Annotated in this window: 58 protein-coding genes (1 of these 58 only partly in view); 33 read left to right on the top strand and 25 right to left on the bottom strand. The window is 62.4% G+C overall.

Annotated elements, in window-relative coordinates; genetic code table 11:
- Positions 1 to 1,673: the 5' portion of a S9 family peptidase gene (locus tag AB4048_RS22770; protein ID WP_442204265.1), read on the bottom strand. The gene continues 421 nt to the left of window position 1, outside the view; 1,673 of the gene's 2,094 nt are visible here — the first part of the coding sequence; its start codon is at positions 1,671 to 1,673; its stop codon lies off the left edge, out of view.
- 257 nt (positions 1,674 to 1,930) lie between these two features.
- Here AB4048_RS22770 and AB4048_RS22765 point away from each other — a divergent pair, with 257 nt between their 5' ends.
- Positions 1,931 to 2,320, top strand: a complete 390-nt coding sequence (locus tag AB4048_RS22765; protein ID WP_442204264.1) for a DUF930 domain-containing protein — start codon at positions 1,931 to 1,933, stop codon at positions 2,318 to 2,320.
- Positions 2,321 to 2,415: 95 nt separating this feature from the next.
- Here the strand turns inward: AB4048_RS22765 and chrA are convergent, their stop codons facing one another.
- From chrA to AB4048_RS22740, 5 genes are all read right to left on the bottom strand, one after another.
- Positions 2,416 to 3,816 carry a chromate efflux transporter gene (chrA, locus tag AB4048_RS22760; RefSeq protein WP_442204263.1) on the bottom strand — a complete coding sequence of 467 codons (1,401 nt, stop codon included), beginning with the start codon at positions 3,814 to 3,816 and terminating at the stop codon, positions 2,416 to 2,418.
- Position 3,817: 1 nt separating this feature from the next.
- Complete coding sequence (locus AB4048_RS22755; protein WP_442204262.1) at positions 3,818 to 4,633, bottom strand: chromate resistance protein ChrB domain-containing protein; 816 nt, start codon at positions 4,631 to 4,633, stop codon at positions 3,818 to 3,820.
- A gap of 295 nt (positions 4,634 to 4,928) precedes the next feature.
- Complete coding sequence (locus AB4048_RS22750; protein WP_442204261.1) at positions 4,929 to 5,591, bottom strand: CBS domain-containing protein; 663 nt, start codon at positions 5,589 to 5,591, stop codon at positions 4,929 to 4,931.
- A 63-nt stretch (positions 5,592 to 5,654) separates the two neighbouring features.
- Positions 5,655 to 5,981 carry a chaperone modulator CbpM gene (locus AB4048_RS22745; RefSeq protein WP_442204260.1) on the bottom strand — a complete coding sequence of 109 codons (327 nt, stop codon included), beginning with the start codon at positions 5,979 to 5,981 and terminating at the stop codon, positions 5,655 to 5,657.
- Between the two features lie 3 nt (positions 5,982 to 5,984).
- Positions 5,985 to 6,896 (bottom strand): DnaJ C-terminal domain-containing protein, encoded by a 912-nt coding sequence (locus AB4048_RS22740; RefSeq protein WP_442204259.1) that lies wholly within the window; start codon positions 6,894 to 6,896, stop codon positions 5,985 to 5,987.
- A gap of 397 nt (positions 6,897 to 7,293) precedes the next feature.
- On the opposite strand from AB4048_RS22740, the gene AB4048_RS22735 reads away from it, so the two are divergent.
- The 3 genes from AB4048_RS22735 to AB4048_RS22725 all read left to right on the top strand — a co-directional run bounded on the left by AB4048_RS22735 (position 7,294) and on the right by AB4048_RS22725 (position 9,410).
- On the top strand, positions 7,294 to 7,902 hold the full coding sequence (locus tag AB4048_RS22735; RefSeq protein WP_442204258.1) for a DUF433 domain-containing protein: 609 nt from the start codon (positions 7,294 to 7,296) through the stop codon (positions 7,900 to 7,902).
- A complete protein-coding gene (locus AB4048_RS22730) occupies positions 7,903 to 8,337 on the top strand; it encodes a PIN domain-containing protein (protein WP_442204257.1) in 435 nt (144 codons plus the stop codon).
- Between the two features lie 266 nt (positions 8,338 to 8,603).
- The gene (locus tag AB4048_RS22725; RefSeq protein WP_442204256.1) at positions 8,604 to 9,410 is read left to right on the top strand and encodes a polysaccharide deacetylase family protein; all 807 of its coding nucleotides are present in this window, start codon (positions 8,604 to 8,606) and stop codon (positions 9,408 to 9,410) included.
- Between the two features lie 132 nt (positions 9,411 to 9,542).
- Here AB4048_RS22725 and AB4048_RS22720 read toward each other — a convergent pair whose 3' ends face one another.
- The 3 genes from AB4048_RS22720 to AB4048_RS22710 all read right to left on the bottom strand — a co-directional run bounded on the left by AB4048_RS22720 (position 9,543) and on the right by AB4048_RS22710 (position 13,030).
- Positions 9,543 to 10,838 (bottom strand): NAD(P)/FAD-dependent oxidoreductase, encoded by a 1,296-nt coding sequence (locus AB4048_RS22720; RefSeq protein WP_442204255.1) that lies wholly within the window; start codon positions 10,836 to 10,838, stop codon positions 9,543 to 9,545.
- Positions 10,839 to 10,882: 44 nt separating this feature from the next.
- Positions 10,883 to 12,040: an AI-2E family transporter gene (locus AB4048_RS22715; RefSeq protein WP_442204254.1), complete on the bottom strand. Its 1,158-nt coding sequence runs from the start codon at positions 12,038 to 12,040 to the stop codon at positions 10,883 to 10,885.
- Positions 12,041 to 12,166: 126 nt separating this feature from the next.
- Positions 12,167 to 13,030, bottom strand: a complete 864-nt coding sequence (locus AB4048_RS22710; protein ID WP_442204253.1) for a VOC family protein — start codon at positions 13,028 to 13,030, stop codon at positions 12,167 to 12,169.
- 244 nt (positions 13,031 to 13,274) lie between these two features.
- Between AB4048_RS22710 and AB4048_RS22705 the strand changes: the two genes are divergently transcribed.
- The 3 genes from AB4048_RS22705 to trhA all read left to right on the top strand — a co-directional run bounded on the left by AB4048_RS22705 (position 13,275) and on the right by trhA (position 15,000).
- Positions 13,275 to 13,700, top strand: a complete 426-nt coding sequence (locus AB4048_RS22705; RefSeq protein WP_442204271.1) for a universal stress protein — start codon at positions 13,275 to 13,277, stop codon at positions 13,698 to 13,700.
- A 50-nt stretch (positions 13,701 to 13,750) separates the two neighbouring features.
- Positions 13,751 to 14,071: a TraR/DksA family transcriptional regulator gene (locus AB4048_RS22700; RefSeq protein WP_442204252.1), complete on the top strand. Its 321-nt coding sequence runs from the start codon at positions 13,751 to 13,753 to the stop codon at positions 14,069 to 14,071.
- Between the two features lie 272 nt (positions 14,072 to 14,343).
- Positions 14,344 to 15,000, top strand: coding sequence for a PAQR family membrane homeostasis protein TrhA (gene trhA / locus AB4048_RS22695; RefSeq protein WP_442204251.1), 657 nt, complete (start codon positions 14,344 to 14,346; stop codon positions 14,998 to 15,000).
- Here trhA and AB4048_RS22690 read toward each other — a convergent pair.
- Together AB4048_RS22690 and AB4048_RS22685 are read right to left on the bottom strand one after the other, a co-directional pair.
- Complete coding sequence (locus AB4048_RS22690) at positions 14,987 to 15,502, bottom strand: hypothetical protein (protein ID WP_442204250.1); 516 nt, start codon at positions 15,500 to 15,502, stop codon at positions 14,987 to 14,989. The two genes, trhA and AB4048_RS22690, sit on opposite strands and share 14 nt — an antisense overlap.
- Positions 15,503 to 15,713: 211 nt before the next feature.
- The gene (locus AB4048_RS22685) at positions 15,714 to 16,226 is read right to left on the bottom strand and encodes a DUF6428 family protein (protein ID WP_442204249.1); all 513 of its coding nucleotides are present in this window, start codon (positions 16,224 to 16,226) and stop codon (positions 15,714 to 15,716) included.
- 42 nt (positions 16,227 to 16,268) lie between these two features.
- Here AB4048_RS22685 and AB4048_RS22680 point away from each other — a divergent pair, with 42 nt between their 5' ends.
- The 7 genes from AB4048_RS22680 (at position 16,269) to AB4048_RS22650 (ending at position 20,131) form a co-directional block, all read left to right on the top strand.
- On the top strand, positions 16,269 to 16,622 hold the full coding sequence (locus AB4048_RS22680; protein WP_442204248.1) for an ArsR/SmtB family transcription factor: 354 nt from the start codon (positions 16,269 to 16,271) through the stop codon (positions 16,620 to 16,622).
- Between the two features lie 4 nt (positions 16,623 to 16,626).
- Positions 16,627 to 17,328, top strand: coding sequence for an aquaporin (locus AB4048_RS22675; protein ID WP_442204247.1), 702 nt, complete (start codon positions 16,627 to 16,629; stop codon positions 17,326 to 17,328).
- Positions 17,325 to 17,750, top strand: a complete 426-nt coding sequence (arsC, locus tag AB4048_RS22670; protein WP_442204246.1) for an arsenate reductase (glutaredoxin) — start codon at positions 17,325 to 17,327, stop codon at positions 17,748 to 17,750. Before AB4048_RS22675 ends, arsC begins: the two co-directional genes overlap by 4 nt.
- Before the next feature lie 292 nt (positions 17,751 to 18,042).
- Positions 18,043 to 18,552 (top strand): GNAT family N-acetyltransferase, encoded by a 510-nt coding sequence (locus tag AB4048_RS22665; protein WP_442204245.1) that lies wholly within the window; start codon positions 18,043 to 18,045, stop codon positions 18,550 to 18,552.
- A 431-nt stretch (positions 18,553 to 18,983) separates the two neighbouring features.
- Positions 18,984 to 19,172, top strand: a complete 189-nt coding sequence (locus AB4048_RS22660; RefSeq protein ID WP_442204244.1) for a hypothetical protein — start codon at positions 18,984 to 18,986, stop codon at positions 19,170 to 19,172.
- Positions 19,173 to 19,510: 338 nt separating this feature from the next.
- Positions 19,511 to 19,777, top strand: a complete 267-nt coding sequence (locus AB4048_RS22655; RefSeq protein ID WP_442204243.1) for a DUF1488 domain-containing protein — start codon at positions 19,511 to 19,513, stop codon at positions 19,775 to 19,777.
- 114 nt (positions 19,778 to 19,891) lie between these two features.
- On the top strand, positions 19,892 to 20,131 hold the full coding sequence (locus tag AB4048_RS22650; protein ID WP_442204242.1) for a hypothetical protein: 240 nt from the start codon (positions 19,892 to 19,894) through the stop codon (positions 20,129 to 20,131).
- Positions 20,132 to 20,159: 28 nt separating this feature from the next.
- Here AB4048_RS22650 and AB4048_RS22645 read toward each other — a convergent pair whose 3' ends face one another.
- From AB4048_RS22645 to AB4048_RS22630, 4 genes are all read right to left on the bottom strand, one after another.
- Positions 20,160 to 20,774, bottom strand: coding sequence for a hypothetical protein (locus tag AB4048_RS22645; protein WP_442204241.1), 615 nt, complete (start codon positions 20,772 to 20,774; stop codon positions 20,160 to 20,162).
- A 50-nt stretch (positions 20,775 to 20,824) separates the two neighbouring features.
- Positions 20,825 to 21,238, bottom strand: a complete 414-nt coding sequence (msrB, locus tag AB4048_RS22640) for a peptide-methionine (R)-S-oxide reductase MsrB (RefSeq protein ID WP_442204240.1) — start codon at positions 21,236 to 21,238, stop codon at positions 20,825 to 20,827.
- 86 nt (positions 21,239 to 21,324) lie between these two features.
- Entirely contained in the window at positions 21,325 to 21,516 is a 192-nt protein-coding gene (locus AB4048_RS22635; RefSeq protein WP_442204239.1) for a hypothetical protein, read from the bottom strand.
- Positions 21,517 to 21,601: 85 nt separating this feature from the next.
- The gene (locus AB4048_RS22630) at positions 21,602 to 23,044 is read right to left on the bottom strand and encodes a DUF1254 domain-containing protein (RefSeq protein WP_442204238.1); all 1,443 of its coding nucleotides are present in this window, start codon (positions 23,042 to 23,044) and stop codon (positions 21,602 to 21,604) included.
- 438 nt (positions 23,045 to 23,482) lie between these two features.
- On the opposite strand from AB4048_RS22630, the gene AB4048_RS22625 reads away from it, so the two are divergent.
- From AB4048_RS22625 to AB4048_RS22580, 10 genes are all read left to right on the top strand, one after another.
- Positions 23,483 to 25,816: a putative monovalent cation/H+ antiporter subunit A gene (locus AB4048_RS22625; protein WP_442204237.1), complete on the top strand. Its 2,334-nt coding sequence runs from the start codon at positions 23,483 to 23,485 to the stop codon at positions 25,814 to 25,816.
- Positions 25,813 to 26,232, top strand: a complete 420-nt coding sequence (locus AB4048_RS22620) for a Na+/H+ antiporter subunit B (protein ID WP_442204236.1) — start codon at positions 25,813 to 25,815, stop codon at positions 26,230 to 26,232. The genes AB4048_RS22625 and AB4048_RS22620 overlap by 4 nt, the downstream gene beginning before the upstream one ends.
- The gene (locus tag AB4048_RS22615) at positions 26,232 to 26,609 is read left to right on the top strand and encodes a Na+/H+ antiporter subunit C (protein ID WP_442204270.1); all 378 of its coding nucleotides are present in this window, start codon (positions 26,232 to 26,234) and stop codon (positions 26,607 to 26,609) included. The genes AB4048_RS22620 and AB4048_RS22615 overlap by 1 nt, the downstream gene beginning before the upstream one ends.
- 3 nt (positions 26,610 to 26,612) lie before the next feature.
- On the top strand, positions 26,613 to 28,160 hold the full coding sequence (locus tag AB4048_RS22610) for a Na+/H+ antiporter subunit D (protein WP_442204235.1): 1,548 nt from the start codon (positions 26,613 to 26,615) through the stop codon (positions 28,158 to 28,160).
- Positions 28,157 to 28,630, top strand: coding sequence for a Na+/H+ antiporter subunit E (locus AB4048_RS22605; RefSeq protein WP_442204234.1), 474 nt, complete (start codon positions 28,157 to 28,159; stop codon positions 28,628 to 28,630). Before AB4048_RS22610 ends, AB4048_RS22605 begins: the two co-directional genes overlap by 4 nt.
- A complete protein-coding gene (locus AB4048_RS22600) occupies positions 28,627 to 28,971 on the top strand; it encodes a cation:proton antiporter (RefSeq protein ID WP_442204233.1) in 345 nt (114 codons plus the stop codon). Before AB4048_RS22605 ends, AB4048_RS22600 begins: the two co-directional genes overlap by 4 nt.
- On the top strand, positions 28,968 to 29,324 hold the full coding sequence (gene mnhG / locus AB4048_RS22595) for a monovalent cation/H(+) antiporter subunit G (protein WP_442204232.1): 357 nt from the start codon (positions 28,968 to 28,970) through the stop codon (positions 29,322 to 29,324). Before AB4048_RS22600 ends, mnhG begins: the two co-directional genes overlap by 4 nt.
- 425 nt (positions 29,325 to 29,749) lie before the next feature.
- Positions 29,750 to 30,181: a MucR family transcriptional regulator gene (locus tag AB4048_RS22590; protein WP_442204231.1), complete on the top strand. Its 432-nt coding sequence runs from the start codon at positions 29,750 to 29,752 to the stop codon at positions 30,179 to 30,181.
- A 412-nt stretch (positions 30,182 to 30,593) separates the two neighbouring features.
- On the top strand, positions 30,594 to 31,043 hold the full coding sequence (locus AB4048_RS22585; RefSeq protein WP_442204230.1) for a helix-turn-helix domain-containing protein: 450 nt from the start codon (positions 30,594 to 30,596) through the stop codon (positions 31,041 to 31,043).
- Positions 31,036 to 31,860 (top strand): DUF6456 domain-containing protein, encoded by an 825-nt coding sequence (locus AB4048_RS22580; RefSeq protein WP_442204229.1) that lies wholly within the window; start codon positions 31,036 to 31,038, stop codon positions 31,858 to 31,860. Before AB4048_RS22585 ends, AB4048_RS22580 begins: the two co-directional genes overlap by 8 nt.
- Positions 31,861 to 31,894: 34 nt before the next feature.
- Here the strand turns inward: AB4048_RS22580 and AB4048_RS22575 are convergent, their stop codons facing one another.
- Positions 31,895 to 32,317 carry a SufE family protein gene (locus AB4048_RS22575; protein ID WP_442204228.1) on the bottom strand — a complete coding sequence of 141 codons (423 nt, stop codon included), beginning with the start codon at positions 32,315 to 32,317 and terminating at the stop codon, positions 31,895 to 31,897.
- Positions 32,318 to 32,778: 461 nt separating this feature from the next.
- Here AB4048_RS22575 and AB4048_RS22570 point away from each other — a divergent pair, with 461 nt between their 5' ends.
- Together AB4048_RS22570 and AB4048_RS22565 are read left to right on the top strand one after the other, a co-directional pair.
- Positions 32,779 to 33,045 carry a hypothetical protein gene (locus AB4048_RS22570; protein WP_442204227.1) on the top strand — a complete coding sequence of 89 codons (267 nt, stop codon included), beginning with the start codon at positions 32,779 to 32,781 and terminating at the stop codon, positions 33,043 to 33,045.
- A gap of 364 nt (positions 33,046 to 33,409) precedes the next feature.
- Positions 33,410 to 35,116 carry an adenylate/guanylate cyclase domain-containing protein gene (locus AB4048_RS22565; protein ID WP_442204226.1) on the top strand — a complete coding sequence of 569 codons (1,707 nt, stop codon included), beginning with the start codon at positions 33,410 to 33,412 and terminating at the stop codon, positions 35,114 to 35,116.
- Between the two features lie 132 nt (positions 35,117 to 35,248).
- Here AB4048_RS22565 and AB4048_RS22560 read toward each other — a convergent pair whose 3' ends face one another.
- Positions 35,249 to 35,716 (bottom strand): DUF5330 domain-containing protein, encoded by a 468-nt coding sequence (locus AB4048_RS22560; RefSeq protein ID WP_442204269.1) that lies wholly within the window; start codon positions 35,714 to 35,716, stop codon positions 35,249 to 35,251.
- 472 nt (positions 35,717 to 36,188) lie between these two features.
- Here AB4048_RS22560 and AB4048_RS22555 point away from each other — a divergent pair, with 472 nt between their 5' ends.
- The 3 genes from AB4048_RS22555 (at position 36,189) to AB4048_RS22545 (ending at position 38,976) form a co-directional block, all read left to right on the top strand.
- Positions 36,189 to 37,733, top strand: a complete 1,545-nt coding sequence (locus AB4048_RS22555; protein ID WP_442204225.1) for a sensor histidine kinase — start codon at positions 36,189 to 36,191, stop codon at positions 37,731 to 37,733.
- The gene (locus tag AB4048_RS22550; RefSeq protein ID WP_442204224.1) at positions 37,705 to 38,505 is read left to right on the top strand and encodes a peptidoglycan-binding domain-containing protein; all 801 of its coding nucleotides are present in this window, start codon (positions 37,705 to 37,707) and stop codon (positions 38,503 to 38,505) included. The genes AB4048_RS22555 and AB4048_RS22550 overlap by 29 nt, the downstream gene beginning before the upstream one ends.
- Before the next feature lie 117 nt (positions 38,506 to 38,622).
- Positions 38,623 to 38,976, top strand: coding sequence for a DUF1491 family protein (locus AB4048_RS22545; protein WP_442204223.1), 354 nt, complete (start codon positions 38,623 to 38,625; stop codon positions 38,974 to 38,976).
- Positions 38,977 to 39,248: 272 nt separating this feature from the next.
- On the opposite strand, the gene AB4048_RS22540 is transcribed toward AB4048_RS22545, so the two are convergent.
- The 7 genes from AB4048_RS22540 to blaOXA all read right to left on the bottom strand — a co-directional run bounded on the left by AB4048_RS22540 (position 39,249) and on the right by blaOXA (position 44,887).
- On the bottom strand, positions 39,249 to 40,283 hold the full coding sequence (locus AB4048_RS22540) for a DUF2336 domain-containing protein (RefSeq protein WP_442204222.1): 1,035 nt from the start codon (positions 40,281 to 40,283) through the stop codon (positions 39,249 to 39,251).
- A 292-nt stretch (positions 40,284 to 40,575) separates the two neighbouring features.
- On the bottom strand, positions 40,576 to 40,782 hold the full coding sequence (locus AB4048_RS22535) for a hypothetical protein (protein WP_442204221.1): 207 nt from the start codon (positions 40,780 to 40,782) through the stop codon (positions 40,576 to 40,578).
- Between the two features lie 798 nt (positions 40,783 to 41,580).
- The gene (locus AB4048_RS22530; RefSeq protein WP_442204220.1) at positions 41,581 to 42,129 is read right to left on the bottom strand and encodes a DUF1254 domain-containing protein; all 549 of its coding nucleotides are present in this window, start codon (positions 42,127 to 42,129) and stop codon (positions 41,581 to 41,583) included.
- Entirely contained in the window at positions 42,122 to 42,712 is a 591-nt protein-coding gene (locus tag AB4048_RS22525) for a DUF1214 domain-containing protein (protein ID WP_442204219.1), read from the bottom strand. The genes AB4048_RS22530 and AB4048_RS22525 overlap by 8 nt, the downstream gene beginning before the upstream one ends.
- A gap of 136 nt (positions 42,713 to 42,848) precedes the next feature.
- Positions 42,849 to 43,547, bottom strand: coding sequence for an RES family NAD+ phosphorylase (locus tag AB4048_RS22520; protein ID WP_442204218.1), 699 nt, complete (start codon positions 43,545 to 43,547; stop codon positions 42,849 to 42,851).
- A complete protein-coding gene (locus tag AB4048_RS22515; protein WP_442204268.1) occupies positions 43,541 to 43,954 on the bottom strand; it encodes an MbcA/ParS/Xre antitoxin family protein in 414 nt (137 codons plus the stop codon). The genes AB4048_RS22520 and AB4048_RS22515 overlap by 7 nt, the downstream gene beginning before the upstream one ends.
- A 126-nt stretch (positions 43,955 to 44,080) precedes the next feature.
- The gene (gene blaOXA, locus AB4048_RS22510; protein ID WP_442204217.1) at positions 44,081 to 44,887 is read right to left on the bottom strand and encodes a class D beta-lactamase; all 807 of its coding nucleotides are present in this window, start codon (positions 44,885 to 44,887) and stop codon (positions 44,081 to 44,083) included.
- 107 nt (positions 44,888 to 44,994) lie between these two features.
- Here blaOXA and AB4048_RS22505 point away from each other — a divergent pair, with 107 nt between their 5' ends.
- From AB4048_RS22505 to AB4048_RS22490, 4 genes are all read left to right on the top strand, one after another.
- Entirely contained in the window at positions 44,995 to 45,903 is a 909-nt protein-coding gene (locus AB4048_RS22505; protein WP_442204216.1) for a LysR family transcriptional regulator, read from the top strand.
- 78 nt (positions 45,904 to 45,981) lie between these two features.
- Positions 45,982 to 46,266 (top strand): type II toxin-antitoxin system RelE/ParE family toxin, encoded by a 285-nt coding sequence (locus tag AB4048_RS22500; RefSeq protein WP_442204215.1) that lies wholly within the window; start codon positions 45,982 to 45,984, stop codon positions 46,264 to 46,266.
- The gene (locus AB4048_RS22495) at positions 46,238 to 46,558 is read left to right on the top strand and encodes a HigA family addiction module antitoxin (protein WP_442204214.1); all 321 of its coding nucleotides are present in this window, start codon (positions 46,238 to 46,240) and stop codon (positions 46,556 to 46,558) included. The genes AB4048_RS22500 and AB4048_RS22495 overlap by 29 nt, the downstream gene beginning before the upstream one ends.
- A gap of 311 nt (positions 46,559 to 46,869) precedes the next feature.
- Entirely contained in the window at positions 46,870 to 47,511 is a 642-nt protein-coding gene (locus AB4048_RS22490; RefSeq protein ID WP_442204213.1) for a hypothetical protein, read from the top strand.
- Between the two features lie 144 nt (positions 47,512 to 47,655).
- Here AB4048_RS22490 and AB4048_RS22485 read toward each other — a convergent pair whose 3' ends face one another.
- Positions 47,656 to 53,844 (bottom strand): type I secretion C-terminal target domain-containing protein, encoded by a 6,189-nt coding sequence (locus tag AB4048_RS22485; protein WP_442204212.1) that lies wholly within the window; start codon positions 53,842 to 53,844, stop codon positions 47,656 to 47,658.
- Positions 53,845 to 53,901: the final 57 nt, after the last annotated feature.

The following is a 53,901-nucleotide window of genomic DNA, read 5'->3' as shown; positions in this document are numbered from 1 at the left end:
ATCGCCCCCATCAGCATGCCGCCGGCCGATCCGCCTTCGGCGATGATGTTTGCGTAAGACGTGAACTTCTGTTGATTCAAAAAGTCCGCAGCGGCGATGAAGTCCTTGAAGGTGTTGGTCTTCTTCTCCATCTTGCCGTCTTCGTACCAGGAAAAGCCCTTGTCCTTGCCGCCGCGGACATGGGCAATCGCGTAGACGAAGCCGCGATCTGCGAGCGACAGGCAATTGGTGTTGAAGCCTGCCGGAATGGTCATGCCGTAGGCGCCGTAGCCGTAGAGCAGGCAGGGCGCGGAGCCGTCGAGCGGCGTATCCTTGCGGTAGAGCAGCGTCACCGGAACCGTCTCGCCGTCATGGGCCGGCGCAAAGACGCGACGCGTCACGTAGTCGTCCGCGTTGTGGCCCGAGGGCACTTCCTGCGTCTTCAGGAGCACGCGCTGGCGTGTCGTCATGTCGTAGTCGTAGAGCTGGCTCGGCGTCGTCATCGAGGAGTAGCTGAAGCGGATGACGTCGGTGTCGTATTCGGCAGCCCCCTGAAGTCCCAGCGAATAGGCCTCCTCGGCAAAGGCGATGGCATGCTGCTCGCCGGTCTTCCGGTCGCGGACGATGATCTGCGGCAGACCGTCCTTGCGCTGCAGCCAGACGAGATGGCGGGCGAAGGCCATGTGGCTGAGGATCAGCGTGCCCGGCGTATGGGCGACCACTTCGCGCCAGTTTGCCTTCGCCGGCGCCTCAACAGGCGCCTCCATGATCTCGAAATCCTTGGCGTCGCCGTCGTTGGTGAGGATGTAGAAGACGTCGCCGCCTTCGCTCATCGAGTATTCGATGCCGGTCTCGCGCTCCGCCACCAGCTGAGGCTCGGCCGTCAGGTCCTTGGTGGAGAGGATGCGGTATTCGCTGGTCTCGTGGTCGTGGATGTCGATGTAGACATAGTCGTCCAGCAGCGAGCCGCCGACACCCATGAAGAAGCCGGCGTCTTCCTCCTCGTAGACGAGGCGGTCGTCCGACTGCGGCGTGCCGACGATGTGATGGAAAACCTTGGAGGGGCGATGGTTCTCGTCTAGCGCCGAATAGAAGAAGCTCTTGCCGTCCGGCGCCCAGACGCCGCCGCCGCCGGTATTTTCGACGACGTCGGCAAGATCCTCGCCGGTTTCGAGATCGCGGACCTTGAGCGTGAAATATTCCGAACCCTTGTCGTCATAGCCCCAGATGCCGCGGGCATGGTCGGTCGAGTGATCGACGCCGGCAAGGCGGAAATAGGCCTTGCCCTGGCTCTCCTTGTCGCCGTCGAGCAGAAGCTTGCGCTCGCCACCATTGCGGGGCTCGCGGAAATAATGGGGCTGCTCGCCGCCGGTCACGTAGAGCGTGCCGTATGCATAGGCGCCGTCCTTGACGGGCACGGAGCTGTCGTCCTCCTTGATGCGGCCCCGCATCTCGGCAAACAGCGTCTTCTGAAGGTCCTTGGTGTCGGCCATCGCCGCGTTCATGTAGACGTTTTCCGCCTCCAGATGCGTACGGATCGCCGGATCGAGGATCGAGGGATCCTTGAACATCGCCTGCCAGTTGTCTGCCCGGAGCCAGGCGTAATCATCGGTGCGGGCGATCCCGTGGCGGGTGTCGGAGACCGGCCTCTTCTCGGCTGCGGGCGGGGTGGGGAGGTCCTTGAATATCGACACGACGCTTGCTTTCTAGCTGGGAAACTCGCGCCCAGAGATAGGCGCCTCGGCCGCGCGGATCAAGCGGGCATCTGGTCCTGCGATGGCGGACCGATCTCCGGGCGGCGACGGGGGCTGACCCGCGCGCCGTGCCTTGATCTCACCACATTCCCTAAAGAAACGTAACTCCGCCCACCTCGAATCAAACGCTTGAAACCCTGGATTTTCCAGGGCCTTGCCGATCTCGGTTCAAAAATGCAGCAGGGGATTTGCCGTCCATGTTCAAGTATATCGCCGTTCTCCTCCCCGCCGCCCTGATGGCCGTCTCCGCCTTCGCCGTCGATCCCGCGATCAAGAAGCAGCTGCAGAAGCTCGACCCGGAAGAGCGCCTGGAGCAGAGCTGCGATACCGAGGCCATGAAGCGCATCGCTCAGGAAAAGACCGGCTTTCGCCCCGACAAGGTCATTGCCTACACGTTCCACGATCCGGCGCTTGGCGAGGACTCGATCAAGGCGCCCGGCGCCGTCTTCCGCAGCGGCGGCGACTGGTACCATCTGTCCTACGATTGCGTGACCGGCCCGAAGCACATGAACGTCCGCTCGCTCAGCTTCGAGATCGGCCAAAAGGTGCCGCGCGAGGAGTGGGCGGAGCATTATCTCTACGATTGAAAGAGCGCGAGCCGACAGCCGCCGCGCCCACCAAGCGCCCGCGACGCTATAAAGCGAGACGGGGCCGCTCTCCGTGCCTGCGACCTCGATCTCGTTCAAGCGGTAGCCAACACCCACAGCATGCCCGCCGTCGCCGAGAGGGCTAGAGTCGGGATCAGTGATAGCTTCATCCTGAAGATCGCAATTGCCGCCGCCAGCGACAGGAGAAGCATTGGCACGACCACCGTGGTTAGCACGGGGAGTTCGATCCAGGACAACCCAAGGCGATGGATGGCAACCTCCGAGAAGAGCGTGTGGATGGCGAACCAGACGGCGAGGTTCAGGATGACACCGACCACGGCCGCCGTGATCGCCGACATCGCGCCGGATAAGGCTACGTTGTCCCGCAGGCTTTCGATGAACGGCGCGCCGAGGAATATCCACAGGAAGCATGGCACGAACGTCACCCAAGTCGTCAAGATCGCGCCGATGGTGGCCGCCGTCATCGGATCGAGATTGCCCGCAGAACGAAACGCCCCCATGAAACCGACGAACTGGGTCACCATGATCAGCGGCCCGGGTGTCGTCTCTGCCATGCCGAGACCGTCGAGCATCTCGCCCGGTTTCAGCCACCCGTAATGCTGCACGGCCTCCTGTGCGACGTAGGCTAGGACGGCGTAGGCCCCGCCGAAGGTCACGACCGCCATCTGGCTGAAGAAGAAACCGATCTTCGTGAAGACATCGTCGCCTCCGAGAAACACCCAGAGCAGGACGAGAGGGAGCAGCCAGAGAACGAGGAGAACCGAGGAAATCCGAAGCGACCACGAAAGGTTCGGAAGGGCGTGTGCGGGCGTTCCCTCCCCAAGGGCAGAATCGATGTCCTGAAGGACGGGACCCGTCCCGGGCTTGTGCCCTCTGCCCACGGCGAACCACGCGGACCCTGTCTTCGATCCCGCGTATCCCACAAGCGCGGCGGTAACGATGATGATCGGAAACGGAACGTGGAAAAGGAAGATCGCGACGAACGCGACCGCCGCGGTCACGAACATTGCCGGGTTTAAAAGCGCGCGGCTCCCAATCCTGAACACCGCCTGCACGACGACCGCCAGCACCGCCGCCTTCAAGCCGAAGAACAGCCCTTCGATCGCACTGAGGCTTCCGTAGGCGGCATAGACGTAGCTCAAGCCGAGGATCGCCAGAAAGCCCGGGAGAACGAAGAGGATGCCAGCGACGAGGCCGCCCGCCGTGCGATGCATGAGCCAGCCGATATAAATGGCGAGTTGCTGCGCCTCGGGACCGGGCAGAAGCATGCAGTAATTGAGGGCGTGCAGAAACCTGCGCTCCCCGATCCAGCGTTTCTCGTCGACGATGATCCGGTGCATGACTGCGATCTGTCCCGCGGGGCCGCCGAAGCTCAGGGCCGCCACGCGTAGCCACACCCTGAACGCCTCACCGAACGTCACGCCATGGGCGGGCGGCACGGAACCTGCCGCCTGCCTCTCCGAAATCTCGGCCATGTCAGGCTGCCCCCTTGGAAGAGGGCCAGTTATGGGTTTCGGCCGTCGCGTCGCGGCACCATCGATAGAAGGCATCGTAGAGGAGCATGCCCGCTTCGAGCTGTTCGAGGTCGTCGGAATACATCCGTGACAGTCCGAGCGATGCGGCAAGCAGACCCGGAGCCTCCGGCGCGAGGTCGAGACGCGCCGTGTCAGCCGCCCGCACGATCGTCGCCATCCGCAGAAGCGGCTCGCTCACCAACCCGAACTCCTCGACCATCACGTCGAAGGTGCAGAGCTCGCCCCGATGGCTCCAGAACACGTCTTCGATATCGAACGGAACGGCTCCGAAGCGGTCGGCGACGGCCGAGACCTCGGAAGCCGCCACGAACAGGAAGACAGCGTCGGGATCGACGAAGCGCCGGATCAGCCAAGGGCATGCGATCCGGTCGATCTTGGGCCTTGACCGGGTGACCCAGGTCGTGCGGCCCGCGGCATCCCTTGACTGTAGCTTATGTTCGGGAACGGCAAGACCGCCTGATTTCACCCAGGCTTCGAACCCACCTGCCAGCGTTTCCGACGCAGAACCGGAGAGCCGCAGGAAGGCGGCCGTTCCCTGGCTGAGCTTCTGGCCCTTCTGGCAGATGACCACCGTCGGCGAGGTTACCGAACCGGCCCAGTCGCGCACACAGGCGCTGTCCCGCCGAACCGATCCTGGGATCAGCCTGGGGTCGAGGTCGAAGTCATCCTTCGTTCGGACGTCGATGAGCCTAGGCGCATTCGGAGAACCGATGAGACGAGAAAGTTTTTCGGGGGAAATTTCCTGAAATGACGTCATGACGCGTCCTCCTTTGATTGGGAAATGGACGCGATACTTCGGCATGTCGCCTCGTGGGGTGATCGCAACCCCATGAACGGTAGTTTGCAGGACGGCTGAGCGCTGTCAAGCTGCAGCAGTGAATGGTCGGCTCCAACGCAACAATGTGGCCTGTCGCAAATCTCCTAACTTTCGCGACAAAGCCGCCATGTTAGGGCTTTAGCCGCGCCGAGCGTTCTGTCTCTCGTTCTCGCAGACAGCTCTTTGGCGCTCGTTGGCTGTTCTGGCCCTTGGCCATTCCAGGGAGCCCGATTGCTCACGCGCCCTTGTCGCCGACGGTCATCTTGTTTGTCACCCCGGTGACGCCGCGCACGCCTTCGGCGGTGACCCGCGCCGCTTCCCGTTCCGCAGCGTCCGCCACGTTCCCCCAGAGAACGACGTGCCGGTCCTCGACGGTCGCGCCGGTACCGGTCGGCGACAGGCCGAGATCGGCATGCAGGCGCGTGTTGACGGCACGGGCGATCGCCTCGTCGCCGGGCGCGGTATCGTCGGCCTCGTGTTCGACGATGGCGCCGAGGAGATCGCTGCGGCTGACGATGCCGACCACGCGGCCGTCCCGCACGACCGGCAGGCGCTTGATGCCCTTGGCCAGCATGATCGCCGCAATGTCGGAAAGCTGGGCGTCCTCGGGGATGCTGACTGGTGTCGCCGACATCACGTCGCTGACGCGCCAGCTCCGGCTTTTGACATAGGCGCCCGCGTCTCGTTCCGCCCGGTCGGCCGTGTGCAATGTTTCGTCGCCGAGTTCGGCGCGGCGCAGAAGGTCGCCTTCGGTGATCAGCCCGGCAAGCTTGCCGTCGTCATCGATGACAGGCAGGCCGCTGATGTTGTGCTCGATCATGGTCAGCACCGCGTGGCGAACGCTGTGGCCGAGCCCGACCGTCACCACGTTGCTCTTCATCACATCGCTGGCTTGCATGCTCTTGCTCCTTCAGCATCTCTCTTGTCGCGCACCAAAGCGGCGTTGGCCGAGGCCTCGCTTCTACTCGTCCTCGCGGTCGGTATCGCAAAGCGCCAGAATGCGCCGCTTCACATCTGCATCCTGGCCATGGATGGCGGCAATAAGCTCCCGCAAGGTGCCCCGCAAACCGTGCAGTTGATCGACGAGATCCATCACCACGTCGACGCCCGCCTCGTTGACGCCCATGCGCTCGGAAAGGTCGAGGATGAGGCGGGCGCGGGCGAGATCGGCATCGCGGAAATGCCGCTCCTTGAGGCTCGCATCGGGAACGACCCAGCCCTGTTCGATCCAGACTTCGAGCACCGTGACGTCGATTTTCAACGACCTGCGGAATTCGATCTCGTTCATGGTTCAAACTCCCATGGTTTTTCTCGGATCGTGCGCTTCGCCGGCCGGCCACTCTTTTACGAAGTCTGAAAGGGCCGGATCGGCTGTGTCGGGCAGAACGATCTTAAGGGTCACATAGGCGTCGCCGTGCTCGCCGCCACGTTTGGGCACCCCCTTGCCCTTCAGGCGAAGCGTCTTGCCGGTGTTCGAGTTGGGCGCCAGCGTCACCGTGACGGGACCGGAAGGGGTGGGCACCCGGACCTTGCCGCCGAGCACCGCCTCGCGCAGCGAGACCGGCAGGTCGAAGCGGATATCGTCACCGTCGCGAACGTAGAAACGGTGCGGCTTCACGTGGATCTCGATCAGCGCGTCGCCCGCCGCCGCGTTGCCGAGGCCGGCATCGCCCTTGCCGCGCAGGCGCAGCGTCTGGCCGTCGCGCGTTCCCGGGGGTATCTGCACGTCGAGCGCCGGCCCGTCCGGCAGGCTCACCTGCTTCTTCGTGCCGTTGACGGCCTCAAGAAACTCGACCTCCATGGAAAAGTGGCGATCCTGACCTTTCATGTTGGGCTGGCCCCGGCTGCGGCGCGAGAAGAAGGAAGAGAACACATCGTCCGCATCGCCGAAGTCGGCAAAGCCGCCGGCGTTGTGATAACGGCCGTTCGGCTGTTCGGCGGAAGCGTAGTCGCGATAATATTGGCGCGGCGGCGGCTCGGCGCCCGTCGCGTCGATCTCGCCGCGGTCGAAACGGCCGCGCTGTTCCTCGTCGCCGACAATGGCATAGGCCGAGGATATTTCCTTGAAGCGCTCTTCGGCTTGCTTGTCGCCGGGGTTGAGGTCGGGGTGCAGCTTCTTGGCAAGCTTGCGATAGGCGCTCTGAATTTCCTTCTGCGAAGCGTCGCGCTTGACGCCGAGAAGCTCATAAGGATCGCCGCTCATGGCATTCTCCCGGCGGTACTGCTTGGCACGGATAAAATCATGCGAGGCTCCGTGGCGAAAAACGGACCCGCATCCTCTCCGACTTCAGGATTCTTGTCGACCCTCGAAAGGAGTGGGATGCGGATATTCGTGCCGGGAGGCAGTTACGGGCGGCGGTGGTCAGCGCTCAGTCAAATTTGCGTTCAAGTTCCTCTCGCTGCGGCGCATGTTTCTCCGGGTCGTTCTCCCGCAGCTTGCGCAGGTTCAACACCTTCCATTTCACAGCCGGAAGGTCGGCAGCCTGAGGTAACTCAATTGCTTGGAAATAGGGTTCGGCGTCACAATCTTGACGGTAGGGCTGGCGACACTATATTATCCCCAATCAGAGATGAATTGAGGTTTGAGTGTGAAGCAGGAGATGTATACGGTCGCGGAAACCGGCTTCCTGGTCGATCGGCCTACGGTAGAGGTCCAACGCGCAGTCGATAAGAAAGTCATCACGCCCGTTTCAAAAGGGCGCGGGGGGAGAAAGCAGCGACTCTTCGGCAAAGCCGAACTGCGCTTTCTCAAAGTGGACCCAAGTCTCGGCAATGCCCTTTCGCCAGAGGGAAGGAAGCTCCTTTACAAGGAATTCTCGCGTCTGCCTGACGCCGCGAAGGTCGCGACGATCGGAGTTATTGCAGTCGATATTCGCAAGACCGACAGCGAACTTAAGGAGCGAATGAAAATGCTGCAGGACGCGAAGAGAGCGATAGAAAGCCGAGGTGGCGAGTCCTTTATCAAAGGCACCAACGTCATGACCTACCAGATCGCGGCGCTCTCTTCGCGCCTTTCCGTTGATCAGGTATTGGAAGATTTTCCATCTTTGACGCGAAGCCAAGTGCAGGCGGCGATCAACTACGCGCGTGCGTACCCGAAGCCTGGAAGGCCTTTCCCGTCGACGACGATGAAACGAGGGCTTGCCGCAATGGTGGCAGCAGGCGTCTTCGACGAAGCCGACGACGAAGACCGAGACGGGAACGCCTAGGTGCTGAAGTATCTGCTTGATGCAGACGTCATTAGGGGCATGACCGGCAATGAGAATGTCAAGAAATGGATTTCGTCGGTAGACGACAGTCAATTGGCGATCTGCGTCTTCACGATGTGGGAAAGGCGGAAAGGCGCCGAAAGTGAGAGGAAAAAAGATCCGGTAACCGCAGATCGTCGACTGCAGGCGATCGATGAATTCGAAGATAGCTTCAGAGATCGGATTCTTTCCTTGGACGCCGAGGCCGCAAAAGAGTGGGCCTTGTTCGTCGGCAAGAGCGACAAGCACCGTATGGATGCAGGCATTGCTGCTATCGCGAAACGCCACGGTCTTGTCGTGGCAACCAGGAACATCAAGCACTTTGAAGCCTTCGGCGTGGATTTGTTGGACCCGTTCCGAGATCCACCATTCAGGTTGGAGGTCTACAAGAGGTGACTGCCTCAATGCAGGTTGGCCGGCGGGACCGCTACGCGGTTATCTATGCGCTTCAGGTCAATCCTCGGTTGACCAGCGGGATGTTTCATAAAGAACGCGAATTCTGCCGAGACAGCCTCGGAATAGGCCGACCAGCAGCGGCCCAAGCAACGGATATATCAGGCGCGCCTTATTTCCGGCGTGTTGCTTGGCGATGCAGGTTGCGTTCGCGGGCGCGGTACCGTAATCCAGCCCGCCGCCGTTTTATCCTCAGTTCTGGCCGATCGATGAACCGTTTTCTGCCGACCTTCGCCTGGCTTGTCGCGTCCGCGCCCGTCGCTTTCGCTGCGGGCTCGTCCGCTGAAGCGCTCAGTCCGCCGCTGAGCCCTCAAAGCGTCGTCGCGCCGCGGACCCCGTCCGTCAAGCTGGTCGAGCCGCACCTGCATGTGACGCGCGCCAGCAAGAAGGCCGCGCCGAGGGTCGCGCTCACGTTCGACGCCTGCATGGGCAAGACGGACATGCGTATCCTCGACACGCTGGTCAACGAGCGCGTGCCCGCGACGATCTTCGTTACGGCGCGCTGGCTGAGGTCCAATCCGCAGGTGCTTCCGATCCTTGCCCAGCATCCCGATCTATTCGAGATCGAAAACCATGGGCTCAACCATATTCCGGCCGTCGACCGTCCGGTGCCGGTCTACGGCATTCCCGCCGCCGGTTCACCCGAGGCGGTTGCCACCGAGGTCAAGGGTGGCGGCGATGCGATCCTTGCGCATGGGTTCAGCCAGTCGCACTGGTTTCGCGGCGCGACGGCGAAGTACAGCCTGACTTCGATCGCCGAGATCCGCGGGCTCGGCTACCGCATCGCCGGCTATTCGGTGAACGGCGACAGCGGCGCCACGCTGCCGGCGGCGGTGGTGGAACGCCAATATACGTCGGCCAAGGACGGCGACGTCATTATCTCCCACATCAACCAGCCGGGCCGCCCGGCCGGCGAAGGCGTCGCCAAGGGCATCCTCGCGCTGAAGGCCAAGGGCGTCCAGTTCGTGCGCCTTGAGGATATCGACGAGCGCGGCGACGACGATACGACGCAGTAAAGCGTCTTCCGTCGGCCTTTGCGCTATCTCAGGTTAAGCTTGACACTCAATCTGTCCCTTAGGGTCAATCTCCCCCCTTGTGGGGGAGATGCCCGGCAGGGCAGAGGGGGGTGTGGAACCGCAGTCTTCGCTTCAATGCGCGGCGGCGGCCCCGAATTTCTGCTCTCCGCCTGGGGGCGCGCGAAGGCCGGGACCGGGGCGGTCGAGCGCGTAGTCCTCGAACCAGCCTCGGTTGCTGCCGGTCACCATCGCGCCGATCATCAGGGCTGCCATGAAGGAAAAGGTGATGCCGTTGCCGCCGTAGCCGAAGGCGGCAAGCACGTTCGGCATGTCAGGCACCGGCCCGATCATCGGCAGGCCGTCGACGGTTTCCCCGAACGTGCCGCACCAGCTGTAGCCGATGCGGGTGTCGGCGTGCGGCCACAGCAGCGAAAGTTTTTCCTGAAGGATCGCGGCTTTCTCCGGCAGCTTGTCGTCGCGCCGGGCAGGATCGTATGTGCCGTCGTCCTCGCCGCCGATGACGATCCGGTTGTCGTAGGTGGTGCGGGCGTAGATGTAAGGGTGACTGTCTTCCCAGAGCAGCGCGCGCTCGCGCCAGAGCTTGGACGGGTCTTGCGGGATGGTGGCGATCGCCCAGGTGGAGGTCGTTCGATGTAGTTGCGGCATGTCCAGGCCGGGAGCGCTGTAGCCGGTGGCAAGTACGGCATAGGAGGCCTCAATCACGTGCTCGCCTTCGGTTTCGACCGTGACGCGCTGGCCTTCCGAGTTGAGACGCGTGACGGATTCGCTGACGAGCCGCGCACCGCGCTTGGCGGCGATCTCCAGGAGCGCCCAGGCAAGCAGCAGCGGATCGGCTTCGGCAGCGCCCGGCGAAAGGATGCCGCCCTCCCGCTCGATCTCGAATTCGGTCATGAGATAGGGGTGGGAGAGAAAATCGCCCGGAAGCCCTGCGCGCTCGCGCATTTCCATCTCCTGCTGCAGTTCGCGCGCGCCGCCCGTGTTGGAGGTGAGATAAAGCGACGAGCGGGGTCGCAGCCTGCAGGGGATGTCGAGGCGGTCGATCAGCCTTGCAAGCCCGGAGACGGCCACCGTGCTGCGGCGGTAGATCGAGGCGGCCTTGTCGAAGCCGTAGTAAAGCGCGAGTTCCGACAGCGGCGTGTCGATTTCCCAGAGCAGCATCGCGGTGCTGGCGCAGGTGCTGCCGAGGCCAGCGGCATCGCGATCGACCACGCAGACCGAGTAGCCGCGCGCCGTCAGATGTTCGGCGGCGAGCGCACCGGTAATGCCGCCGCCGATCACGGCGACGTCGACGGAAATGCTTTCGCTGAGTGGCGTGAACGTGGGGCGGAGCGCCGTGCGCCCCCAGGGCGAGCGGCCGCCCGTCAGGTCGTCCTGATCGGTCTGCGGCATGGGAAGATCGACTGACATCGTTCGGTTCTCCGGGAGAGGGACGCCTCCCTAAGGCGTCTTCACTACTTGGGCAGCTGCGGCTGCGGCTTTTCCTCGATGAACAATTCGCTGATAACAGTCATGACGACCAATGACAGCGGCAGCGCCAACATAGCGCCGATTGCCCCCCACATCCAAGTCCAGAAGAGAATCGCCACAAAAACCATGAACGGGTTCATGTCCAGCTGCTTGCCCATCACTGCCGGAAACAGCAGATTTTCCATCACGACATGCCCGCAGAAGAACACCGCCGCCGGCGCAAGGCCGAGCAGGAAACTGTCATGCGTCATCAATCCGGCGATCGCCACCGCAGCCGTGATCGCCGTGATCCCAAGGAACGGAATGAAGCAGGCGAGGAAGGCGAACACCCCCCAGAGCACCGGCGCGCTCAGTCCGCCGACAAATGCGACCAGCGTCATGAAGACGCCGAGTGCGGCGTAGATGACCGATGCCGTGGCGAAATAGTAGCCGAGCACCTGTTCGACGCCGTTGATGACACGGATGGCGGCCAGCCGCTGATCCCGCGTCGGGAAGACGAGGATGAGCGATTTGCGCAGGTTTGCGCGCGCGAAAAGAAAGAGCAGGAGGGCTGCGAAGAAGATCAGTATCTGCACCAGCGCCGGCGTCAGATTGTTGGTGACCACGTGCAGGACGTTGCCGGTGTTTTCGAGCAAGGCACCGATCTGGATCGGGCCGCTGCTTTGAAAGGTCTGGGGCGTGATGTGTAGCCAGCGGATGCTCTCCAGATAGGCAACGGAGCGGTCGAAGGCATGCTGGGCAACGGTCGGACCCTGTTCGGCGAGCGTTCCAAGCGGGCCGAGCAGCGAATTGATGATGAGAAAGACGAGGAGCGCGACCGCCGCCGACAGCAGCGGCGCGACGACCAGGCGCGGCACGCCGAGCCTGCCGAGTTTGTCCGCCAGTTGCCCGAGGATCATGCCGACGACCACGGCAAGCGTCACCGGGATGAGGATGAGCGACATCATGTAGACGGCGGAGAGTGCGAGGATCAGAAATATGCCAAGTATCGCCCAGTCCGCCGCGAGGTCGAGGTTGTCCTTCTCCAGGCTGATTGAACTGTCCATCTCCTCGGTGGCGGCCTTGAACGGCTCGACCCAACTTGCGAGGCGCGGCTGAGGCCCTTGCACGAGCGTGGGATTTTTCTTCCCGGCATTGTCCATATTGCGAAAATCCCCCAATTAATAAGGGACAACGCCAAGGGGGCCGTTCCGGTTCCGAAACGGCGAATTGGTAGGCAAAGGGGATTGAGAGAACAACCGTGGGGAGAGGGCAGCCCGAGCCGCGTCTCAAGCCGTCAACGTCAGCCCAATGCCCCAGGGATCCCTGAGGGAGACGCCACCCTCGCTCCGCCGGCTGTCGATCTGAAGCTCGTCGAGCTTGGCAACGGCGTGGTCGAGCGCCGTGCGATCGTTGAAACGCAGCGTATAGTCGGAAAGGCCGGTCATATGCTCCGTGCGCACGCCGGCGCCGCGGCTGTTCCAGATGTTGGCGGCGACGTGGTGATGATAGCTGCCGGTGGCGAAGAACGAGGCGCCGGGGTAGCGCGCCATCAGCTTCAGGCCGAGCACATCGCGATAGAAGGCATCCGCTTCCGGGATATTGCCGACCTGCAGGTGAATATGGCCGATCGCCGAGCCCTCGGCCATTCCATCCCATCGGTCCTCGGGCGCGCTTTCGTAGAGCGATTGCAGGTCGAGCCTGAGTGTCGCCATCTCGACCATTCCGTCCTGATGGAACTTCCATTGCTCGTGTTGACGGTCGGCATAGATCTCGATGCCGTTGCCTTCCGGATCGGAGAGGTAGATCGCCTCGCTGACCAGATGGTCCGACGCCCCCTCGAGAACGACGCCGTTATTGGCGGCGTGGCGCAGCCAGCGGGCAAGCTCGGTGCGGTTCGGCATCAGGAAGGCGGTATGGAAGAGGCCGGCGGCGTTGCGCGGGGCGGGACGCGCGTTGCGATCCGTCGTCAGCGTCAGAAGCGGATTGCCGGCCACCCCCAGCACTTCGCCGCTTGCCGTCTTCTCGATCGGCTTCAGCCCGAGCATGGACTGATAGAAGCCGGATACCAAGGGAAGATCGGCAACGACCAGATGCGACTGGTTGACATAGGCGGGGCGGGTCAGCGCATAGGAAGGTTGGACCTTGGACATGCTTCAATCTCCCTGCTTGCCGGGCATCAATGGCGCTGGCGCAAAAGGCGGTTCGGAACCGCCGTACTTGCCACTCTATATGACGCATCTCGATTGTTCACAGAAGTCCGATTTTTGGCGATTGAGCGTTCGCTCGCTGTTGACAATAAATGGGTTGGATTTGATCTCGATCAATGCGGCGAGGCGTGCCGGGGCTATGATGGGATGCTCACCGCATGCGCGGCATCTCGACGAAGGTTACGACATGTACAGCAAGATCATCTGTGCCGTGGATCTGAGAAAGACGCCGAGGGCCGAACGCGCGCTCAAGCGTGCGGCCACGCTGCTGGCGGAAGGTGGCGACATCGTGCTCTTGCATGTGGTCGAGGACGTGCCGAGCTTCCTCTTGATGGATCCGCCGCAGGAATACATGGACAGGGCGATCAAGGACGCCGACGAGGCGCTGACCGCGATCAGCCGGGACATAGAGGTCCTCACCTTTGTCGAGGTGCGATGCGGGGTGGCCGAAACCGCCATTCTCGCCGCGGCAAAGGAACATAACGCCGATCTCATCGTTCTCGCCTCGCATGTTCCCAATATTTCGAACTATTTTCTGGGCGCGACGGCGGATCGGGTGGTGCGCTATGCCAAGTGCTCCGTCCTTGTCGACCGCTGCGTGGAAGAGGCGTAATAATTTCCCACAGGCCTCTGCAACATGCACCGAAGGAGAAGCGGAAGCACATGGATACGAGCGCGTACCAACAGGCGCTGCGCGACCGTCAGCGCGAACTCCTGGCGCGGCTGCGCAGGATCGACGTCGATCTTGGCCGCACGAAAGACGCTGACGCCGCCGATCGCGTTACCGAAGGCGAGAACGACGAGGTGCTTGAGGGCCTTGGTCAGGCCGGCCAGGACGAGCTGCGCGCGATCGACGCAGCCTTGCAGCGGGTCGACAAGGGCACCTTCGGCCTCTGCGTGCGTTGCGGCAAGCCAATCTCGCCCGAAAGGCTGGCGGCCGTCCCCTATGCGCCGCTCTGCGAAGACTGCATCACCAGCGACTGAGCAATTCCCGAGAAAAGTGCGAAGCGGTTTTCCGCCCGGAATTGCGGCCAGGTCACTGAGCAATTCCCGAGAAAAGTGCGAAGCGGTTTTCCGTGCCGAGTTGCGGAAAGCCAGTGGAGGGCCCTAGGAAAATCGCGCGGTCAGCCCTAGTTCCAGGCGTGGCCGGATGTCATCCCGTCTCAGGCAGTCATCAAAGTTTACCCATTATCCCTAAGGATAGGTTGTGTTAAACGAGTAACAGTGCGACCATTTGGGGCGGGGCGGAGAGGGAAATGACTGAATTCCAAGGCGTTCGCTGGCGATACGACAAGGACGAACTGATTGCCGACGGCATCGTCAACGGCGTCGGCGTCGTGTTTTCGCTCGTCGGCGCCACCGCGCTGATCTTCTACGCCACCGTCTGGCGTTCCTACGGCGAGATCGCCGCTGCCTGGGTTTACGGCCTCGGGCTCGTGCTCGCGCTGTCTATCTCGTTTTCCTATAACGTCTGGCCGGTCTCTCCCACCAAGTGGAAGCTGCGCCGCTTCGACCACTCGGGCATCTTCGTCCTGATCGCCGCCACCTACACGCCCTTCCTCCAGCGCGGGGCCGACGATCCGCTGCTGTTTGCGGCGCTGATCGGCATGTGGATGACGGCCGCTGCCGGCGTCTACCTCAAATGCCGCTATCCCGGCCGCTACGACAGGCTGACGATCCTGCTCTATCTGGCGATGGGCTGGAGCGGCATCTTCCTCGCCGGCCCCGTCGCCGAGCGCATCCCGTTTGCCTCCATGCTGCTGATCGTCATCGGCGGCATCATCTATACGCTCGGCGTGATCTTTCATGTCTGGGAGCGCTTGCGTTACCAGAACGCCATCTGGCACGGCTTCGTCATTGCCGCGGCCGCGGTGCACTATTCGGCGGTGCTGACCTGCCTCAGCCTGTCTTGAAGAGCCGCTCTCCGACCTGACGATTGCTTGAGCACTTCTCGGTGGGCTTGAGGCTGCGCACCAGCCGCATGACGACGACGTCGTAGCGGTGCATGTCGGTCTTCGGATAATCCATCTGGAAGAAGGCGGCATCGCCGTTGCAGAGCGATATGCCGCGGACGTAGAGGATGCGATCCCGGCGCGTGCCGGAAAAGCTTAAAGTGCGCCCCGCGACCTTGGAATAGGAAATCTGCCAGCCGTCGCTGCGGGCCAGTCCCATGCGGAATTTCGCCTGATTGGAAAAATCACCCTTCAGCATGTGCGTGCCGAAGACGACGAGCTTGGCCGACCTGTCGGCCGGCGCGAGCGCCAGCCCGTCGTTATTGTCAGGATATATCGTGACCGGAAACTCCTCCGGCAGCTCGATCGAATAACCGAACCGGGTGTTGTCATAGGTCCACCAGTCGCCCGAAAATGCGGGCGTCGCGAAGAGGAAGACCATGGCAAGAAATTTAAGGCGCATGCGATATCCGGAGCCGAAGCGATAATCCCGCGCTCATTAGCGCATTCCCGCTGGAAAATCACATACGGATTACAGGCGCAAGACAATCACGGCGCCGAGGCCGCTGTGGGACAGCATTTCTTGCTTTTTCACCTGGAGACGTTGCCGGATCTGCTCGGCCTGTGTGGCAGGTGCCGGAAGCGACCCTTTCGGCATAGACCGGTTGCTCCGGCTAACCGCAGCAGTTGGTAGCAGTGGCCGATCCGAAGCAAGCGGTCGCCTGCGCTTGTTCAGCGAGCCAACGGTCACGTGGTTTGCAGCTTGCTGCGCGGGGAGCGAGTTCGACCTGCACCGCAACGCCACTGATTGCGGGCGTCGATGCGCAATAAAGTTGCATCGGCAGCACGCCGTCGCTCACCTCGAAGGTCAGCTTCGCCGAGCCGTCGATCTTCACATGCTCGGACACCTTGCCGATGATGGCTGCGAACTTGCCTGCGAGCATATGAGTTCGGTCGCCTTCCTCGATATCCCAGAGCTGTATGAAAATCTCAGCCCATGCCTCCGGGTTGGCGCCACAGTCGAGTGCGGAAAACTGACCGGCCTTGACCTCGGTTACGTGATAGCCCGGCTTCACCGGCCGCCCGTCATAGTGGAACACCAGAGGCAGATGGGGGGAGGCGCCGAGGGCGCCAAGCAGATGGCCGAGGCTGATATCCGAAGATAGGCTCTTGTCGATAACGTTCATCTGCAGTACTCCTCATTTCGATATTTCAAGGAATATTGAATTATGGATGAACGTCAAGCCCTCGCCTCGTTCGGCGCACTCTCCCAGGAGAGCCGCCTACAGATCGTCCGTATGCTCGTCGTTGCTGGGCCTTCCGGCATGGCGGCAGGCACGATTGCCGAAAAGCTCGAAGTATCGCCTTCGAATGTCTCCTTCCATTTGAAGGAGCTTGATCGCGCCGGCCTGATCAGTCAGCAGCGTGAGGCCCGCTCAATCATCTACTCCGCCAATTATGACGCGCTCGGAGGCCTTGTGCGTTTCCTGATGGAAGACTGCTGCTCGGGCCATCCCGAGATCTGCGCGCCGGGGACGGAGATCGCCGCCTGCTGTGCGCCCGCTGAGGGAAAGGTGCAATGAAGCCATGACGACTTACCCGCTCTCGCGGCGCCTTGTCTCGGAGGCATTCGGCACAGCCCTTCTGGTCGCAACCGTGGTGGGCTCGGGCATCATGGCTGCCAGTCTGACGAGCGATGTAGCGCTTGCGCTGCTCGCAAATACACTAGCGACGGGGGCGATCCTTTTCGTGCTGATCTCCATCCTAGGTCCGGTTTCAGGTGCGCATTTCAATCCGGCAGTGTCGCTGGTTTTTGCGCTGCGCCGGGAATTGTCCGCCGCTGCCGTTCCGGCCTATATCGCCGCGCAAATCATTGGCGGTGTTGCCGGAACGATGCTCGCCCATGCGATGTTCGACCTCCCGCTGCTGCAGGTCTCGGCCACTATGCGCACCGGTGCCGCGCAGTGGCTCGCGGAGGTGACGGCCACTTTCGGCCTTGTCTTCGTCATCCTGGCCGGCATCAAATTTCGCGCCGATGCCGTGGCATTACTGGTCGGCCTCTATATCACCGCTGCTTACTGGTTCACGGCGTCCACTTCGTTTGCAAATCCGGCCGTCGCAATCGCCAGATCGCTGACGAACACGTTCGCTGGCATTCGCCCGATCGATTTGCCAGGCTTTATCATCTCGGAAGTCCTCGGCGCATTGCTGGCACTGATGTTCGCCGGCTGGCTGCTAATGGATGCCCGCAATCCGCAAACGCTCACTGAGACGGAACCCACCCCATGAGTACGGACGTCATCATCTACCACAACCCGCAATGCGGCACCTCGCGCAACACGCTGGCGATGATCCGTAACGCTGGTATCAAACCCACAATCATTGAATATCTGAAAAATCCGCCCGGTCGAAATGAACTGATCCAAATGATCGCTGATGCAGGGCTGAGCGTTCGCGAAGCCATCCGCGAGAAGGGCACGCCCTATGCCGAGCTGGGGCTGGACAATCCCAACCTGACCGATGACCAACTGCTCGACGCCCTGCTCAAGGACCCTATCCTGATCAACCGCCCCTTCGTCATCACGCCGATCGGCACGCGCCTCGCCCGTCCCTCGGAACGCGTGCTGGATATCTTGCCCGACACGCACAAAGGCCCGTTTGCCAAGGAAGACGGCGAGCAGGTTCTCGATGCTCAAGGCAAACGCCTCTGAACGGGTGCCAGTTCTTGCCGTGCTTGCGCTTGGCCTCACCCAGATCATCGGCTACGGCACCCTCTATCTGGTTTTCGCCGTCCTCAACGTTGCAGTATGCCTTCCGATACAGGCGTGGCTGTCAAAGCCAGCGACCGCGCCTCGAGTTGCAACAGCGACCGCCGCTGTCCCTGTGCAGGGAAGCCTGCCGCCTCCGACGACTGGCCGTTGCTGCTGTTAGTCGCACGGATTTACTTCCCCCCTCGCGCAGGCTATTCCCGCCAAAACCGTGAAAGACGACATGGAGCGAAGCATGGACGAGACCGTGACGTTGCGCGACGCCACCGAGGCCGATCTGCCGGCGATCCGCGACATCTACAACCATGCCGTTGAGCACACGACGGCGATTTGGAACGAGACGCTGGTCGATCTCGAAAACCGCCGCGACTGGTTCAGGGCGCGCAGGGCGCGAAGCTTTCCGGTGATCGTCGCCACGCGCGCCGGCAAGGTTGCGGGCTATGCCTCCTATGGCGATTGGCGCGCCTTCGACGGCTACCGCCACACCGTCGAGCATTCGGTCTATGTGGAAAAGGATTGCCGTGGCCACGGCATCGGCGAGGCCATGATGCGCGAACTCGTCGTGCGGGCGGCGGCGGCCGGCATCCATGTGATGATCGCCGGCATCGAGGCTGAAAACACCGCCTCCATCCGCCTGCACGAAAAGCTCGGCTTCCGCATCGCCGGAACCTTTTCCGAAGTCGGCACCAAGTTCGGCCGCTGGCTGGACCTGACCTGCATGGAACTCAGGGTCCAAAAGCCGTAACGGCGCTGCAGCACCGCAGGCCTTGAGCGTCGCCGGTTTATGCACTTCATTCGACGCGGGCGCGGGCGCTTCGACGCGTAAAGTCCTTGCCATGTCGGTATGAAGGGCGCATGGTCCCCCATCGAAGCCAAGTTTGCGCGGCGCTGCGGCCCCGGCACTTTGGTCTTCGAGATAAAGGATGCGGCAAGCGTCCCCTAAAACCGGAAATTCACCAAGTACGGAACCCTTTCCAGCGCGCACCGCGCTCTACGGACAAGGGGTCGGCAACGACGCCAACCTCATCAAACAGAGCGGCCGCTACCGCTCGACGAACAATCCAATCTTTATCCCGGCGGGCTTTTAGTTCCGGGGACCATGGCGCGAATGGGCCAATGTGGTTGGCCGTCACTGCGCGCTCGCCAGACGTTTTCCAGCAATAGGATGTCATCGCCATGACGAGAGATGGAGTAAGTCCGACGCAGAAGTACAGCCCCGCCAAGTGCGTGATCAGCGAGAAGACCGGCACGGTTTTTCGCGAGATCAACACAGGCGATGTCAGGGGACGCCTTGAAAAATCGGCGCTGCTGAAAGCGCTCCGGATCGAGAGAGAAAGGCCGATGCGGCCACAGCGCACCAACTGATGGGATGCCGCCGGACAGGGATGAAACGGTTTTGAAAAGCAAGTGTGATATTCGTCATCGGACGAAGATCACGATAAGAAACACAAAAAACGTCAAAATATAAAATAATAGTTGGGCGTTCTGTGATATGATCGCCATATCGTAAATAGAAGCGAGGAAAAATAATGAACATAAATCTGGAAAACAAGGGATACCATTTTCGGTTTGTTGATTTTCTAATTCGGTGGTCTCTGCTGATTGCTTTGTCGCCCATAGTATATTTTGCGTTTGTCGAGATTTTTAACAGACCTGTCTGACTAACCTTAGGTAACGAACGAGAGAACTGGCGGAATTAAGTGATGTCGATTGCCTTTCCCAATGCCGCACGCAGCTACGACGAAACAAAACAACGGGTCCGCTTTCTCGGCCACGATGGGATGTTCGAGGTCAAATTCTTTGTCGCGGTGGAAGCGCTCGTCGTAGACCGGCACCAGCGAAATGTGTCGGAACGAGAATATCTCGCCGCCTTCGACGGCATGCGGGCGAAAATTCTGGAAGTGGCAAAAAGGGTCTATTCAAGCAGGCGCAAGGATACCGTCATGCTGAACACGACGGACTTCAAATAGACCGTCGCCAACCGAGCTGCCCGCTAGCATAAAAATTCGTTCAGGACATGCCGAGGTGCGGGCGAGTTCAGCCGATACGAGTGTTTACCCCACCCGACCAATTAGAGAAGAGCCATGGCTCGCATCGCAACCCGTTCACCCCTATTTTTTTCCATGGCGATCGTCGCGCTGTTTGCGGGGATGGATCAGTTTATTGCCGGCCAGAACCTCTGTCTTTTCCGGCAGGGCAACGATCTGTCGACCACCGCCGATCGCAAGGCCTATGACGAGTGCATGGCAGGCAAGGACTACCATCTGAAAGATGGCTGCAAAGTCGGCGCCACCGCGGCAATATGCTACGATCGCCGGCAGTAGAGCGAGCCAGAGCCATTCCAGGAAACGTCTACGGCCGCTTTCGCAGCAGCCGTGCGCCGCCAAGGCCGGCGGCCGAGACGGCGAGCAGGACGCCGGAAAGCGCAAGCGCGCTCGGCGCGTGGAAGGGGATGGACGTCCAGCGCGGCTTGATGATGTCGGCGGTGTTGAAGGTCTCGCCGCTATACTGGCACCGGATCAGCGACATGCTGTTCAACGCCATTTCCGTGTCGATCCTGGAGACGAGGGTTCCGGCCAAGGCGGCTTCGCGCGGCATGTCGCGCATCTTCAGCAGAACGGACTTGGTGGCCGCGAGATAGGCGTGGGAACACTCGTTGAAAGGGCTCTCCTCGTCCGTCACGCCGCCCGGCATCGTACCCCAGAGGCAATAGGCATACTGGATCTCGGCGAAGTTGAGCATCCGCCGGAAGGGTTCGTTGGTGTCGGCGGCAGAACGCGCGAGGTCGAGCACCGCGCGATGATAAGGCGCAAGCACCGCCATCTCGCCGTGGCTGAGCGCCGGGATCGGCAGCCCCGAGCCGCTCCCGCCTCCGCCGCCGCCATGCGCCTGCGAGACATTCGCAAGCGCAAGCAAGGTCAAGACCGAGGCGACGGCAAGAGACAGCAATTTTCCCGAAGATTTCATCTCACGCATGCCCGGACAGTTCGAATGGACGTCGCTTGGACCGTTATCCCTCACTTGTCCGGCACAAATACCATCGAATGCCCGTTGATGCAGTAGCGCAAGCCCGTCGGCGGCGGGCCGTCGGGGAAGACGTGGCCGAGATGGGCCTCGCAGGTGCCGCAGCGGATTTCCGTGCGCACCATGCCGAAGGAGCTGTCGCGGTATTCGGTGACCGCGTCCTCCGAGACCGGCTCGAAATAGCTCGGCCAGCCGCAGCCGGCATCGAATTTCGTATCCGAGCGGAAGAGCGGCGCATCGCAGGCGACGCAGCGATAGAGGCCCCTTTCGAATTGATCCCAATAGGGGCCCGTGAAGGCGCGCTCGGTGCCATGCTCGCGGGTGACGCGGTACTGTTCCGGCGTCAGCTGTTCGCGCCATTCCGCATCGGTCTTTACGACCTTCGGCTTGTTTGTCGTGACAGTCATGGAGGTGATCCTTTCCCTACCTGCGCCATAGATAGGGAACGGAATTTGCAGAGACAATGCGGCAGCGCGGCGAATGTCGCGTTTGTCTAGGACGAGGGAAACTGAGCGCGTATCGCACGCCGCCCCTCTTCAGCCGGTTGATCCTTGGTCTGGGCAAGTATTTTGCGCATACGCGGGCTCAGCACCAGGCCTTCGATAGCGCTGATCTTCTCGGCGCGTACCTGGGTCAGGCGGCCGGTCTTGGCATCGTGGGTCGATCGGGACGTTTTGCTCGTCATGAATCACAACCTATCACGGCCTCATGGTGACCGGCAGAGGGATTCCCCCGGCCACTGCCGCAACGGGCGGAACTGCTGAAACGCTCTATTGGGCGACGACGTTTTGAAGTGCTGGGACCATCGTCACCGGCGGCGGGTTCCAGCGGCCGGTCAGGGCATCCATTTCCGGCCCGTAGAGGCGCATCGTCAGATTGAACGGGCCGTTCGGGGCAGGCAGCCAGTTTGCCTCCTTTTCAGCGCCGGGGCTTTGGTTCTGAAAATAGAGGTCGAGGGAACCGTCGGCATTGCGCTGAAACGGCATCCAGCTGCTGACGGCGAAGCGGTTGAGGGGATTGGCGACCTGAAAGCCTTCCGGGTCGTAGAGCGTGATCGACCAGAAGGCCTGGACCGGCGGCAGCTGCTGCTTGTCGAAATGGATGGTATAGGCATGGTTGCCGTCCAAGGGGTTGCCCTTCTCGTCGCCGAGGTTGAGCGGATAGATGGCGTCCTCCGGCACATTGGCGCCGAGGCCGAGGTTGGCGACGATGGCGCGTTTCAGATAATAGTTGCCGTAGACGCCCATGGTATCCGTGTTCATCGACCAATAGTTGGCGACGCGCGCGAGCGACGCCGCCTTCCATGCCATCAGCTTCTGCGCGTCCGCCGGCACCTCCGCCAGCGCCTTGGCTACACTGGGGTCGATCTTGCCGATGTCGAAATCCTTGCCCGGCTCGATGCCGATCTGCCGCATCTGCGCGATGATCGGCTGGTCGGTAATATGCGCGGGATTGACCTTCAACAGCTTTGCCGCATAGGCGAAGTAGTCGCCCGCCGACATGCCGTCGACCGTCTTCTTCGGCGACGTCTTCATGTCGACGTCAGGATCGATCGCAGCCTTGACGGGCTCCGCGGGCTTGCCCCAGGCCGATAGCGGCGTGACCTTGTAGCCGGCCTGGACCTTATGGACCGCATCGTAGTCCGCCGGGCCGTCGGTCTTGGTCCGTCCGATGATCCAGACGAATGGCGTCGGTGCGTCGATCCGCTGAACGCCCTCAGGCAGCGCCGCTCCGCCTTTCGGCTGCCATCCCGGGGGGATGATCGCAAAGTCCGCCTTGCCCGTTCCCGTCGTGCGCCAGCCGGGCGAGGCGAAGACGTCGGTCCACATGTCCAGCATCGGCAGCAGATAGTAGCGTCCGTCCGTATCCGGTGCGGATATGATCATCGGTTCGGAGGTCATATCGAGCCATGCGATCGAATAGAGCGTATCGAAATTGGGGCGCACGACATCGCGGAAATTCGCCGGCGGGAATTCCGGTACGTTGACGAACATATTGGCCGGGCCGCGACCGAAAACCTTGCCGGCTTCGATATTGGTGGCCTGCTTGCGGGTCACGTCCATGGTGATGAGCGGATAGAAATAGACATAGGCGTTGACCGCGATGGCGCGTGCCTGCGCTTCGCTTATCGCCTCCGCCGCCAAAGCGGCCGGCGCGGCCAAGACGGATGATGCAAGGATGCAGGCGGTAAGCCTGAAAGAACCAGGTTTCATGGAGAGCCTCCCTCGATGGCAAAATGAAATGTCAAAATGACGCGGAGATCGGCCGCAACGCTTGCGCCGCCGGCCCGACCCCGTGGCATGCTCGGAAATCTTTTTCGCGGCTATTGAATGAAAACGGATGTCCTTGCGGCGGCGTTCCGATGCCACCTGTCCCTCAAGCGCCTCGCACCGGCCGCCCCATGGCACTTGCGATTGACTGCCTGGATCATGCGCTCGCTCCGCGCAGCGGCAAGTACGTAACTGTAACAAGGAGCGAGGAAATCGCCGGGCCGGGCCTGCCAATCCGATCTCTTTTGCGCGGTCGCCGATGTTTTGCCCCGCTTTTCCGGTTCCAGGTCTTGAGCAGGTCCACCCTTTGCCCTATCCCGGAGATAGCTTTGGCTTTGCGGGGCCGCCGGTCGCGCGGGAAAAGTCGAGCGGGGAGAGGGCATGACGGAAAGCGTGGACCCGACCGTTGTCGCGTTGTTTTTGCCTTTTTTCGGAGCGCTCGTCGCGCCGGTTTGTGTCCGCTTCTTCGGTCACCGGGCTGCCTGGTTTCTAGCGTTGGTCCCGCTCTTGGCCTTTCTTCATTTTGCCGCGCTGCTTCCGCAGATCGCCGGACGGGAAACGGTGGCCGGCGGGTTCGACTGGGCACCGAGCCTCGGCTTGCGCCTTACCTGGTTGCTCGACGGCCTGTCCGTCACCTTCGCGCTGCTGATCACCGGCATCGGCACGCTGATCGTTCTCTATACGGGCGGCTATCTCAAGGGCCATCCGCATCTCGGCCGCTTCTTCTCCTTCATCTTCCTGTTCATGGGGTCGATGCTCGGCGTGGTCGTCTCCGACAATTTCCTGATGCTCTTCGTCTTCTGGGAATTGACGTCGATAACCTCCTTCCTGCTGATCGGCTTCGATCACGAGCGAGAAGCCTCGCGCCGTGCCGCATTGCAGGCGCTTGTCGTCACCGGCGGGGGAGGGCTGGCGCTGCTTGCCGGCCTGCTCGTCGTCTCCGTCGTGACCGGCGCCAGCCAGATGTCCGATCTTGCCGCCAATGCGGCGCTGCTGCGCTCAAGTCCGTTCTATCTTGCCGCGCTCGTGCTGATCCTCGGCGGCGCGTTCACGAAATCGGCGCAGTTTCCCTTCCATTTCTGGCTGCCGAACGCCATGGAGGCGCCGACACCGGTCTCGGCCTATCTGCATTCCGCCACCATGGTGAAGGCTGGCGTCTATCTCCTGATGCGGCTCAATCCTGTCATGGGGGGCACGGCCGCCTGGGAAACGCTGCTTCCGGCCTTCGGCGCGGTGACGCTCGTCGTCGGTGCGGTGCTCGCCGTCAGGCAGACCGACCTGAAGCTCCAGCTTGCCTATACGACGGTTTCCTCGCTCGGCCTGCTGGTGATGCTGACCGGCTTCGGCACACCGCTCGCGGTCGAGGCGGCGGTGCTCTATCTCGTCGCCCATGCGCTCTTCAAGGGCGCGCTGTTTATGGTCGCCGGCATCATCGACCACGAGACCGGCACGCGCGACATCACCCGCCTTGGCGGCCTTCGCGCCGCCATGCCGACGACGTTTGCGGTTGCCCTCTTCGCGGCCGCATCCATGGGTGGCCTGCCGCCGTTCTTCGGTTTTCTCGCCAAGGAGGAAGTCTATGCGGCGCTCCTTGGCGGCGGTGCGGCGGCGCTTGCCTTCACCCTTGCCGCCGTGGTCGCCAATGCGCTGATGTTTGCGATCGGTTTTGCCATCGCGTTGAAGCCGTTTCTCGGAAGAACCGTGGAGACGCCGCGCCACCCGCACGAGGCGCCGCCGCTGCTGATCTGCGGCCCCGCGCTTCTTGCCGTCCTCGGGCTCGTAGCTGCGATCTTTTCGGGGCTGACACACCACTATATTTCCTCGCCGATGGCAACCGCGGTCAGCGGCGCGGTCGCGCAAATCTCGATCTCGCCCGTGCCGCATATCGGTCTGCCGCTTGCGCTCTCGCTGCTCACCATCCTTGCCGGGATACTGATCTACCGCGTGCTCGGCGGCGTCAGGCGCCTGGTTGCCGATCTGCTTGGCTGGTTCGGCCCCGGCCCCGATCGCGGCTTCGACGCCGCGTTGAGGGGGCTCGTGCGGTTGGCGCATTCGGTGACGCTCAGGCTGCAGCCGGGCCGCCTCGAAATCTACATCACCGTCACGTTCATCTGCCTTGCCGCGATCCTGCTGGTGCCGCCGGTCCTCTACGGGGAGCTGCCGGCAATGCCGTCTTTCCTGCCGGCCCTGCAATGGCATGAGGCCGCCGTCTTCCTCATCGCGCTTGCCGGTCTCATTGCCGTGCTCGTGGCCGAGGACCGGCTGACGGCCATCGTCTCGCTCGGCATTCAGGGCTTTGCGGTCGCGATGATCTTCCTGCTGTTCGGCGCCCCGGATCTCGCTTTTACGCAGTTCATGGTCGAGACGCTTTCCGTCGTCATCCTGGCTCTCGTCATGACGCGCCTGCGGCTTTCCCCCACCGATCGCCGGCCGCGCGGCCAGAGGCTTTTCGACGCGACCGTTGCCATTGCCTGCGGCATCGGCTTCTCGGGCCTGCTGATGAAGGCGACCGAGGCGCCGTTCGACGACCGCCTGAGCCAATTCTTCAGCCGCTATTCGAAGCTGATCGCGCACGGGGAAAACGTCGTCAACGTCATCCTCGTCGACTTTCGCGGCACTGACACGCTCGGCGAAATCGCCGTCGTCGCCGTCACCGGGCTTTCCATTCTGGCGCTCATCCGGCTGAGGGTGGGCAAGGGAGGATCGGACGCATGAAATCCCTCATCTTCCGCACGTCCGCGCCTTACCTCACCGCGCTGATGCTGCTGTTTTCGGTTTTCGTGCTGCTGCGCGGCCATAACGAGCCGGGCGGCGGGTTCATCGGCGGGCTGATCGCGGCCTCGGCGTTTGCGATCTACGGGATCGCCTCGGGCGTTGCCGCGGTTCGCCGCGCCCTCGTCTTTCGGGCGCTGTCGATCGCCGGCGCCGGACTTTTCATAGCCACCTTGGCCGGGCTTCTATCCATAGTCTTCGGCGCGCCGTTCATGACCGGGCTTTGGGTCTATCCGAGCCTTTTCGGCGTCGAGGTGCCGCTGTCGAGCGTCCTGTTCTTCGACGTCGGCGTCTATCTGGTGGTCGTCGGCGCCTTCACCGGCATCCTGCTTTCGCTCGAGGAAGGCGAGGCGGAATGATGGAGCCGGCCTTTGCCATCCTTGTCGGTCTGTTCTTCGCCGCAGCGATCTATCTGATGCTGTCGAAATTCACGATCCGCATCATGCTCGGCGTCGCCATCCTCGGCAACGCCGTCAACCTGACGCTGTTTACCGCAGGCCGGCTGACCCGCGAGATCCCGCCGATCATCCCGGAGGGGCTCGACGCCTTGCCGGCCGGCACGGCCAATCCGCTGCCGCAAGCGCTGATCCTGACGGCGATCGTCATTTCGTTCTCGTTCCTCGCCTTCCTGCTGGTGCTCACCTACCGCGCCTATCAGGATCTGAAGACCGACAACACGGACGAGATGCGCCTTGCCGAGCCGCGCGAACGGCCGCTGCCGCCGGTGGGGTACTAGCGCATGGCCGCAGCTGAAAAGACCGTCGACCTTGCCGCCGCGATGGTGATAGCGCCGGTGCCGATCGGGCACTGGCTGATCGTCCTGCCGGTCGTGCTCTGCCTCGGTGTCGGCGCGGCGCTGCTGATGCTGCGCGAACGCACGACGTTGCAGGCCTGCCTTGCGATCGCCGGCCTTGCGCTTCTCGTCGTCATCGACGGTCTGCTTCTCCATAAAGTCGCTCAGGAAGGCCCACTGACCATGGCGATGGGGCGCTGGCTGCCACCCTTCGGCATCGCGTTTACGGTCGATATTTTCGGCGCCGCCATGGCGCTTGCGGCGGCCATCGCAGCACTTGCGGGCTCCGTCTATGCTCTCTCCGACATTTCCCCCAGCGAGCGGCACTACGGCTTCTTTCCCTTTCTGCTGTTCCTGATGGCCGGCGTCAGCGGCGCATTCCTGACGGGCGACCTGTTCAATCTCTATGTCTGGTTCGAAGTGCTTTTGATTTCCTCCTTCGGCCTTTTGATCCTCGGTTCGAGCCGCCAGCAGATCGACGGCGCGCTGAAATACGCGGTGCTGAACCTCATCGGCACGACGTTGTTTCTGATCGCCATCGGCTGTCTCTATGCGCTCTTCGGCACGCTCAACATGGCCGATATTGCGGAGCGCGCGCGCTCCGGCGGCAAGCCGCTGATGACTTTGTCGGCGTTGTTCCTGCTTGCTTTCGCCATGAAGGCCGCGGCCTTTCCAGTGAATTTCTGGCTGCCCGCCTCCTATCACACGCCGAGGATCGTGATTTCAGCGCTGTTTGCCGGGTTGCTGACGAAGGTCGGCGTCTATGCCCTGATGCGCGTCATGGTCATGCTGCTGCCGATGGGGCGCGAGGAGTTCGGCGGACTGGTCGCGCTCGTCGCGATCGCCACCATGATCGTCGGCGCTCTCGGAGCGCTGGCGGAGGTCGATATCCGCCGGATGCTCGGCTATATCGTGATTTGCGGGATCGGCAACATGCTGGCGGGCGTGGCGCTCGGCAGCGTCGAGGGCCTCGGCGGCGCGATCTTCTATGCGCTGCATTCGATGGTGCTGATGACGGCGCTCTATCTTGCGGCCGGCGAGGCGGGGCGCATCGGCGGCAGCCACTCGCTCAATGGCCTGTCCGGGCTCTGGACCGCAAACGGCGCCTTTGCCGCCCTGTCGCTCGTCCTCTTCCTCGCAGCCTCGGGCCTGCCGCCGTTTTCGGGCTTCTGGCCGAAGGTGATGTTGGTGAAGGCGGCGCTTGCCGAGGGCGCCTGGTGGCTTGCGGGCGTCATCCTTCTCACCGGCTTCCTGACGACGATCGTCTTCGGTCGCGTCTTTCTGCTTGCCTATTGGCGCCCGGCCATGATGCCGATGCGCGTCCAGCCCGTGACATGGCGGGCCGGCCTGCCGCTCACGCTTTTGGCGGCGCTGGTGGTCGGTTTTGGCCTGTTTCCGGAGCGGCTTGCGGCGCTCAGCATCCGCGCCGCGGCCGGCCTCGACGACCCGTCCGCCTATATGCGATCGGTTTTCCCTGAAGGAGGAGCGAAATGACGCGCCTCGTGTTCGGCCTGATACTGGCGATCCTGTGGGTCGCCCTGACCGGCAGTCTCACGCCCCACAATTTCCTCTTCGGCGCAGCGCTTGCCGCGCTGGTGCTTGCAGTCGTGCGCCCACCCAGTGAGGGTGTCGTCTACCGGCCGCGGCCGTTGCGGCTGCTGGCGCTGGCGCTTCTGTTCGTGACCGAGCTTGCGAAATCCTCGTTGGCGGTCGCGATGACCGTGATTTCGCCGCGTATGGACGTCAAACCCGGCATCTTCGCTTTTCCGCTCACCGTCGACCGCGATCTGGAGATCACGCTGCTCGCCAACCTCATCACGCTCACACCCGGCACGCTTTCCGTCGACGTATCGGATGACCGCAAGACGCTCTACGTGCACGCGCTCGACTGCGCCGACCCCGAAGCCCAGCGTCGCAGCATCGCGGCGGGCTTCGAGCGCCGTATCCTGGAGGCGTTGCGATGAACCCTCAAACCATCGTCTCGACCGCGGCACTTCTGTCGCTCGCCATCCTCAGCCTTGCCTTTCTGGTCACGGTCTATCGTATCGTCGTCGGCCCGACCCTGCCGGACAGGGTGCTGGCGCTCGACATGCTGGCGGCGACCGCGATCGGCTTCATCGCGGTGATCGCGGTCAAGACCGGCTTCACCCTTTACGTCGATATCGCCATCGCCCTTGGCCTCGTCGGTTTCCTGGCGACGGTGGCGTTCGCGCGCTTCATTCTTTCGCGCGGCCGTCCGGACGACGCCGCAAGCAACGCCAGACAAACCCGCAAGCCGAACGCCAAGGGGAGGGCGCGCCGATGATCCTTGCCGTGGCCGTTTCGGTGCTGATGGTGGCGGGCGCGCTGTTTTCGCTGATTGCCGCGATCGGCATCGTGCGCCTGCCCGATATCTATAGCCGCATGCACGCGGCCTCGAAGGCAGGTACGGTCGGCTCGGGGCTGCTGCTGATCGCGGCCGGCCTGCACGCGCAGGATCCGGCAACCCTTGCCCGCGCCGTCGCCGGCTTCCTGTTTTTCGTTATGACCGCGCCGATTGCCGCTCATTTATTGGCCAAGGCGGCCCATCAAGTGGGCTTTCCGCTGCTGCCGCCTTCGGTTCGCGACGACCTTGCGAGCCAAGACCATCACCATCGCGGGTCGAACTCGCGCCGATAGGATTCTTCTAGTTGAATACAAAAACCTCAAGCGAAATACTTGTATCAATATGAGAAAAATTTCCCAAGAAATAACAGAAATAAAATCTGGACTTTTGCACCAAGAATGGTAATCCAGTTTCAAGTAGAGTTCTGATCTAAAGTGATTTCTCTGTCCGCTGTAAATGCTATATGCTTTGATTTATATTGATACAATGGCATTGAAGCGGACGTGAATTCGGATGAAGGATCGCGTTTTTCGCACGATTCTGATGATTCGCTGATCGGACGGCAGTAGACGGGTTTCTCCGCGCGAAGTCTAGGGGTGGATTTCGGTTTGTGCATGGCATGGCGTTGAACGCCTGTGGTTGCTGCCGACTGCTACGAATACAGGCGGCCCATCGCGAGACGGGCTGTCAGGGCAAGCATACGAACAGGAGAAATACTATGACAGATGTGGCTCTCGGCAGCAGCGGCCCGGAACTACTGGTTGAATTGACCGCGGATATCGTCGCGGCCTATGTCAGCAATCACGTCGTTCCGGTGAGCGACCTGCCGAATCTGATTTCCGACGTGCATTCCGCGTTGAGCAACACTTCCGCCCCGGCTCCCGCCGTTACCGTCATCGAAAAGCAGAAACCGGCCGTTTCGGTTCGAAAGTCCGTGCAGGATGACCAGATCACCTGCCTCGAATGCGGCGGCAGCTTCAAATCGCTGAAGCGTCATCTGATGACCCACCACAGCCTTCTGCCCGAGGAATATCGCGAAAAGTGGGACCTCCCGGCCGACTACCCGATGGTAGCCCCCGCCTATGCCGAAGCGCGTTCGCGCCTCGCCAAGGAAATGGGTCTCGGCCAGCGCCGCAAGCGCGGCCGCTGAGCCCCTTGACCGAACAGACGCAAAAAACCGGGCCGCAAGCCCGGTTTTTTGTTGGCAAAGCAGTCTTTTTTGCGAGCGTTGTCCGTTCTCTCCGTCATCCCGGCCTTGAGCCGGGATCCAGCCGCGCCGCGTCGGGGGTGACGGCGGATGGCGGCGCAGTCCTGGTAAGCCGTCAGAGTTCATCAGCTGTCTGAACCGGGCCGCAAGCCCGGTTTTTTGGTGTCGGGGAATGGAGTTTCGCCGTTTTCAGGGGAATTGCGAGAGGGAGAAAAGGAAAATAATCCCATATTTTTCAAAGGCAAATTGAACAGCTTGGCGAAAATCAACAAATAATTGCAGAAGGTTGCTTTTCTTTTTCCCTAACTATGCCGTAGGGTGTGTGAATTAATTCCTATTCTCTAGGGGATATTTCATGCCTTTTCAGAAAAGTCTTTTGCCTCCGCCCACCGCCGTCATTCCCTTGAGCGCCATTCCAGACGCGCCCCAAGCCGCGATCGAAACCGGCGAGCCGCCGGAGTTTTCGCCCCCTGCGTCCCTTTCCTCCCATACCGTCTGCCGCATCGTCAGCTACGTGACCGCCGAGATGGTGGCGCTCCTCGGCGTGAGGGTGCAGGTCAGGGTCGATCGCCGCCGCACGCTCGCGCATGTCAGGCAGGTCTCCATGTATCTCTGCCACGTCGCCTTGCGGATCCCGCAACACGACGTCGGTCTCGCCTTCGGCCTTGACCGCAAGACGGTCGGCCATGCCTGCCTGGCGGTCGAGCGCCGGCGCGACCAGACGGCCTATGACGATTTCGTCTGCGCGATGGAACGCATTCTCTCATCCATTTTCGTGACTTCGGAGATCGTCCGCCATGACTGAACGCGCATCCGGCTCGGAGAAAAAGGCACTTCTGCGCCTGTTGCGGTTTCTGGCGCGTGGGCCGGCTTCGATGACGCCGCGCGACGACGGCGTCCATGCCGAGATCGAAAACGCGGATGCCGCCGTGCAGATCATCAAGCTCGGCGTCATCGCCGAGGCCGCCGCGCGCGGCCTCATACACCGCGATGCGCACGGCGAAGGCGACCGCATCGCGCTCGAAGGGGCGGGACGCGCCTATCTCAAACGCGCGGCGGCGCGCGCTGAAGAGACGTTTCTTGCCCAGCATGCGGACCTCGTCGATACAACCGTCGAGGTGGACGATCGGCGCCACGCCGTGCGCCTCGATCGCGCCGAGTCGCCGCTTTCGCTTCTGTCGCGCCTCAAGGGACGGGACGGTGCGCCGTTCCTGCCCGAGCAGGCGATCGCCGCCGGCGAACGGCTTGCCGCCGATTTCACGCGCGGGCAGTTGCAGCCACGCGTCACCGCCTCCTGGGAGCCGCGCCTAGCGAGCCGGGGCAAGGGTGAACGCGGCGGTATCGCCGATTTGAGCGACAGCGCGCTCGCCGCACGCCTTGCCGTCAACCGCGCCGCCGAGGCCATGGGGCCGGAGCTTTCAGGGGTGGCGCTCGACGTCTGCTGCTTCATGAAGGGGCTGGAAACGGTCGAGCGCGAACGGCAGTGGCCGGCCCGCTCGGCGAAACTGATGCTGAGAACAGCATTGATGGCGCTCGCCCGCCACTACACGCCACCGGCAGCACACCGCTCGCCGCGCATTGAGCACTGGGGTGCGGAAGATTTTCGCCCCGAGCTCGGTTGAAATGTTCATGCCAGGAAGGCGCTGTCGCGCAGCCTCATGCCACGGCGCGCAGCCGGGCTTCGTCGCGGATGCGCTTGACCATCGAGCGCAGGCCGTTGGCGCGCTGGGTGGAGAGATGCTCGACGAGCCCGATCCTGCCGAAAATCTCAAGGGCGTCGAGTGCCGCGATCTCGGCTGCATGCTTGCCGGAATAGATCGCCAGCACGATCGCGACCAGCCCGCGCACGATATGCGCATCGGAATCGCCCTCGAAGGTCATGAGAGGATCGTCCGGCGCGCCGCTCACATGGCTGACGAGCCAGACCTGGCTGGCGCAGCCCTGCACCTTGTTGGCAAGCGTACGCTTCTCCTCCGGCAGTTCGGGCAGCGCCTTGCCGAGTTCGATGACATAGCGATACCGATCCTCCCATTCGTCCAGGAAGGCGAAATCCTCAATGATCTGTTCAAGCGCTGCCATCGACCGGTCCCATATGCTTCTTGCTCAGCATATAGGTGAAAACCGACCGGATTTGAACCCGAAACGAAAAAGAACGCCGCAGGCGTGCCCGAAGGGCGTGTACGTTTCCTATGCCGGTGATTTTTTAGGAAGCCCGCTTGGGGCCGATGGCCGACGTCCGCTGGGAGGACACCAACACGAAATGCGGACATAAGAGTTCTTGCCACCAAGGTCAGGGATCGGCCGAGGCTGTGTAAAAACCCGGTCCTGATATACACTCATCTTCGTCAGTCGGAGGTGGCATGTCAGGCGATATCGAAGGCATCAGTCGTGATCATCAGGTTACGCTGTGAGTGAAGAATAGCTGAATCCGGACGAATGAGTGATCACGCTGGAATATAACGCGCGGTCGAACGAGCCTTTGCCACCGAAACCTGCATCTGGACGAACGATGGAAACCAGCGGGGTAAAAGGAGCGAATCATGAAACTGATCATCGGTACCAGTCTATTGTCGCTGTTGGCGTGGGCCGCTCACGGTGCGGAGCCATACACCTTAACTTCGGCAGAAAGTAAGATCGCCCAACTCGGTGCGACAAACTACGCCCAAGCATCCAAGGCCACTTTCATTTCATGTTCCAACCTCTGCACAAGTGACGACCATCACGTCGCCTGCACCATAGCCGACAAGGCCGGTGTACGGTCCGAAGTGCAATGCTCATATAAGTCAGAGGGTTGCAAGAAGCAGTGAGCAACCACCGGCGCTTCCCCAAGGCGGGATGCATCCGGCCTTGGGTGATTGCCTGGCGGTGCGGATTCGTGCGGCGCAGAAGAGTGGCTGCGGCTTAGCGCAGTTGCCGTTCGGGTCTCCCCCGGACAGAACTGGGTGCTTCCGCCGAAGCCCCCGCTCGCCGCCCATCACCAGACGTTCAAGAACCGTCCGCTTTCCGTGGATACTCATTTCCGTGTCGTCCGCCCCGACGCCGTCGGTCACAAGGAAGGATGACGGCTCGATGGTGGAGGTGGAGATCGGGTGGACATTGCCTCTTACCACTTGTTGACTCACCCGCGGTTGAACAATAACTTGCGCCCTCGGTCGTTAGGCTTGCCCTCACATGACGGATCAATCTCTTCAGCGTCGCCTTGCCGCCATCGTCGTTGCCGATGTGGTGGGATATTCACGCCTGATGGAAGCTGATGAAGTCGCAACGCTGGCGAACCTCAGGGAACTCCGTGCTGGCGTTATCGAGCCGGCTGTGATGCGCCGCAACGGTCGCATCTTCAAGGTCATGGGCGACGGATTCTTAATCGAATTCGGTAGCGCGGTGGACGCGGTCGCAGCAGCGTTGGAAATGCAGCGGGCCACCAGTGCTGATGAGGCTTCCGGAGACCGGCGCATGCTTTTGCGTATAGGCGTCAATCTGGGAGATGTCATTGACGACGGTTCAGACGTCCTCGGAGACGGCGTCAATGTCGCGGCGCGCCTCGAGACGCTGGCCGCACCGGGAGGTATCTGCATTTCAGCCTATGTTCACGGCGAGGTCGTCGGCAAGATCGCCGACAGGTTCTTTGATGCAGGCGAACGCTACCTAAAGAACCTGACGCGCCCGGTCCACGTGTGGCATTGGCCGGATGCGCTGCAGAGCACATTGCCGCTGCCCGAATGTCCCTCGATCGCTGTATTGCCGTTCACGAACATGAGTGGGGACGAAGCGGACGCGCATTTCGTCGACGGCTTGACCGAAGACCTGATCACCGACCTTTCGCGTACCGCTGGCCTGTTCGTCATCGCGCGCAATTCCGTTTACGGCTACAAGGGCAAGCCGGTCGACGTACGGCTGGTTGCCCAGGAACTCGGCGTCCGCTACGTCCTGGAGGGGAGCGCCAGGCGCGCAATGGGCCGTGTCCGCATCAATGCCCAATTGACCGACGCGCTTGGCGGCCATCACTTGTGGGCCGACCGGTTTGACAGGACGGTGGAAGATGTTTTCGAATTACAGGATGAAGTTAACGCCAAGATTGTTGAAGCCCTCGTCGGCCGGCTGACCATCCCGACGCAGCGCAATCGGCCGAAGAACTTCGAGGCCTACGAACTGTGTGTGCGCGCCCGCCTCCTGACGGAAGAGTCGCCGCAAACCGAGCGTGAGGCCTATATGCTGCTCCAACGCGCGGTTAAGCTCGAGCCATCATATGCCGAGGCGCTCGGTCTGCTCGCCTATAACCGTTGGCTTGCCTGGACTCATTTCGGCGAGCCTGAAGATCCTAATCGTCGGATGGCGGCGACGTTCGCGCAGAAGGCGGTCGACCTAGATCCCAACGATGCCGGCTGCCGTTACGTTCTGGGCACCATCTTGGCTTATGAGCGGCGATGGGAGGAGTCGGAGACCGCCTTCGCCAAGGCCCTGGAGCTGGACCCCAACCACGCCGACACCTGGGCCGCCATGTCGGACATGTCCGTGCTGGACGGCAGGGTTGCCGACGGACTAGCGCAGATCGAAAAAGCTCTTCGGCTCAATCCCTATCCAGCCTGCTGGTATCTTTGTCATCTTGGGCAGGCGCAATACGCCGCGCGTGACTACGAGGCGGCAACCGCTACGCTCCGCAGGAAAGACACGTATCGTACCAACTCACGCAAATTCCTGGCTGCTACGCTTGCGCAGTTGGGCCACCGTGAGGAGGCGCGGCGAGAAGCAGAATTGTTCCTGATCGCCCACCCTCATTTCACCATCGGCCATTGGCTCAGCTCCCAGCCGCTGCGCGACGCATCTGTACGAGACCACTTTGTCGACGGCTTCCGAAAGGCCGGCCTGCCGGAGATGTGACAGCGGGTGGGGACAATCGCGACGCGTTCGAGGACTTGATCAACGGATGTGCCACATTTGGGTCAGAGGCTGCGCCGCAATAAGCGTCTCTCACTGCGCCAGCCGCAGAATGCCGCCGAGCGGACCGAAAGCTCAGAGGGCCGGTTTCTGCTGGGGGACCGGAACGCGCGCCGGCGCCTTGACCGTGCCGGTGATGACAGCGTCGGCGGGCTCGGTGCCGAGCGGGCGGGGCGGCATCGGCTGCAAAAGGGTGCCGGCATTGGCGAGCTGATCGACCGGCGCAAGCGCCGGGACGGCGTCCGCGATCTTTGCCTTGGCCCCGTCCTTGAACCGGTTGTCGAGGAATTCATAGGCGACGCGGGCGCCTTCGCGGGCGCGGTAGCCGAGTGCTGTCAGCGTCTCGCCGCCCTTGACGCAAACCTCGGGCTTTACGTTGCAGATCGAGGTCACGTACTGGAAGGCGCCGGTGGCGGCGGTAAAGGCGTCGGACGCCTGGACCTGCGGCACGTTTTCAAGCCGGGTGGCACTCTGTGGGCTGAACAGCGACAGCATCACCAGCACCAGCGAAAACCAGAACGCCATCTTGATCAGAAACCACATCGCCTTGCCAATCCTGTCTTGCCGTTCGGTCTTCAAGCCGAATCGCACCGGTTTTCCTGGTTGATCAAACCCTAGACCTCAGATGCGAAGATCGTTTCTCGAAACTGATGAGCATTTTTGTCAAATTTAGTTCAAATTCGAATGATCGCAATTCGGGACGCATTTTCGTCAAATTGTAGCGGCAACCGTTAAGCATGTCCCCTGGCTATACGCTGACGCTGCAAGCCTTTTACTGCAAAAGGCTTGCCACAAACGTTAACGACATGGCGAAATGCAAGCGAAATCCATCGCTTACCGCCCGTTAACCACAAGAAGCAAAGCCTCTTTGGACTGTTCCCAAAAGCCTGTTTTCGCCATTTTCGCGCCCCTGCGCCGACCCCTGCTTATCCTTTCCTTAAGTGGCCGAAGCCTATGGTACAGCCAGTTGTCGAGTGCCTTTTCGGGCGGGTATTGCGTGCGCGTATTGAGTAAAATGACAGATCGGGCGGTAGCCCTCGTGGATCGGGTTGGAGGCAATTGGCTGACCCGTACCGGAGGTACGGCGTCCGTGCATGCCGAGGAGCTCGCAATTCTCAGGCGCCTGGCGATGCTCTCCTCCGTCGCGCTCGTGGCCGTCCCCGCCGGCCTGTCGCTGGTCACCAGCCCTGCGGTCGCGCTGCCGGCCGGTTTTGCGACCGTCTGCGCCGGTTTCCTGTTTTCCGCCGTTGGCAGCATCGCGCTGGCGCGGCAAAAGCCGCTGGAAATGCAGGCCGACATTGGGCCGCGCGAGGATTTGATGCTCGAGGCTGCGGCCGGCATTGTCATGGTGCTCGATCCGCAGGGCAACGTCGTCACCGTCGGTGGCCGCGATCGGGCCGAGTACCTTTCCTGGATGCGCCCGCCGAACGGCCGCGGCTTCCTCGAACAGGTTCATATTTCCGACCGCCTTCTCTTCCTGCAGGCTGTCGATCGGCTGCGCCAGGGCCATGATGCCTTTGCCGTCACGCTGCGGCTCGAACGCCCGACGGTCGGGCGCGACCGCGCGCAGTTCGTGCATCTGCATATGGAGCTGACGGCCCGGCGCGACCCCGAGGGAACGGTCACCAGCATCGTGACGCAGTCGTCCGACATTTCCATCGAGCGCCACATGCGCGACGAAGCAGCGCGCAAGACCGCGGAGGCAGAATCCGCCAACGACGCGAAATCGCGCTTCCTGGCGGCGGTCAGTCATGAACTGCGCACGCCCCTCAACGCCATTCTCGGCTTTTCCGACATTTTGAGCGGCGAGTATTTCGGCAAGCTGGAGAATGATCGCCAGCGCGAATATGTCGAGCTCATCCATCAGTCCGGCGCGCATCTCCTGTCGGTAGTCAACACCATGCTCGACATGAGCAAGATCGAGGCGGGGCGCTACGAGTTGATGGCGGAGCCTTTCGAGATCGCGGTCGCGGCGAGCGCCTGCGAGGCGATGCTGGCGCTGCAGGCCAAGGCCAAGGGACTGTCGCTCACAAGCCGTATCCAGCGCGGTCTCGGCGAGGTCGTGGCCGATCAGCGCGCCATCCAGCAGATCCTCATCAATCTCGTCAGCAACGCCATCAAGTTCACCGATGCGGGCGGTGCCATTACCATCGACGCCTCGGCCGTCGGCGGGATGCTGCAGCTATCGGTAAGCGATACCGGCATCGGCATTGCCGGCGACCAGCTGTCCAGCCTCGGCCAGCCCTTCGTGCAGATCCAGAACGACTATACGCGTCGTTACGAGGGCACGGGTCTCGGCCTGTCCCTCGTCAAGGGGCTGGTCGAACTGCACGGCGGCAGCTTCGAAATCACCAGCACACCGGGCGAGGGCACCGTCGTCACCATCCTCGTTCCGCTTGATGGCTCCGGCGTTGTTGCCGCTCGTGGGTCTGCCGGCGAAGAAAATACGGTGGATTTCCCGCCGCGCCTCAAAAATGCAACGGAGCCAACGCACTATCAGGTCGGCGCAAACCGCACCGGAGACCGTCTCGATGACCACGCGCAAGCGAAAATCGCCTAAAGGGAAAGGCAAACGGCGCCAGCCGGGCCTGTTCTCGCAAGGGGCGGGTGCCGTCGGCACGCTCGGCCTTCGCGGCGCCGGCGCGCTCGGCGGTCTTGGCGCGCGTGGCGTTTGGGCTCTCGGCGAACTCATCGGCCGTCATCCTTCGGTCGCCGGCGGCACGATGGCTTTCGTCGTCGTCTTCAGCTTCGTGGCTGCCAATGCGCTCTGGTACCAGCCGGGCACGCATCCCTCGCCACTCCTGCGCACCCGCGACGCGGGATCCTCCAATGCCATCGCCGGCCGGCGCGCCTCTTTCCCGATGCAGGCTGACGCGGGCAACGTGACGACCTTCCGGATAGAACGCCCGGGCGCCGACGCGGCCTCGCCGTCATCGGCCGGCCAGGCCGGCGTCAAGACGGCAGCCGCCAAGATGCAGGTTAGGGGTGGCGGTCCGACCGTGCCCGTCGCGCGGCCCCGCGAAGACGTGACGTCGCTGACCGCGAACGCCGATCCCGTGGCCGCCGCTATTCTCACCGCTGAAAAGACCATCAAGACCGGCTCTACGCCCCGCGCCAAGCCGCCGAGCGAGGCGGTCAACAGCATCGATCTCGTCATGAAGATCCAGAAGGGGCTGAGCAACATCGCCTATAGCGACGTCAGTATCGACGGCGTCGCAGGGGATCAGACACGGGCCGCGATCCGCCGCTTCCAGAAGCATTACCAGCTGCCCGAGACCGGCCAGCCCGATATCGCGGTGTTGAAGAAGCTGCAGGATATCGGCGCGCTCTAGCGCTTCGAGGCATGCTCGGGAGCGGTTTGCCCGCCTCTGCCCCGCCGGACATGTCGCCCGAGGCGCGACGCTCTCGTCATCGTTGCCAGCGGCCAAGCACGCGGCTATAGCTCGTCGATGAGATTGCGCACCGACATCTTCGTTTCCGCCCTTCTTCGCCGTGTCTTCGCCGGCGGCGGCTTTGCGGCCATCGAGCGCAAGGGCGCGGAATCGGCCGGCGCGATCTTCGTTCGCCAGCGCTTCCGCGACGGACTTGAAACCCTCTACGGACCTGCGCCGCAAAGCTTTTTCGACGAGGAGGAGAGCGGCACGCGCCTGTTCGAGATAAGGCTGGCACGCGCCGACCCGCAAGACGTCGCAGACCTTCTGGCGCGCGAAGAGAAGTTCGACAGCGATCTCTGGGTCGTCGAGCTCGAAAGCGACGATATCACCGACATCGTGCCGACCGCAAAGGCGGGGCAGGGAGGCTGAGCGGGTTGAGGGCAGCGCTGGCAGGTCCGAGCCTGACGACAGGGCTCATGCGTCGTCATCCTCGGCCTTGTGCCGAGGGTCTGCTGCGTATCGGCATAGTCAAACGGTTGCTGATGCTCGGGACAAGCCCGTGCATGACGAAATAGCCGGGAAATTTTCCACACACCACGAAACTTGAGATTACGTCCAAGGACGGGTGATACTCCCGCGCTTGGCCCAAACTTTTGCGAACGGTCTGCGGCCCCGCAACGACGAATGCCGATCGGTCCCGATCAGCGCTGGCGTCCGTTCGCGCGAAGCTTGCGGGTGGAGGTGAGTTGCCTTGCGGCGCGCTCCTCTTTCCGATCGGCGTCCGGTTCGGCCTGTTCCGGCGATAGATAGGTGTAGCGATCGGCGCGGCGCCAGCTTTCGACGCGGGCCGCGGTTTCGTCAGGATCGAGCGAGTCGAGCACCAGCCAGGCGCGGCTGGCGCTGCCGCGGTGTTCGGCAAGGTGCGGATAGAAGCTTTCGAGCACGAAGGCGGCTTCGCTCGCGTTCATGCCGACGCCGCTGAGCGTCACGGCGAGCTGGTGACCGGAGACGTCGAGCAGGATCCGCTCCGCAAGCCATCGGCTGGAGGAAAGCGCATCGGCAAGCGCGGTCGTGAACTGGCCGGCGTCATGAGCGCGGGCGAAGCGGACCAGCAACGCCTCCTGGATCTCGGAAAGGCTGCGAAGGCCGAGACGGTCGTTCGCGTCGAAGGCGAGGTGACGCGCCACCTGCTTCAACTCCTGGCGCAGCTTCTCCTCGCGCAGGATGCGCTCCGCTTCGGCCCGCTCCGCCTCGAGGTTTTCAGGCATTCGAGAAGCGGCCGCAACCGGGGAGGGGTCTTCCTCGGACGCGGGGCGGGCCGGCTCGACCGTTCGGATGCCCACAAGCGCGTCGAGGACCTTGGGCGACAACGTGGCGCGCTGCGCGATCGCCTTGGCGTGTGCTGCCCCTTGGGTGCGGGCGATCGTGATCAGCGTCTCGTCGTCGATCGAGGGCGAGCCCGCGAGGAAGGGCGCTGCAACGTTGATCGGCTGGCAGCCGACGAAGAGCGCCACCGCCTGCGGCACGTTCGCGCATTGCGAGAGCGCTGCGACCGACTGGCGCCTGGCTTCATCGGAGGAGGCATGGAAAAGCGGTGTGAAAAGCTCGGCAAACAGTCTTAGTTCGGATTTGGTGGGATGCTGCAGGCTTTCGAAGCTGCTCACGGTCGCCATCAGTACCACATCCTTCTTCCGAATGGATGGCGGTCCTTCAAGGTCTCTAAACCGATCGCGCACGCCAACACCCATATACGCAAAACCAAAGGGTCCAAATTCGGAAGGCGCCTGCTTCCGCGCCTGCCCCGCAACGGTTCGGCGGCGTCAGCGACGCATCGCAGCCGGGCGGACGCCGGGTCCGGATCTGGCTTTGAAAAAATGATAGGGCGGGTAGCGTTAACAGGTCGTAAAAGCTTTATTAAAACTCGAACGATTTTGAACCGGGACAGCCGGCGTCGCTGAAAACGAAAGAGCGCCCGGAAAGGACGCTCAACAGTCGAAAATGATTGATGATTTCGCGTTCGCGATAGCCTCACGGACCCTTCAGTTCGCGCAACGCATGGTTCAATTTTTCGTCGGTGGTGTGGCCCGATTGGAACAGGTCAATAGCGGCGGAGGCTGCAAATTGCGCCTCGCTGCTGTTGATGTCCACGCGCCGCTCGCGGCACCAGGAATTCAGTGCCCCGCGCAGCAGATCGACGTCATCCGGCGAAAAAGCTGCGTTGATCAGGAAAGACATCACAAGTCTCCGTCTTGCCGGCCAGAGTTCCGATGGTCTCTCAGCGGTCTTTGCCCTAACCCTTAGACCGATTGCCGAAACATACGCTTATTTAGGGTGCGCGCAAATGAAATTTCCTTGATGAACGTACCCGGCCGGAACCATTCGCCCGCAGGCGGACCTGTTTATTTAAGAATATGAAATCGTAGTATTTTTGCAGCCTACCGTAAGGATAAAATGCAGCCTCACGTAAGGATAAAAAACACGCTGTGCGATGAAACCAAATCGGCTCTGGCGCGTTAATTGGTTGGAGCGGATGCCGGCCGTTCCAAAAGGGTTAAGAAATTAACGGTTCGTTAACTATTACGTGGTCTCAATTCGGAGAACAGCTGCGCGATTCGTAAGATTGATCGTATAATATGCTTATAGCCCCGTAAAACGGGCCACATGCCACGGTGTCAAAGAAAAATGCCGTGAGAAAGACGCGGATGTTCCTGGCGGGTGCCGTTCAGATGAACGGCTGGTCTTCCAGGAGGGAGCGTCGGCCCGTCGGTCAGCGGGCAGGGTGAAATCGGTCGCAAGTTCATCCGTCTCAAACCACTTCAAGGAGACGAGAATGGCACAGGTGATATCCCTTCCAGTTCTCCGGTCGCGAACATCACGTCGCGTGCCGCGAGAGCCGATGGAGGCCAAGATCATGCTCTTCACCGGCGTGCGTTACGAGCGGCTGGACATCAGGTCTGAGCGGGATTCGGATCGGCCGGGTACCGGATCGAAACGGGCGAAGAACAAATAGTTACCGATAGCAGCGCCTCGGCGTCATTCGCCCGCGAATGCGTCGCAGCCGGCGCCTGAAAGGAAGTCGCGCGCCGCCTGGTTGAAACTTTGCTGCGGCGCCATTGCCCGCAGGACCACGTAGCCCTCGGTTCGCGCCATATCCACCAGAATAGACTGCTGAAGGGATTGCGGCAGCGCCTTGCGAAGGCCTGTCATCTGGATCGGCGTTGCAATCAGCACATCCAGCTTGCCGCCGATCGATGTGCGGTCGCTCATGCTGTAGACCTCGTTCGAGGCGCGATCGTAGACCGAAAGCGACCAGAACGGCACATTGCCCACGGCTGTCAGCCGAAGCGGCGTTTCCTCGATATCGAAGGCGCAAACGGCGGTGCGCATGTACGGGTCGTCGTTCGACAGGCCCGCGTCGTCGTCCTTGTCGTCAAGCAGATAGAAGCGCCCTTCGTCGCCTTCGTCCTCGATGCGCGTATAGCCGTCGCGGTCGGAGAAATGCGGCAGCGACAGGATGATGATGAGATGAAGAAGGGCGGCGCCGAAGAGGCCCGCAAGGCCAGCGAATACGTACCTAAGCATTGCCGCACCCGATCTTCGCAAGCTTCGGCATGGCGAGATCCAACAGGCCAGAGCTGCCGGCAGCCGGCGTGTCGAGCAGCGTCAGGACCAGACGGAAGCGGTCGCCGGTCAGCGGAAGCGCCAGCCAGTTGCCGGACTGCGGCTCTCGCGAGATGCCGATGCTGAAGCCTGAATCGGTGTCTCTGAGCACGGTCCACGAATTGATCGCGCCTGGACGGCCCGCGGGCGGAGTAAGCGGCTTTCCGTCGTCGCCCGCCGCAAACAGCGTCCAGAGCCGTGCCGGCGGCGTCTGGCCGGTGAGCCTATAGCTGCATCCGGCGGTGAGCCGGCCGCCGTCGCTGTCGTCGACGGCTGAGAAGACCAGTCCCTCGGCGGTGCCGTAAAGCAGCCGGCCGGCGCGGGCGCGGTGGGATTTCGCGTAAGGGTCGGCGTCCTCGGTATGCAGAAGCGGAAACGCCTCCCAGGCGCCGAGCCGGATCGCGCCGAAACCCGCCGTAGCATCCAGCGCGTACAGCGTAAACAGGATGCCGCCGCCGAAGGCGATCAGCAGCGAAAGCGCGACGAGGAGGGGAACCCGGAACACCTTGGCTTCCTTGTTGCAATCCGGCCCCAAGCTTATCGCTGATTCTGGCGACGCGGGAAAGGGAGGCCAGTCCCACAACTGTCGATCACGGAAAAACGCGTTCAAGGGAGGCCGGATCTGCGATCGCATGGCTTAGTCAGGTGACCGCCAGTACCGCTCCGGTGTCGTACTGCCGTACGTAATCCACCCGTGTGCCGTCCCAGTGATAACAGTAGTGCCGCCCTTGAAGGGGGATCGTCACGACATCCGGCCAGAAGGCACCTATGCAGCGTTTGCCGGGCATTCGGACGCTGTTCCATAGCAGGCCATCGCTTCCCGCCGCCCGCAGTCCGCTTCCCTCGACCTGAGACGCTGTGTAGTCGTCGGGATCTAGGACATCGGGCACTGCGTTCACGTCGTCCAGGCTTCGATCTATACTGCCGATCAGGACACGAAAGTCCGACGTCCAGCCCGCAGACTGGGGTGTCGAACGCATGAATATCTGATGATGATGGACCGTCTCGGCGACCGCGACTTCCTCGCTCTCGCCTGCATAGTAGATGCCGTAGCTACCATCGGTGAAGCGCCCGGGCCTGCCCGTGGAGCAATGGCCGAACGGTGCCATCACGAAACTGGCGCCAGCGCCGGAAATCCGACGACCTGCCGGCACTTTGCCGAGATCGCCGACCTCATACCGGATGCGCGGATTTGTTTTCGCCTCGACAGCGACAAGTGCTTCCCAGTCGCGAGGGTCGGCAATGTCCTCGAACAGGTCGACAGGGGGATAAATGGACCGAATGATCCGGTAGGTTTTGGGCCACTGTACGTGAGAGCGGACAGCCAGCCCACTTACCATGCGCTTCGCTCGGCATCGAGCCATTCACGCATCACGGCGAGATCGGAAAGCTCCCCCTGAAGCATGATGTCCAATGCCGACTTGCCGCCAAACGCCGCGTTGGGCGCTTTGATCCACTCATACCCGCGTGCCACATCCTTGAACAGGTATCGCACGCCTTTGTGGATGCCCATCAAGTGCGCCATCCGCATCTTCAGGTCTCGATCGACGCGGCCTGCATTGCCTTCTTTCCAACGCGACCAGGTGCGAGCCGACAATCCTCCGAGCAAGGTGGTGGCCTGCGCATCGGTCAGCTTCCAGGCGCTGAAAAGGTTCACCGTCGTGCGCACGAGCGCACCCGCTTCGGAATCGGTTATTTCAGCCGATCGGCTGTCGGCTGGCGTTGAGGCAATAGGCTGAAGTCGCATGGTGACCTTGCTTTCTGGCATAAAAATATCGCATTTCTGCCAATTGGCAAGAAAGAATTGGTGCCCTCAGCAAAATCTCCAGCCTTTCCGGCGACGCCATAAGCGCCGCCAGCGACAAGTAATGATCTAGTATCCGGCAAGGAGCGTGGGAAGCTCGGCAAGCAGGGCGTCGCGGGAGCGGACGCCTGCGGTGCCCTCGGTCTTGACGTCGTCCTGGATCAGCCGCGCGAAGACAAACGTCCGGTCGTCCTTCTTCGCCCAGCCGACGAACCATCCCCAGGGATGATCTTCATCGAAGCTGTAGTCCGGCTTGCGCGGATAGGCCATGCCCGTCTTGCCCTGAACGGACCAGCCGCCCGGCAGGTCCGTCTGCTCGACCACCTTCAGGGTCATGTCGGTTGCATGCGCGCTGACCGGGAGCTGCCGGTTCACAAGCTTGCTCAGAAACGCCACCTGCTCCAGCGGCGATATCTTCAGCGAGGAGGCGATCCAGGCGCGCTCGAGGCCGTTGTCCTTGCCCGGATCGCCGGAAAAGTCGGCATTGCCGTACCCGAACTTCGTCGCATAGTCATGCAGCCTTGCCTCGCCGAGCGCATGGGTGATCTGCTGGGAGAACCAGACGACGGAATATTTCAGCCAGCGAACGGCATCCGTCGGCTGCTTCCAGTTGGCGCCGCCCCAATCCACATAGCCCTCGCGGAAGGGAAGCGTCGGGTTGTGCTCGTCTTTCAGGAAGCCCGAATCGTAGCCCATGACGCTGAGCGCCACCTTGAAGGTCGAAGCAGGCGTGTAGCGCTCGTCGCAGCTGCCGTCTTCAAGGACGGTCTGGCCGCTCTGCGCATCCATGACGACCGTGCAGATCGTCCGGGCGTGGGCGGGCGAGGCGAGCAGTCCGGCGCTAAGAAGGCCAAGGACGGCGAAACGCGATTTCATTATCGTTCCTTTCTGATGTGTCGGCGCGGGCGAGGGATAGCAACGGTTTGACGAACCGGCAAAGGACGAATAATTGCCTTAGCCATTAGATTAATTTGGGCATCGCCATGGTTCGGCCATATCTTCCCTTGAACGCGTTCAGGGCTTTCGAGGCTTCCGCAAGGCACCTGAGCTTCACCAAGGCGGCAATCGAACTCAGCGTCACGCAGGCGGCCGTCAGCCACCAGGTGAAAACCCTCGAGGCGCAGCTCGGCGTCGTCCTTTTCAGGCGCCTGCCGCGCGGCCTGATGATCACGCCGGAGGGCGAGAGCCTGCTTCCGGTCTTGCGCGACAGTTTCGATCGCATGGCCGATGTCGTGGAACACTTCCGCGGCGGGCACATACGCGAGGTGCTGTCTGTCGGCGCCGTCGGAACCTTCGCGGTCGGCTGGCTGCTGCCGAGACTGCAGGAATTCAGGGAGCGCCATCCCTTCATCGACCTGCGCCTCTACACCAACAACAACCGTATCGATCTGGCGGCGGAGGGGCTGGACTATGCCATCCGCTTCGGCAGCGGCGCGTGGCACGGCACCGAGGCGGTGAGGCTGTTCGAGGCGCCGCTTTCGGTGCTCTGCCTTCCCCAGATGGCGCTCACGCTTCGCGAGCCGGCCGATCTCCTCAGCGTCACACTGCTGCGCTCCTATAGGCCGGACGAGTGGAAGCGCTGGTTCGAGGCCGCGGGCATCGCCCGGCCCGGGCCGCTCAGCAACAGCATCGTCTTCGACACGTCGCTGGCGATGATGGAGGCGGTGCTGCAAGGGGAGGGCGCCGGCCTTGCGCCGCCGATGATGTTTCAGCGCCATCTCCTCGCCGGCACCGTTTCTCAACCCTTCGAGACCAGCGTCTCGCTGGGCAGCTACTGGCTGACCCGCCTCCATTCACGCCCCCTGACGCCGGCGATGAACGCCTTCAGGAACTGGCTCGACGAGGCGGTTGCGAGAGCTGCCAAGGCTGTTACGCAGCGGCGTGATGCTTGACGAAACGCGGCGAAGCGGGCGTCAGCCCTCGTCCCCATAACGTCTTGCGTTATATGACGCGCAGCGTTATAAAGTGGAATGATCCAAAGCTTCGCGGATGCCGAGGTTGCGCGTATTTGGTCTGGCACACGAAGTCGGAAACTGCCCTCCGATATTCAGGCCATTGCGCTCAGAAAGCTTCGTTTGCTCAATCAGGCGCTTACACTTATGGACCTGCGCGTGCCGCCGGGAAATCGCCTGGAAGCCTTGAAGGGTAACCGAGTTGGTCAACATTCGATCAGGATTAACGACCAATGGCGCATTTGTTTCATCTGGAATGAAGGAGGGCCGCGCGATGTCGAAATCGTCGACTATCATGACTGAAGCCGAGTGGCTGCCCAATCCGCATCCTGGAGACATTCTGCTGGAAGACTTCCTGAAGCCGATGGAGTTGAGCCAAAACGCCCTTGCCCGGGCCGTTCATGTGCCGCCGCGACGGATCAACGAGATCGTGCTCGGCAAGCGCAGCATCACCGCCGACACCGATTTGCGCCTCGCTCGTTTTTTTGGCGTGTCGGATGGATTTTTCCTGGGATTGCAGGTGGATTACGATCTTATGGAGCGTCGCCGGCAGATTGGCCCCGAACTTGCGCAAATCGCACCGCGCGCGGCATGATTGCGGGCTTCCGCTGCGACAATTTTACGCGTAAAAGGCGATATTGCATCCGATTCTCGCCGACGCGCGCCGGGCCGTTTCTGGGCGATGTCGTAAACAGCATCGGTTTTGCCGCTCCGGGAGGTATAACCTTCCACAATAATAGCGATTAAAGAATGCCATTGTTCTGAATAAGTTGCATATTAAAAATCATATTTATCGGTAAAAGAGGCTCCATGATAAACTTGGTACCCCGCGGTCGAAAAAGCGGCCGGCGGCACGCGACTTATCGTCTGCCGTTCGTTGCGGCACTTTTTGCCTGCATTGCAACAATGCCCCTGTCCTTCGCCGCAGCTACGGGCACAACGCTGACGCGAGAGAAGACGGCGGAGCTCTATATTTCCATTTTCGTCAATGCCGATGCATCAGGGGCTAGCGCGCTCAACGAGGCTCATCGCGCCTATCACGGCGAGGACGAGTTGAACGTCGATGCCGTGCCGACGTTGAACGAAACGGCGGCGCAGGCCTATGCGATCTATCTGCTCAAGGCTGTGCCGCCCGCAAGGCAGGAAGACATGAAGGCGCCGTTCGAAAAGTTTTCCAAGGCGGTTTTCGACGACCTGCAGCGTACGCAATGCCGCGCCACCGGCAGCAGCCAAGCGCTGAACGAATACGTCAAGGGCAGTCTCGTGGCGTCCGTCGACTACGAGTGCTCGGTTGTCGACGTTTCGAAACGGCTGGCCGCGCTGAAGGAGAAGTACGGCAAGACTCCGGAGGAGGCGATGACCTCGCCGGCACTCGTTACCGAAATGGCCGAAGCCTTCGCCGACGAGACGGCGACGCGCCCCTTCCGGGGAAAAATCCGGCTCCATTCCCGTGCTGGAAGCGAATGCTGGCTCACAAGTTCGCCCGACGAGGCACGCAGCGACGTGCTCGGCGCCTTGCTCGAACCCGTGGACGGCATCCTGCACTAAAACAATTTAGGGAGTGCCGATCTACAAACGTGGTCGAAGGGGTTGAAGAGGATCCTTGGTTAAGCTCCGCCTTCAAGCCCTGCTCTAAAACTGGAAAAAGGCGCATTGCGCCCTTTTCCAGTTCGTTATGCTCAGGCGTCCGAGTTAGCTGTGCGTCGCGGTCGTTTCATGGTGCTGGTCGTCGTAGAGGATCTTGACCACCGGAGCGGCATTCGTGAGCGTGGCGATATCCTGCCAGGTGCCGTTGTTGTTGACGCTGATGATGGTGTCCGCGCCGCTTGCGGTCGCCTTGACGTTGTCCAGCGCCTGCTGTTCGCTGGCCTGGTGGCCAAGCAGGGAGCTGAGCAGGTTCGAAACGTCGAGTTGGTCGCCGTCGGTGTTCTTGTAGTCGGTGATGGTGTCACTGATGTTGACGCCGCTCAGCGCCGCGGCATCGAAGACGAAAATGTCGGCCCCGTGTCCGCCGGTGAGCGTGTCGCTGCCCTCGCCGCCGTTGAGGACGTCGTTGCCCTCGCCGCCGTTGAGGTTGTTGTTGCCGCTGTTGCCGGTAAGCGTGCTGTCGCCATCGCCACCCGTCACATTGGTGTCCCCGTCGCCCGTCAGGATCACGCTATCGGGGCCGGCGCTTTGCGTCGTAACCTCTCCCGAGCCCGTTTGGCTCTGGGTTCCGACGTTGTTGTGCAAGTTGAGGTTCACCCCATGCGACTGCCCCGAATCGACGATCGGCGCCAGAGTGTCTAGAGGGACGGTCTCGAACGTGGTGCCCGGATGATTGATCTTGATGGTCTCGATGTCCGTCAGGGTGTCGGTGCCGCCATCGGCGGTCGTCACCGTCACCGAGCCATCCGTATTGCGGGTGGCCGCGATGTCTTCGCGACCGTTGCCGTTGTAGACTGCGGTATCGTCGCCGGCACCGCCGGCGATGATGTCGTTGCCCGCCCCGCCGTCGAGCGTGTCGTTGCCGTCGCCGCCGGCAAGCGTGTTGTCGCCGCTGTTGCCCGTCATGACGTTGTCGACTCCATTGCCCGTTCCATTGGTGTTCCCCATGCCTGTGAGCGTCAGGTTCTCGGCGCCGGCAGGCAGGGTGTAGTCGACCGACGACTGCACCGTGTCGATGCCGTCGGAACCGGGCGCTGTTTCGTTGACGGTGTCACCGGCGCCGTCGACCACGTAGGTGTCGTTGCCCGCACCGCCGGCCAGCGCGTCGTTGCCCGTGCCGCCGTCGAGAAGATCGTCGCCGCCGTTGCCGTTGATGGTGTCGTCGCCAGCCTCGCCGTAGAGTTGGTCGTTGTCGGCGCCGCCATCGATGGTGTCGTTGCCGTCGCCGCTGTGGATGATGTCGTTGCCGCCATTGCCGTGGATGACGTCGCTACCGGCAGTGCCGGGGAGCGTGTCGTTACCGGGCGTGCCTTCGATCGCTGCCAACTGGGCGAGAGGGACAGTCTCGGATGTGCCATCAGGATGAACGATCTTGATGTTCTCGACGTCCCTCAGGGTGTCGGTGCCGCCACCGGCCGTGGTGAGCGTCACCGAGCCGTCCGCATTGCGCAGGGCCGTGATGTCTCCGCGACCGGTGCCGTTGTAGACCGCGGTATCGTTGCCGTCGCCGCCGTCGATGATGTCGTTGGCGGTGCCGCCATAGAGGGTGTCGTCGCCGGTGCCGGCGCGGATGGTGGTATAGGGGGCACTGCCGGCGAAGATCGTGTCGTTGCCGTCGCCGCCGTCGAGATAGTCCTTCCCCGCGCCATCCGGCAGGGCCGTGCCCGGGTCAACCACGAAACCGCCGCTGCCGCCGTAGATGATATCGTCGCCGATGCCGCCGAAAGCCTGGCCGCCGCCATCGCCGAGGACGATCATGTCATTGCCGTCGCCGGCATAGATCCTGTCGTAGTCATGATCGTCGCCGCCATAGAGCAAGGTATTTCCCGAAAGGAGACCGGAGTGCTGGATCACGTCAGTGCCCGCGCCGGCGTCGACGAAGTCGTCTCCGCCGAGGGTAGAGATCGTGTCGTTGCCGGCGCCGCCCAGCAGGATGTTGGCGGCGTCGCTGTCGTAGATAGTGTCGTTGCCGGTGCCGGCGGTAACGTTCTCGATATTCGTCAGGCTGTCCGTGCCTTCGCCGGTCGCCGTACGGGCGTTGGGGCCACCCGCGACGGCGGGACCGATATTGGCAACGAGATTACCCGTGACGCCGGAATAGTCGACCGTGTCGCCGCCGCGGACCAGTGATGCCAGGATCGCCGCCGCGCCGTCCGCCGTCGGAGTGACAGGGCGCGTAAACGACATCAGCGTGTTGTTGCCGCCATTGATGGTGTCGTTGCCGGCGCCGCCGAAGAAGACGTTGTCGCCGGCGTTGCCGACAAGCACGTTGTTGCCGGCGTCGCCGGTCGCAATGAGGTTCGCCGCTCCGAGAAGGGTGACGTTTTCGATGTTCGTCCCCGCGACGTTGAAGCTATACGGCGCCATCACCGTGTCGATGCCTTCGCCGGCGTTTTCAGTGAAGCTGTCGCCGATACCGTCGAGCACATAGGTGTCGTTGCCGACGCCGCCGATGAGCGTGTCGTTGCCGGAGCCGCCGTTCAGGATGTCGTTTCCGGCACCGCCGATCAGCGTGTCTGCGCCCGAGCCGCCGAAAAGGACGTTGTCGCCGGCGCTGCCGTAGAACGTGTCGTTGCCGGAGCCGCCCCAGGCGCTTTCCATGTTTGCAAAGCTGTCCGTGCCTTCGCCGGTCGCCGTGTTGGCGGCGATCGCGATCGGCCCGGTGACGTCGGTGCTGCCCAGGTTTGCAACGATAGCGGCGCTGGAGGAGGAGTAGTCGGCGACGTCGCCGGCGGACGATTTCAGCGACCCCAAGCCTCCCTCTGTCAAATTGACGGGGGTGGAATAGGCCGTACCCGAGGGATTGTTGATGCCGCCGTCGAAGCTGTCGTTGCCGGCGCCGCCGGCAAGGATGTCGTTGCCGGCACCGCCGAGCATGATGTCGTTGCCGGCACCGCCGGTGAGCGTGTCGTTGCCATTGCCGCCGCTGAGCGTGTCGTTGCCCGTTCCGCCGATGAGCTGGTCATTGCCCAACCCGCTGACGAGAACGTCGTTGCCGACACCGCCGTCGATCGTGTCGTCACCGCCGCTGCCGACAACCGTGTCGTTGCCGCCAAGGGCCGTGACCGTCACGCCGCTGTTGGGGGCATCGCTCTTGTAGGCGTCGCCGACGATGATGATGTCGTTGCCGGCTGTTGCCGTGATCGATTCGATGCCGGAAAGGCTGGGGCCGCTTCCAGAGGCCGCGTTGAACGAGACGCCGGTGGTCGCGCTACTGCCGAGCAGGATGGCGTCCGTGCCGGTGTCGCCGATGAACTGGTCCCTGGTGGTGGTAAGGCCGGATTGCGAGGGGTTGAGAACGGTGCCGTTGCCGAGATCGACCGCGATCGTGCCGGTACCGGCGTCGGCGATGTCAGCAACATAGTTGAAGGTATCGTTGCCGCCGCCGCCTCGCAGCGTATCGTTGCCGGCACCGCCGTCCAGCGTATCGTTGCCGAGGCCGCCGTCGAGCGTGTCGTTGCCGACGCCGCCCAGGAGCGTGTCGTTGCCGTCGCCGCCGTTGATGACGTCGTTGCCCGAACCGCCGTCGAGGCTGTTGTTGCCGCTGTTGCCGTTGAGGGTATTGTTGCCGCTGTTGCCGGTTCCGTTGATGTTCCCCGTCCCCGTCAGCGTCAGGTTCTCGAGGCCGGCAAGCAGGGTGAAGATCACCGACGCCAGCACCGTGTCGGAGCCGCCGGAGCCGGCAATGCTTTCATCGACGGTGTCGCCTGCGTTGTCGACCACGTAGGTGTCGTTGCCGGCGCCGCCGGCCATCGCATCGGCGCCCGTGCCGCCGTCGAGCGTGTCGTTGCCGTCGCCGCCCGAAAGCTGGTCGTTGTCGGCGCCGCCGTTCATCGCGTCGTCGCCGTCGCCGCCCAAAAGCTGGTCGTTGCCGGCACCGCCGTCCATGACGTCGTTGCCCGCGCCGCCGTCGAGGGTGTTGGCGCCGCCGTTGCCGGTAATAATATTGTCGCCGGCGGTACCCGTGCCATTGATGTTCGCCGTGCCCGTCAGCGTCAGGTTCTCGAGGCCGACAGGCAGCACGAAGGTCACCGACGACAGCACCGTGTCGGTGCCATCGGAGCCGGCAACGCTTTCATCGACGGTGTCGCCGTTGTTGTCGACCACATAGGTGTCGTTGCCGGCGCCGCCGGCCATCGTGTCGTTACCCGTGCCGCCGTCGATGATGTCGTCGCCCGCACCGCCGGCAAGCGTGTCGTTGCCAGCACCCCCGTCCAGCGCGTCGTTGCCGACGCCGCCGTCGAGCGTGTCGTTGCCGGCGCCGCCCGAGAGCGTGTCGTTGCCGATACCGCCCGAGAGCGTGTTGTCGCCGCTGTTGCCGGTGAGGCCGTTGTCGGCATCGTTGCCGGTCGCGTTGATCGGCGCCGTGCCGGTCAGCACGACGTTCTCGACGCCGGCAGGTGCAGTGTAGTCGATCGACGACTGCACCGTGTCGAGGCCGTCGGAACCGGGAGCGGTTTCGTCGACGATGTCACTGGCGCTGTCGACCACATAGGTGTCGTTGCCGGTGCCGCCGGCCATCGTGTCGTTGCCGGTGCCGCCGTCGAGGAGATCGTCGCCGCCATTGCCGTTGATGGTGTCGTCGCCAGCTTCGCCGTAGAGCTTGTCGTTGCCGTCACCGCCGTCGATCGTGTCGTTGCCGTTACCGCCGCGGATGGTGTCGTTGCCGTCGCCGCCGTTGAGCTGGTCGATGCTGGGAGTGCCGGCGATCGTGTCGTCTTCAGGCGTGCCGTTGATCGCGGGCACGATCGGCGGTGCCAGGGTGTCGAGAGGGACGGTCTCGGACGTTTTGCCGTCAGGATGATTGATCTGGATGCTCTCGATATTCCTCAGCACGTCGGTGCCGCCATCGGCGGTGGTGACCGTCACCGAGCCGTCCGCGTTGCGGACGGCCGTGATGTCCCCGGGACCGGCGCCGTTGTAGATCGCGATATCGAACCCGTCGCCGCCGTCGATCTGGTCGTTGCCGGCGCCGCCGGTGAGGATGTCGTTGCCGGCTCCGCTGTCGATGACGTCGTTGCCCTCGTCGCCGTAGATCGTGTCGCCGCCGGCGCCGCCAATGATGGTGTCATTGCCCACGCCGCCGTAGGCCGCGGTGGAGCCGCCGTCACCGACGTGGATCGTGTCGTTGCCATCGTCGCCATAGAGGTAGTTGTTTAGGCCAGTGCCGCCGAAGATATTGTCGTCGTTGGCATTGCCGTGGATGGTAGTAAAGTCCGCACTGCCGGCGAAGATCGTGTCGTTGCCGTCGCCGCCGGCGAGCGCGTCCTTCCCCTCGCCCTCAGCCGCAGTGTCATGGTCAACGGCGAGGACGCCGCCGCTGCCGCCGTAGATGATATCGTTGCCGCCGTTGCCTGTAGCAATGCCGCCGCCGTCGCCGAGGACGATGATGTCATTGCCGCCGCCGCCGGTGATCTTGTCGAAGTCATGATCGCCGCCGCCGTAGAGCAAGGTATTTGCCAGGTTGGAAGCGCTGCTCCTGATCGTGTCTCGACCCGCGCCGGCGTCGACGAAGTCGTCTCCGCCGAGGGTGGAGATCGTGTCGTTGCCGGCGCCGCCAAGCAGGATATTGGCGGCGTCGCTGTCGTAGATCGTGTCGTTGCCGGCGCCGCCGGTGACGTTCTCGATACCAGTCAGGCCGTCCGTGCCTTCACCGGTCGCCGAAAAGCTGGCGGCATTCGAGACGGCGGGACCGATATCGACAAGGAGATCGGCCGGGGCGCCGGAATAGTCGATCGTGTCGCCGCCGCGGACGAGCGATGCCAGGATCGCCGCCGCTCCGTCCGCCGTCGGGGAGACAGGGTGCATGAACGACATCAGCGTGCTGTTGCCGCCGCCGTTGATGGTGTCGTTGCCGGCGCCGCCGATGAAGACGTTGTCCCCGGCGTTGCCGGAAAGCAGGTTGTCGCCGGCGTCGCCGGTCGCATTGAGGTTCGCCGTGCCCGTCAGGATCACGTTCTCGATGTTCGTGCCCGCGACGTTGTAGCTATAGGGCACCACCACCGTGTCGATGCCTTCACCGGCGGTTTCAGTGAAGCTGTCGCCGACGCTGTCGATCACATAGGTGTCGTTTCCGACGCCGCCGATCATCGTGTCGTTTCCGACGCCGCCGTTCAGGATGTCGTTTCCGGCCCCGCCGACGAGCGTGTCGTTGCCGGCCCCGCCGAAGAGGATGTTATCGCCGGCGCTGCCGTAGATCGTGTCGTTGCCGGAGCCGCCGACCAGGCTTTCCATGTTTGCAAAGGTATCCGTGCCTTGGCCAGTCGCCGTGTYGGCGGCGATCGCGATCGG

Source organism: Rhizobium sp. RAF56 (assembly GCF_052113965.1).
Classification (GTDB): domain Bacteria; phylum Pseudomonadota; class Alphaproteobacteria; order Rhizobiales; family Rhizobiaceae; genus Rhizobium.
The sequence above is the reverse complement of the archived record's forward strand: the minus strand, read 5'-3'. Positions and strand labels throughout refer to the sequence as shown.

What these genes read in the sequence shown, in the direction of transcription:
- AB4048_RS22625 (WP_442204237.1), top strand. Translation starts at nt 23,483, where the DNA reads ATGACGGAAAGCGTGGACCCGACCGTTGTCGCGTTGTTTTTGCCTTTT.
- AB4048_RS22725 (WP_442204256.1), top strand. Translation starts at nt 8,604, where the DNA reads ATGAACCGTTTTCTGCCGACCTTCGCCTGGCTTGTCGCGTCCGCGCCC.
- AB4048_RS22665 (WP_442204245.1), top strand. Translation starts at nt 18,043, where the DNA reads ATGGACGAGACCGTGACGTTGCGCGACGCCACCGAGGCCGATCTGCCG.
- AB4048_RS22690 (WP_442204250.1), bottom strand. Translation starts at nt 15,502, where the DNA reads ATGCGCCTTAAATTTCTTGCCATGGTCTTCCTCTTCGCGACGCCCGCA.
- AB4048_RS22720 (WP_442204255.1), bottom strand. Translation starts at nt 10,838, where the DNA reads ATGTCAGTCGATCTTCCCATGCCGCAGACCGATCAGGACGACCTGACG.
- AB4048_RS22600 (WP_442204233.1), top strand. Translation starts at nt 28,627, where the DNA reads ATGAACCCTCAAACCATCGTCTCGACCGCGGCACTTCTGTCGCTCGCC.
- AB4048_RS22490 (WP_442204213.1), top strand. Translation starts at nt 46,870, where the DNA reads ATGCCCCTGTCCTTCGCCGCAGCTACGGGCACAACGCTGACGCGAGAG.
- AB4048_RS22550 (WP_442204224.1), top strand. Translation starts at nt 37,705, where the DNA reads ATGACCACGCGCAAGCGAAAATCGCCTAAAGGGAAAGGCAAACGGCGC.
- AB4048_RS22630 (WP_442204238.1), bottom strand. Translation starts at nt 23,044, where the DNA reads ATGAAACCTGGTTCTTTCAGGCTTACCGCCTGCATCCTTGCATCATCC.
- AB4048_RS22520 (WP_442204218.1), bottom strand. Translation starts at nt 43,547, where the DNA reads ATGGTAAGTGGGCTGGCTGTCCGCTCTCACGTACAGTGGCCCAAAACC.
- AB4048_RS22515 (WP_442204268.1), bottom strand. Translation starts at nt 43,954, where the DNA reads ATGCGACTTCAGCCTATTGCCTCAACGCCAGCCGACAGCCGATCGGCT.
- AB4048_RS22705 (WP_442204271.1), top strand. Translation starts at nt 13,275, where the DNA reads ATGTACAGCAAGATCATCTGTGCCGTGGATCTGAGAAAGACGCCGAGG.
- AB4048_RS22655 (WP_442204243.1), top strand. Translation starts at nt 19,511, where the DNA reads ATGTCGATTGCCTTTCCCAATGCCGCACGCAGCTACGACGAAACAAAA.
- AB4048_RS22590 (WP_442204231.1), top strand. Translation starts at nt 29,750, where the DNA reads ATGACAGATGTGGCTCTCGGCAGCAGCGGCCCGGAACTACTGGTTGAA.
- AB4048_RS22740 (WP_442204259.1), bottom strand. Translation starts at nt 6,896, where the DNA reads ATGAGCGGCGATCCTTATGAGCTTCTCGGCGTCAAGCGCGACGCTTCG.
- AB4048_RS22610 (WP_442204235.1), top strand. Translation starts at nt 26,613, where the DNA reads ATGGCCGCAGCTGAAAAGACCGTCGACCTTGCCGCCGCGATGGTGATA.
- AB4048_RS22575 (WP_442204228.1), bottom strand. Translation starts at nt 32,317, where the DNA reads ATGGCAGCGCTTGAACAGATCATTGAGGATTTCGCCTTCCTGGACGAA.
- AB4048_RS22570 (WP_442204227.1), top strand. Translation starts at nt 32,779, where the DNA reads ATGAAACTGATCATCGGTACCAGTCTATTGTCGCTGTTGGCGTGGGCC.
- AB4048_RS22605 (WP_442204234.1), top strand. Translation starts at nt 28,157, where the DNA reads ATGACGCGCCTCGTGTTCGGCCTGATACTGGCGATCCTGTGGGTCGCC.
- AB4048_RS22505 (WP_442204216.1), top strand. Translation starts at nt 44,995, where the DNA reads ATGGTTCGGCCATATCTTCCCTTGAACGCGTTCAGGGCTTTCGAGGCT.
- AB4048_RS22765 (WP_442204264.1), top strand. Translation starts at nt 1,931, where the DNA reads ATGTTCAAGTATATCGCCGTTCTCCTCCCCGCCGCCCTGATGGCCGTC.
- AB4048_RS22635 (WP_442204239.1), bottom strand. Translation starts at nt 21,516, where the DNA reads ATGACGAGCAAAACGTCCCGATCGACCCACGATGCCAAGACCGGCCGC.
- AB4048_RS22580 (WP_442204229.1), top strand. Translation starts at nt 31,036, where the DNA reads ATGACTGAACGCGCATCCGGCTCGGAGAAAAAGGCACTTCTGCGCCTG.
- mnhG (WP_442204232.1), top strand. Translation starts at nt 28,968, where the DNA reads ATGATCCTTGCCGTGGCCGTTTCGGTGCTGATGGTGGCGGGCGCGCTG.
- AB4048_RS22560 (WP_442204269.1), bottom strand. Translation starts at nt 35,716, where the DNA reads ATGTGGTTTCTGATCAAGATGGCGTTCTGGTTTTCGCTGGTGCTGGTG.
- AB4048_RS22645 (WP_442204241.1), bottom strand. Translation starts at nt 20,774, where the DNA reads ATGAAATCTTCGGGAAAATTGCTGTCTCTTGCCGTCGCCTCGGTCTTG.
- AB4048_RS22685 (WP_442204249.1), bottom strand. Translation starts at nt 16,226, where the DNA reads ATGAACGTTATCGACAAGAGCCTATCTTCGGATATCAGCCTCGGCCAT.
- AB4048_RS22735 (WP_442204258.1), top strand. Translation starts at nt 7,294, where the DNA reads ATGTATACGGTCGCGGAAACCGGCTTCCTGGTCGATCGGCCTACGGTA.
- AB4048_RS22675 (WP_442204247.1), top strand. Translation starts at nt 16,627, where the DNA reads ATGACGACTTACCCGCTCTCGCGGCGCCTTGTCTCGGAGGCATTCGGC.
- AB4048_RS22680 (WP_442204248.1), top strand. Translation starts at nt 16,269, where the DNA reads ATGGATGAACGTCAAGCCCTCGCCTCGTTCGGCGCACTCTCCCAGGAG.
- AB4048_RS22660 (WP_442204244.1), top strand. Translation starts at nt 18,984, where the DNA reads ATGACGAGAGATGGAGTAAGTCCGACGCAGAAGTACAGCCCCGCCAAG.
- AB4048_RS22495 (WP_442204214.1), top strand. Translation starts at nt 46,238, where the DNA reads ATGTCGAAATCGTCGACTATCATGACTGAAGCCGAGTGGCTGCCCAAT.
- AB4048_RS22535 (WP_442204221.1), bottom strand. Translation starts at nt 40,782, where the DNA reads ATGTCTTTCCTGATCAACGCAGCTTTTTCGCCGGATGACGTCGATCTG.
- AB4048_RS22545 (WP_442204223.1), top strand. Translation starts at nt 38,623, where the DNA reads ATGAGATTGCGCACCGACATCTTCGTTTCCGCCCTTCTTCGCCGTGTC.
- AB4048_RS22750 (WP_442204261.1), bottom strand. Translation starts at nt 5,591, where the DNA reads ATGCAAGCCAGCGATGTGATGAAGAGCAACGTGGTGACGGTCGGGCTC.
- blaOXA (WP_442204217.1), bottom strand. Translation starts at nt 44,887, where the DNA reads ATGAAATCGCGTTTCGCCGTCCTTGGCCTTCTTAGCGCCGGACTGCTC.
- AB4048_RS22620 (WP_442204236.1), top strand. Translation starts at nt 25,813, where the DNA reads ATGAAATCCCTCATCTTCCGCACGTCCGCGCCTTACCTCACCGCGCTG.
- AB4048_RS22565 (WP_442204226.1), top strand. Translation starts at nt 33,410, where the DNA reads ATGACGGATCAATCTCTTCAGCGTCGCCTTGCCGCCATCGTCGTTGCC.
- AB4048_RS22710 (WP_442204253.1), bottom strand. Translation starts at nt 13,030, where the DNA reads ATGTCCAAGGTCCAACCTTCCTATGCGCTGACCCGCCCCGCCTATGTC.
- msrB (WP_442204240.1), bottom strand. Translation starts at nt 21,238, where the DNA reads ATGACTGTCACGACAAACAAGCCGAAGGTCGTAAAGACCGATGCGGAA.
- AB4048_RS22755 (WP_442204262.1), bottom strand. Translation starts at nt 4,633, where the DNA reads ATGACGTCATTTCAGGAAATTTCCCCCGAAAAACTTTCTCGTCTCATC.
- trhA (WP_442204251.1), top strand. Translation starts at nt 14,344, where the DNA reads ATGACTGAATTCCAAGGCGTTCGCTGGCGATACGACAAGGACGAACTG.
- AB4048_RS22500 (WP_442204215.1), top strand. Translation starts at nt 45,982, where the DNA reads ATGATCCAAAGCTTCGCGGATGCCGAGGTTGCGCGTATTTGGTCTGGC.
- arsC (WP_442204246.1), top strand. Translation starts at nt 17,325, where the DNA reads ATGAGTACGGACGTCATCATCTACCACAACCCGCAATGCGGCACCTCG.
- AB4048_RS22745 (WP_442204260.1), bottom strand. Translation starts at nt 5,981, where the DNA reads ATGAACGAGATCGAATTCCGCAGGTCGTTGAAAATCGACGTCACGGTG.
- AB4048_RS22585 (WP_442204230.1), top strand. Translation starts at nt 30,594, where the DNA reads ATGCCTTTTCAGAAAAGTCTTTTGCCTCCGCCCACCGCCGTCATTCCC.
- AB4048_RS22530 (WP_442204220.1), bottom strand. Translation starts at nt 42,129, where the DNA reads ATGCTTAGGTACGTATTCGCTGGCCTTGCGGGCCTCTTCGGCGCCGCC.
- AB4048_RS22615 (WP_442204270.1), top strand. Translation starts at nt 26,232, where the DNA reads ATGGAGCCGGCCTTTGCCATCCTTGTCGGTCTGTTCTTCGCCGCAGCG.
- AB4048_RS22485 (WP_442204212.1), bottom strand. Translation starts at nt 53,844, where the DNA reads ATGGAAAGCCTGGTCGGCGGCTCCGGCAACGACACGATCTACGGCAGC.
- AB4048_RS22715 (WP_442204254.1), bottom strand. Translation starts at nt 12,040, where the DNA reads ATGGACAATGCCGGGAAGAAAAATCCCACGCTCGTGCAAGGGCCTCAG.
- AB4048_RS22650 (WP_442204242.1), top strand. Translation starts at nt 19,892, where the DNA reads ATGGCTCGCATCGCAACCCGTTCACCCCTATTTTTTTCCATGGCGATC.
- AB4048_RS22555 (WP_442204225.1), top strand. Translation starts at nt 36,189, where the DNA reads ATGACAGATCGGGCGGTAGCCCTCGTGGATCGGGTTGGAGGCAATTGG.
- AB4048_RS22700 (WP_442204252.1), top strand. Translation starts at nt 13,751, where the DNA reads ATGGATACGAGCGCGTACCAACAGGCGCTGCGCGACCGTCAGCGCGAA.
- chrA (WP_442204263.1), bottom strand. Translation starts at nt 3,816, where the DNA reads ATGGCCGAGATTTCGGAGAGGCAGGCGGCAGGTTCCGTGCCGCCCGCC.